The 48,370-nt window shown below is 73.4% G+C and carries 39 protein-coding genes (1 of these 39 running past the window's edge); 25 read left to right on the forward strand and 14 right to left on the reverse strand.

Translation table 11 applies throughout. The annotated features are described in order from the left end of the window. The 4 genes from QUV83_RS11780 to QUV83_RS11795 form a co-directional block, all read right to left on the reverse strand. Nucleotides 1-58 carry the beginning of a hypothetical protein gene (locus tag QUV83_RS11780; protein WP_289564705.1) on the reverse strand. It extends 287 nt beyond the left edge of the window, so the window shows 58 of its 345 coding nt (coding positions 1-58); it begins with the start codon at nucleotides 56-58; its stop codon lies beyond the left edge, outside the window. 202 nt (nucleotides 59-260) lie between these two features. Next, nucleotides 261-1,772, reverse strand: a complete 1,512-nt coding sequence (locus tag QUV83_RS11785; protein WP_289564706.1) for an RNA polymerase sigma factor — start codon at nucleotides 1,770-1,772, stop codon at nucleotides 261-263. 231 nt (nucleotides 1,773-2,003) lie between these two features. Further along, entirely contained in the window at nucleotides 2,004-2,402 is a 399-nt protein-coding gene (locus QUV83_RS11790; RefSeq protein WP_289564707.1) for a universal stress protein, read from the reverse strand. A 166-nt stretch (nucleotides 2,403-2,568) separates the two neighbouring features. Next, the gene (locus QUV83_RS11795; RefSeq protein WP_289564708.1) at nucleotides 2,569-3,705 is read right to left on the reverse strand and encodes a DUF4192 domain-containing protein; all 1,137 of its coding nucleotides are present in this window, start codon (nucleotides 3,703-3,705) and stop codon (nucleotides 2,569-2,571) included. A 155-nt stretch (nucleotides 3,706-3,860) separates the two neighbouring features. Here QUV83_RS11795 and QUV83_RS11800 point away from each other — a divergent pair, with 155 nt between their 5' ends. Then, the gene (locus QUV83_RS11800; RefSeq protein WP_289564709.1) at nucleotides 3,861-4,430 is read left to right on the forward strand and encodes a hypothetical protein; all 570 of its coding nucleotides are present in this window, start codon (nucleotides 3,861-3,863) and stop codon (nucleotides 4,428-4,430) included. A 21-nt stretch (nucleotides 4,431-4,451) separates the two neighbouring features. Further along, a complete protein-coding gene (locus QUV83_RS11805; protein WP_289564710.1) occupies nucleotides 4,452-5,567 on the forward strand; it encodes a polyprenyl synthetase family protein in 1,116 nt (371 codons plus the stop codon). A 96-nt stretch (nucleotides 5,568-5,663) separates the two neighbouring features. Here the strand turns inward: QUV83_RS11805 and QUV83_RS11810 are convergent, their stop codons facing one another. Further along, entirely contained in the window at nucleotides 5,664-6,077 is a 414-nt protein-coding gene (locus QUV83_RS11810; RefSeq protein ID WP_289564711.1) for an Rv2175c family DNA-binding protein, read from the reverse strand. 165 nt (nucleotides 6,078-6,242) lie between these two features. Between QUV83_RS11810 and QUV83_RS11815 the strand changes: the two genes are divergently transcribed. Both QUV83_RS11815 and pknB read left to right on the forward strand, forming a co-directional pair. Continuing rightward, on the forward strand, nucleotides 6,243-7,463 hold the full coding sequence (locus QUV83_RS11815; RefSeq protein WP_289564712.1) for a LysM peptidoglycan-binding domain-containing protein: 1,221 nt from the start codon (nucleotides 6,243-6,245) through the stop codon (nucleotides 7,461-7,463). A 48-nt stretch (nucleotides 7,464-7,511) separates the two neighbouring features. Continuing rightward, on the forward strand, nucleotides 7,512-9,470 hold the full coding sequence (gene pknB, locus QUV83_RS11820; RefSeq protein ID WP_289564713.1) for a Stk1 family PASTA domain-containing Ser/Thr kinase: 1,959 nt from the start codon (nucleotides 7,512-7,514) through the stop codon (nucleotides 9,468-9,470). Nucleotides 9,471-9,563: 93 nt separating this feature from the next. Here the strand turns inward: pknB and QUV83_RS11825 are convergent, their stop codons facing one another. The 3 genes from QUV83_RS11825 to QUV83_RS11835 form a co-directional block, all read right to left on the reverse strand. After that, the gene (locus tag QUV83_RS11825) at nucleotides 9,564-10,916 is read right to left on the reverse strand and encodes a class II 3-deoxy-7-phosphoheptulonate synthase (RefSeq protein ID WP_289564714.1); all 1,353 of its coding nucleotides are present in this window, start codon (nucleotides 10,914-10,916) and stop codon (nucleotides 9,564-9,566) included. Next, nucleotides 10,913-12,133 carry a pyrophosphate--fructose-6-phosphate 1-phosphotransferase gene (locus QUV83_RS11830; RefSeq protein ID WP_289564715.1) on the reverse strand — a complete coding sequence of 407 codons (1,221 nt, stop codon included), beginning with the start codon at nucleotides 12,131-12,133 and terminating at the stop codon, nucleotides 10,913-10,915. The genes QUV83_RS11825 and QUV83_RS11830 overlap by 4 nt, the downstream gene beginning before the upstream one ends. Nucleotides 12,134-12,247: 114 nt before the next feature. Further along, on the reverse strand, nucleotides 12,248-13,048 hold the full coding sequence (locus QUV83_RS11835; RefSeq protein ID WP_289564716.1) for a lysophospholipid acyltransferase family protein: 801 nt from the start codon (nucleotides 13,046-13,048) through the stop codon (nucleotides 12,248-12,250). Between the two features lie 74 nt (nucleotides 13,049-13,122). On the opposite strand from QUV83_RS11835, the gene QUV83_RS11840 reads away from it, so the two are divergent. Next, on the forward strand, nucleotides 13,123-13,671 hold the full coding sequence (locus tag QUV83_RS11840) for a hypothetical protein (RefSeq protein WP_289564717.1): 549 nt from the start codon (nucleotides 13,123-13,125) through the stop codon (nucleotides 13,669-13,671). 34 nt (nucleotides 13,672-13,705) lie between these two features. Here the strand turns inward: QUV83_RS11840 and QUV83_RS11845 are convergent, their stop codons facing one another. Further along, nucleotides 13,706-14,650 (reverse strand): ROK family glucokinase, encoded by a 945-nt coding sequence (locus tag QUV83_RS11845; protein ID WP_289564718.1) that lies wholly within the window; start codon nucleotides 14,648-14,650, stop codon nucleotides 13,706-13,708. Nucleotides 14,651-14,891: 241 nt separating this feature from the next. Between QUV83_RS11845 and QUV83_RS11850 the strand changes: the two genes are divergently transcribed. Beyond that, complete coding sequence (locus QUV83_RS11850; protein ID WP_289564719.1) at nucleotides 14,892-16,715, forward strand: AMP-dependent synthetase/ligase; 1,824 nt, start codon at nucleotides 14,892-14,894, stop codon at nucleotides 16,713-16,715. Between the two features lie 114 nt (nucleotides 16,716-16,829). On the opposite strand, the gene QUV83_RS11855 is transcribed toward QUV83_RS11850, so the two are convergent. After that, the gene (locus QUV83_RS11855) at nucleotides 16,830-18,173 is read right to left on the reverse strand and encodes an NYN domain-containing protein (RefSeq protein ID WP_289564720.1); all 1,344 of its coding nucleotides are present in this window, start codon (nucleotides 18,171-18,173) and stop codon (nucleotides 16,830-16,832) included. A 119-nt stretch (nucleotides 18,174-18,292) separates the two neighbouring features. On the opposite strand from QUV83_RS11855, the gene QUV83_RS11860 reads away from it, so the two are divergent. Both QUV83_RS11860 and QUV83_RS11865 read left to right on the forward strand, forming a co-directional pair. After that, nucleotides 18,293-20,161, forward strand: a complete 1,869-nt coding sequence (locus QUV83_RS11860) for a DEDD exonuclease domain-containing protein (protein WP_289564721.1) — start codon at nucleotides 18,293-18,295, stop codon at nucleotides 20,159-20,161. Between the two features lie 7 nt (nucleotides 20,162-20,168). Then, nucleotides 20,169-20,450, forward strand: coding sequence for an Lrp/AsnC family transcriptional regulator (locus tag QUV83_RS11865; protein WP_289564722.1), 282 nt, complete (start codon nucleotides 20,169-20,171; stop codon nucleotides 20,448-20,450). A 51-nt stretch (nucleotides 20,451-20,501) separates the two neighbouring features. On the opposite strand, the gene trpD is transcribed toward QUV83_RS11865, so the two are convergent. Both trpD and QUV83_RS11875 read right to left on the reverse strand, forming a co-directional pair. Continuing rightward, a complete protein-coding gene (gene trpD, locus QUV83_RS11870) occupies nucleotides 20,502-21,554 on the reverse strand; it encodes an anthranilate phosphoribosyltransferase (protein ID WP_289564723.1) in 1,053 nt (350 codons plus the stop codon). After that, a complete protein-coding gene (locus tag QUV83_RS11875; RefSeq protein ID WP_289564724.1) occupies nucleotides 21,554-21,988 on the reverse strand; it encodes a hypothetical protein in 435 nt (144 codons plus the stop codon). Before QUV83_RS11875 ends, trpD begins: the two co-directional genes overlap by 1 nt. A gap of 172 nt (nucleotides 21,989-22,160) precedes the next feature. Here QUV83_RS11875 and ctaE point away from each other — a divergent pair, with 172 nt between their 5' ends. The 5 genes from ctaE to QUV83_RS11900 all read left to right on the forward strand — a co-directional run bounded on the left by ctaE (nucleotide 22,161) and on the right by QUV83_RS11900 (nucleotide 27,160). Further along, entirely contained in the window at nucleotides 22,161-22,808 is a 648-nt protein-coding gene (ctaE, locus tag QUV83_RS11880) for an aa3-type cytochrome oxidase subunit III (RefSeq protein WP_289564725.1), read from the forward strand. A gap of 65 nt (nucleotides 22,809-22,873) precedes the next feature. Continuing rightward, complete coding sequence (gene qcrC / locus QUV83_RS11885; protein WP_289564726.1) at nucleotides 22,874-23,659, forward strand: cytochrome bc1 complex diheme cytochrome c subunit; 786 nt, start codon at nucleotides 22,874-22,876, stop codon at nucleotides 23,657-23,659. Next, a complete protein-coding gene (gene qcrA / locus QUV83_RS11890) occupies nucleotides 23,656-24,696 on the forward strand; it encodes a cytochrome bc1 complex Rieske iron-sulfur subunit (RefSeq protein WP_436231910.1) in 1,041 nt (346 codons plus the stop codon). Before qcrC ends, qcrA begins: the two co-directional genes overlap by 4 nt. Continuing rightward, nucleotides 24,693-26,408, forward strand: a complete 1,716-nt coding sequence (gene qcrB, locus QUV83_RS11895) for a cytochrome bc1 complex cytochrome b subunit (protein ID WP_289564727.1) — start codon at nucleotides 24,693-24,695, stop codon at nucleotides 26,406-26,408. The genes qcrA and qcrB overlap by 4 nt, the downstream gene beginning before the upstream one ends. Before the next feature lie 125 nt (nucleotides 26,409-26,533). After that, a complete protein-coding gene (locus tag QUV83_RS11900) occupies nucleotides 26,534-27,160 on the forward strand; it encodes a superoxide dismutase (RefSeq protein ID WP_289564728.1) in 627 nt (208 codons plus the stop codon). 133 nt (nucleotides 27,161-27,293) lie between these two features. Here the strand turns inward: QUV83_RS11900 and QUV83_RS11905 are convergent, their stop codons facing one another. Next, nucleotides 27,294-29,870, reverse strand: a complete 2,577-nt coding sequence (locus QUV83_RS11905) for a helix-turn-helix domain-containing protein (protein ID WP_289564729.1) — start codon at nucleotides 29,868-29,870, stop codon at nucleotides 27,294-27,296. Between the two features lie 309 nt (nucleotides 29,871-30,179). On the opposite strand from QUV83_RS11905, the gene QUV83_RS11910 reads away from it, so the two are divergent. From QUV83_RS11910 to QUV83_RS11965, 12 genes are all read left to right on the forward strand, one after another. Then, the gene (locus tag QUV83_RS11910; protein WP_289564730.1) at nucleotides 30,180-31,748 is read left to right on the forward strand and encodes a phage tail sheath family protein; all 1,569 of its coding nucleotides are present in this window, start codon (nucleotides 30,180-30,182) and stop codon (nucleotides 31,746-31,748) included. Between the two features lie 62 nt (nucleotides 31,749-31,810). Next, nucleotides 31,811-32,290 (forward strand): phage tail protein, encoded by a 480-nt coding sequence (locus QUV83_RS11915; protein ID WP_066589093.1) that lies wholly within the window; start codon nucleotides 31,811-31,813, stop codon nucleotides 32,288-32,290. Nucleotides 32,291-32,292: 2 nt separating this feature from the next. Further along, nucleotides 32,293-32,802 (forward strand): hypothetical protein, encoded by a 510-nt coding sequence (locus QUV83_RS11920; RefSeq protein ID WP_289564731.1) that lies wholly within the window; start codon nucleotides 32,293-32,295, stop codon nucleotides 32,800-32,802. A 3-nt stretch (nucleotides 32,803-32,805) separates the two neighbouring features. Beyond that, nucleotides 32,806-32,985 carry a DUF6760 family protein gene (locus QUV83_RS11925; RefSeq protein WP_066589098.1) on the forward strand — a complete coding sequence of 60 codons (180 nt, stop codon included), beginning with the start codon at nucleotides 32,806-32,808 and terminating at the stop codon, nucleotides 32,983-32,985. Next, nucleotides 32,972-33,439 carry a phage tail protein gene (locus QUV83_RS11930; RefSeq protein WP_289564732.1) on the forward strand — a complete coding sequence of 156 codons (468 nt, stop codon included), beginning with the start codon at nucleotides 32,972-32,974 and terminating at the stop codon, nucleotides 33,437-33,439. Before QUV83_RS11925 ends, QUV83_RS11930 begins: the two co-directional genes overlap by 14 nt. Before the next feature lie 1,724 nt (nucleotides 33,440-35,163). Further along, complete coding sequence (locus QUV83_RS11935; protein WP_289564733.1) at nucleotides 35,164-36,366, forward strand: hypothetical protein; 1,203 nt, start codon at nucleotides 35,164-35,166, stop codon at nucleotides 36,364-36,366. Next, on the forward strand, nucleotides 36,366-37,022 hold the full coding sequence (locus QUV83_RS11940) for a CIS tube protein (RefSeq protein WP_289564734.1): 657 nt from the start codon (nucleotides 36,366-36,368) through the stop codon (nucleotides 37,020-37,022). Before QUV83_RS11935 ends, QUV83_RS11940 begins: the two co-directional genes overlap by 1 nt. Further along, nucleotides 37,019-38,824 (forward strand): phage baseplate assembly protein V, encoded by a 1,806-nt coding sequence (locus tag QUV83_RS11945; protein WP_289564735.1) that lies wholly within the window; start codon nucleotides 37,019-37,021, stop codon nucleotides 38,822-38,824. Before QUV83_RS11940 ends, QUV83_RS11945 begins: the two co-directional genes overlap by 4 nt. Then, nucleotides 38,824-39,261 (forward strand): GPW/gp25 family protein, encoded by a 438-nt coding sequence (locus QUV83_RS11950; protein ID WP_289564736.1) that lies wholly within the window; start codon nucleotides 38,824-38,826, stop codon nucleotides 39,259-39,261. The genes QUV83_RS11945 and QUV83_RS11950 overlap by 1 nt, the downstream gene beginning before the upstream one ends. Next, complete coding sequence (locus QUV83_RS11955) at nucleotides 39,261-41,207, forward strand: putative baseplate assembly protein (protein WP_289564737.1); 1,947 nt, start codon at nucleotides 39,261-39,263, stop codon at nucleotides 41,205-41,207. The genes QUV83_RS11950 and QUV83_RS11955 overlap by 1 nt, the downstream gene beginning before the upstream one ends. A 9-nt stretch (nucleotides 41,208-41,216) precedes the next feature. After that, nucleotides 41,217-41,777 carry a phage tail protein gene (locus QUV83_RS11960; RefSeq protein ID WP_289564738.1) on the forward strand — a complete coding sequence of 187 codons (561 nt, stop codon included), beginning with the start codon at nucleotides 41,217-41,219 and terminating at the stop codon, nucleotides 41,775-41,777. Nucleotides 41,778-41,851: 74 nt separating this feature from the next. Continuing rightward, nucleotides 41,852-42,292, forward strand: coding sequence for a hypothetical protein (locus QUV83_RS11965; protein ID WP_289564739.1), 441 nt, complete (start codon nucleotides 41,852-41,854; stop codon nucleotides 42,290-42,292). Nucleotides 42,293-42,319: 27 nt separating this feature from the next. Here the strand turns inward: QUV83_RS11965 and QUV83_RS11970 are convergent, their stop codons facing one another. Continuing rightward, entirely contained in the window at nucleotides 42,320-48,319 is a 6,000-nt protein-coding gene (locus tag QUV83_RS11970) for a carboxypeptidase regulatory-like domain-containing protein (RefSeq protein WP_289564740.1), read from the reverse strand. Nucleotides 48,320-48,370: the final 51 nt, after the last annotated feature.

Genomic DNA, 48,370 nt, shown 5'->3' on the forward strand with positions numbered 1-48,370 from the left:
CGAAGTCCAACTCGTCGTTCACGCGTCCCAGTGCGGCCCGCGCCGCGGCCTCGCTCATCATCGACGTCCGTCCGTCCTCTCGCTCGTCCTCGCCTCCGCGCTGTGAGCCGGGCGAGCCGGGCGGAGGCCGCGCGAACGGTAGCCGGGCCTGCTGGGAACGCCCTCCCGCCCGGGCCCTGGGCCCGGAGCGCGCGAACGCCCGGCAGTCGTGTGACTGCCGGGCGTTCGTGGCCGCGCGAGGCGGCGGATGAGTGCTGTGCTCAGTCCAGGTAGTCCCGCAGCACCTGCGAGCGCGACGGGTGGCGCAGCTTGGACATCGTCTTCGACTCGATCTGGCGGATCCGCTCACGCGTGACTCCGTAGACCTTGCCGATCTCGTCCAGGGTCTTGGGCTGGCCGTCCGTGAGCCCGAAGCGCATGGACACCACACCCGCCTCGCGCTCGGAGAGCGTGTCGAGCACCTGGTGGAGCTGCTCCTGCAGCAGCGTGAAGCTGACAGCGTCAGCCGGCACGACCGCCTCGGAGTCCTCGATCAGGTCGCCGAACTCGCTGTCGCCGTCCTCGCCGAGCGGGGTGTGCAGCGAGATGGGCTCGCGCCCGTACTTCTGGACCTCGACGACCTTCTCGGGGGTCATGTCGAGCTCCTTGGCGAGCTCCTCGGGCGTGGGCTCGCGGCCCAGGTCCTGGAGCATCTGCCGCTGGACGCGGGCGAGCTTGTTGATGACCTCGACCATGTGCACCGGGATGCGGATGGTGCGGGCCTGGTCGGCCATGGCGCGCGTGATCGCCTGGCGGATCCACCAGGTGGCGTACGTCGAGAACTTGTAGCCCTTGGTGTAGTCGAACTTCTCGACGGCGCGGATGAGCCCGAGGTTGCCCTCCTGGATCAGGTCCAGGAAGAGCATGCCGCGGCCGGTGTAGCGCTTGGCGAGGGACACCACGAGGCGGAGGTTCGCCTCGAGCAGGTGGTTCTTCGCCCGACGGCCGTCGCCCGCGATCCACTCGAGCTCGCGGCGGGCCTTGGGCTCCATCGCGACACCGGAGTTCAGCCGCTCCTCGGCGAACAGGCCGGCCTCGATCCGCTTGGCGAGATCGACCTCCTGCTCGGCGTTGAGGAGGGCGACCTTGCCGATCTGCTTCAGGTAGTCCTTGACCGGGTCGGCCGTGGCGCCCGCGGTGACGACCTGCTGCGCCGGGGCGTCGTCGTCGTCGGCGTCGGAGTAGACGAAGCCGACGCTCTCCTCGGCCTCCTCCTCCTTGCCCTCCTTCTTGACGGTGTCGCCCTCGGCGCCGTCCGCTGCGACGTCGTCATCGACGACGACATCGTCGATCTCGACCTCTTCGAGCTCGACGGCGTCGTCGCCCGCGGCGGCGGCCTTCGCGGCCTTCGCCTGCGCGGCCTTCGTCATGGGCTTGGCGGCGGCGGTCTTGGCGGGCGCCTTCGCCTTGGCGGCGGCGCGGGGAGCCCGTGCGGGCTTCTCGGCGGCCTCGTCGGCGCCGACCACGGCCTTGGACGCGGGTCGCGTCTTGGCGCGGGTGGCGGCGACAGCCCGGGCGGGGATGGCGGGCTGCTCAACGGTGATGCCAGCGGTGGCCAGGCCGCGCACGACGGCCTTCAGACGCTTGGCGTCTTGCACGTCGGCCTGCTCACAAGCGTTGCGCAGGGCCACTGCATTGACACTGCCGTGAGTCCGGCCGTGACGGACGAGCTCCTGCAGGGCAGGGTGCTCGAACTCACGCGGGAGCGCGGGGTGCGAAGACTGGGACGACACAAACGACCTTTCGGCAGCGAGAGACCCGGATGAAGCACGGGTAGACCAATATTGTACCGGGCAGATTCCGGGTTGGACCGTGATCAGCGCGCGGGGCAGGACGCGCACGGCCTCCCGTGACCCTGTCCGCGCGGGCGCCCAAGGGCGCACTTCTCGTGGAACGGATGGCGGGCGCGGAAGATTCCCGCTTTCGCGCGCCCGCTGCCGGTGATGCCGGAGGTTGTGGCGACGTCAGCCCGCGGCGGGCTTGACCGCCATCACGGGGCAGGGCGCGTCCAGCAGGATGCGCTGCGCGTTGGCGCCGAGGATGAGCTTGCCGACCGGGCTGCGGCGTCGCAGGCCGATGACGATGAGGCTGGCCCCGATCTCCTCGGCGGTCCCGATCAGGTCCTCGGCGACGTCGCGGCCCCGCGTGAGCAGCCGCACCTCATGCGGGATGTCACGGGAGTCCAGGTCGCGCCGGACGTCGTCGAGCGACGCCTCCAACTCCCCGCGCGCCGCGTCGCTGTCGTCGCCGCGGTCGCTGACCACCACGACGAGCCGCTCCTTGCGTGCTTGCGCCTCGACGGTGGCGGCCTCGAGCGCGGTGCGCCCTTCGGGTGTCGCCAGATAGCCCACCACTATGCCCATCGGGACTCCTCCTGCGTGCTGTCGCGGATGTCGCGAGCAGGACGCTACCCGAGCCCACCGCGCACAGCACCCTCCCCGCGCCGGGTCCGCAGCCGGCGCCACGGCCCGGACGCTCGCACGGCCCCCGGCGCGGTCGCCCAGGTCAGCGCCGCGGCACGGCGGCCTCTCAGCGGCCAGCCGCCCACCCGGGCGGCATCGCCGCCGTGAGCACGTCGTCGAGCAGCACCGCCAACCGGTAGCCCGCCTCGTGGGCGCGGGCCCGCTCGACCAGGACGCTGGCGCGCACCCCGTCGCCCTGCCACCACGCGAGGAGTGCGAGGAGCGTCAACGCGGGCGCCTGGGACCCGCGGCGACCGTGGGCCACCAGGCGCTCGAGGGCCTGCGCATGCACGGCCGTGGCGTCTGCGGGTGGCGGCACAGCGTGCGCCGGGTCGACGATCGCCGCGATGGCGCCCGCCATCTCGCGCCCGGTGACAGCCTCGTCCTCGCGCAGCGACCGCGCGGCCAGGTCGCCGGTGCCGGGCACCAGGGTGACGAGCACGGCGTCGCGCACCCGCCGGTCGGCCAGGCCCGCCTCGAGCCGGCCCAGCACCGCGGGGCTCACCGCGGCGTCGTCCTGGCAGGGCTCGCGCACGGCGGCGACGCACTGCGTCCACGCGTCGAGCGACCGCGCCCGCCAGAGGGCCATGGCCGCGTCGCCCGCCCGCGCGGCGTCCTCCCGCCGGCGGAGCCAGCGTTGGGCGACGCGGGCGACCGACCGACGCGCCGAGGCGGGCGCCGGCAGCACGCGCGCCACGGCTCCGCGGGAGTCCGCGACGCAGGAGCCCGCGAGCACCATGTGCGCGCCGACGGCCGTCGACTCGAGCTCGCGGGCCGGGCGACCGCCCGCCGGGCAGCACCCCAGGTCGTCGCAGTCGAGCCGGAGATAGCCGGTCGCTGTCACGACCCACACGGTCACGTCGCCGAGCGCGGCGGACGCGGCCTCGCGGAAGTGCTCGGCGGCAGCGTGCGCGAGCGTCCCGGAGTTCCCGTGCCGGCGTGGGTCCTGTGCGGTGTAGAGGACCAGGACGGCGCCCGAGGCGCGATCCGCCCCGAGATGGGCGACGAGGCCGCGGGCGACCCGGGGTCCGGAGGACTGGCCGCCGAGGTCGTCGAGGTCGACCCGGGCGACGAGGCCGATCCGCCCTCGGGGAGCCCGCAGGCTCACCGCGACGGCGCTCTCATGCGGCTGGAAGCCGAGTTGGTGGGGAAGGTAGGCGAGGAGCTCGCGCGGCTCGCTGACGCGCAGCGTCGTGGTGTCCATGGCGCACACACCACCGCGTCGCGTGTCACGGCGCGCGTCCGACGCCGAGGGCTGTGGACGCCGAGGGGGCGCCAGCCCCTGGGGGCGGCTGGCGCGGGCACGACATCGCGCGGGCGCGACAGTGACCGGTCGGGGCTCCGCGTTACGGTACGCACGTGCGCTCCCCCACCCTGGTCTCCCCGCTAGCCGGACCCATCGCCAGAGCCACCCGCCGATGGGCGCCGGCGTCGCCCGCGCTGCTGCTCGCGGCCACGCTCGCGCTCGGCGGGTGCACCGCCTCCGAGCCAGCGGCGCAGGACGCGACGCCCGCCGCGGCGTCCATGACGTCCTCCGCCCCGCAGCCCACCGAGTCGCTGCTCGAGGAGGACGGCGACGAGCACTCCGCCGTCGGAGCCCTCCCGGACGGCTTCCCGAGCGACCTCGTGCCGGTGCCCGACGACGCCGAGATCCTGGTCTCGACGCTGCGCCCAGCCGAGGACGGCGGCCTGGGCACGCTCAGCCTGAACCTGCGATCGACCCTCGACGCGGCAGCGCTGGTGGACAGCCTGCGGCAGCCGCTGCTCGCCGCCGGGTTCGCCGAGGCCACACCGACGCAGGCCGAGCCAGGGCTCGCCGCGCAGACGACGTTCACCCGTGACGGCGGCGAGATGCTCGTGGTCGGGGTGCTCGACCGGGACGGCGTGCGCACGCTCACCGTCGGCGGCAAGCTCCGCCTGGACGGCTGACGGGCGACGTAGGCTGACCGCGTGAGTGCCACCCCCCTGGTCGACGCCGAGAACGTCCGCAGCCGAGTCGATGCCGCCCTGGCCACCCATGTGGAGGCCGTGCGCGAACGCTTGGCGGCGATCAGCCCCGATGCCGCCCCGCTCGGGGACGCCGTGGAGCAGATGCTGTCGGGCGGCAAGCGGCTGCGCGCGGCGTTCTGCTACTGGGCCTGGCGCGCGCACGGGGGCGAGCCCGACTCCCCCGCCGCCGAGATGGTCGTCCGCGTCGGGGCGGCGCTCGAGCTGTTCCAGGCCGCGGCGCTGTTCCACGACGACGTGATGGACGACTCAGACACCCGCCGCGGGCTGCCCGCCGCGCACCGGGTGTTCGCCGCGCGCCACGAGGCCGAGGGATGGGCTGGCGGGGCCAGGCGCTTCGGCGACTCGGCGGCGATCCTGCTCGGCGACCTCGCGCTCGTCCTCAGCGAGGAGGCCTTCGCCGCAGCCGTCTCCACGCAAGCCAGCGACCTCGCCGCCCGTGCCCGCGAGGTCTTCGACGTCATGCGCGCCGAGGTGACCATCGGGCAGTACCTCGACGTGCTGGCCCAGGCCCTGCCTTGGGGCGAGGACCCGGCAGCCGACGAGGCACGCGCCCGCGAGGTCGTCCGGGCCAAGTCGGCGCGCTACAGCGTGGAGCACCCGCTCGCCCTGGGCGCCACGCTCGCGGGCGCCGCCCCGGGGGAGGTCGCCGCGATGCGGGCCGTCGGCCTGCCGCTCGGCGAGGCCTTCCAGTTGCGCGACGACCTGCTCGGCGTCTTCGGCGATCCCAGCGCCACGGGCAAGCCCGCCGGCGACGACCTTCTCGAGGGCAAGCGCACAGTGCTCGTGGCACGAGCCGTGGCCCGCGCCCGCGCCAACGGCGACGACGCGACGGCCGAGCTCGTCCGCGCCCAGCTCGGCCGCCGCGATCTCGGGCTGGACGCCGTGCGCGAGCTGGCGACGGCGATCGACGCCACCGGCGCCGCCAAGGACGTCGAGGCGCTCATCAGCGAGCTCAGCGACCAGGCGTTCGCCGGGCTCGACGCCCTGGCGGTGACCGAGCGCGGGCGCGAGATGCTCATCGCGCTCGGCCACGCCGCCGTCGACCGGCGGTTCTGAGCCCGGCGCGCGCCGCCGTCAGCGCGCGCCCGCCGCACCAGGGCTGAGCCCTCGCGCTGGCCTCAGCCGACCCCGGAGGACCTGGTCACGCAGTGCTCAGAGCAGGGCCTGGGCGACCCGGCGCACCGCGGTCTTCCCGCCGCTGCGCAGCGCGTCGATGGGCCGGGCGGCCAGCGACTCGTCCTCGGTGAAGAGCCACTGGATCATCTCGGCCTCGTCGAAGCCCGCGTCGCCCAGCACAGTGAATGTGCCCTGCAACGACGCGAGCACCGTCCAGGCGGGCGCGTCGTCGTCCTGGCGGGTCGGCGCGGAGGGGTTCGCCAGGTGGGCCGGCACGAGGAACGCCTCGGGGACGGACAGCACGCGCGGGTCTCCACGGCGCACGCCCACCAGGCGGCCCTCTTGCAGCAGGCGGCGCACCTTGCCGACGTCGATGCCGAGTCGTTCCGCGACGTCGGGGACCGTGAGCCACGCGTCGACGATGTTGTCCAGGTTTGCACTGTCAGTCACGAGGACAAGCGTACGCACCCGCGCACGTCACCCGTTCGCCAGGAAATGACACGGGGCAATTGCGGCGCTGCGCTTTCACAACCCGCGTGCCTCGGATACGTTCGCATTCTGTCACTTGAGTCACTCCGGCCCCATCCATCACTTCAGCATCATGAGGTACCGACGATGACGCAGTCCGCCACCGGTCAGCAGTGCGCACAGGCCGCCGCGCCCTCTCCTGCCGAGCCCGGCCGCGCCCTGCGCCGGGGCACCAGCGCAGGCGCCACGCTCGCGCTCGCCGCGGTCGCCGCCGTGTCCTCGGCGGCGACCGCCCAGGCGGACGAGGCCTACACCGTCCGCCAGGGCGACACCGTGAGCCACATCGCCGCGCGCAGCGGCGTGAGCGTGCAGGCGATCACGCGCGCCAACTCCCTCGCCGACGCCTCCCGGATCCGCGTGGGCCAGCAGCTCACGATCCCGTCGGGCAGCGCCACCGCGCCTGCGGCGAGCGCGCCCGCTCCTGCCGCAACCGCCCCCGCGGCGACGCATGCCGTCGTGGCCGGGGACACCGTCTCCGGCATCGCCAAGCGCCACGGCACGACGGTCGCGGCCATCGTCAGCGCGAACAACCTGGACTCCCGCGCGCTCATCCGCATCGGCCAGACGCTGACGATCCCGGGGGCCGCGCAGGCCGCCGCCGGTGGCGCCGCGACGGCCACCACGCCGACGAGGACAGCGTCCGCCGCCACGCACACCGTCGTGGCCGGGGACACCGTCTCGAGCATCGCCAAGCGCCACGGCACGACGGTCGCGGCCATCGTCAGCGCGAACAACCTGGACTCCCGCGCGCTCATCCGCATCGGCCAGACGCTCACCCTGCCCGGCACGACGGCGCCGAGCGCCACCACCGCCACCACCCAGCTCGTCGGCAACACGTTCGCCGGGCGCACCTACGCGGACTCGGTCGTCTCGGCCGCCAACGCCAACAAGGCGACACTGCTCGCCACCGGCGTGCCATCGAAGGCGGAGATGCAGGCCAAGGTGGCCGCGACCGCCCGCGAGATGGGCGTGGACCCCGCGCTCGCGCTCGCCGTGGCCTTCCAGGAGTCCGGCTTCAACCACACCGCCGTCTCCCCCGCGAACGCGATCGGCACGATGCAGGTCATCCCCAGCTCGGGCGAGTGGGCCGCGCAGCTCGTGGGCCGCCCGATCAACCTGCTCGACCCGAACGACAACGTCGTGGCGGGCGTCGCCATCCTGCGGGCACTGGTCAAGAACGCGAACGACCTGCCGACGGCGATCGCCGGCTACTACCAGGGCGCCAGCTCCGTGAAGCGCAACGGCATGTACGCCGACACCCGCCGTTACGTCGCCAACATCCAGACGCATATGGCGCGGTTCCGCTGACGTCGCGCCTGACGCTGACCGTCCCCACGCGACCGTAGACTTCCGACCGTGGGAGCAACCGTCACAGATCCGCTCGTGGGCCGCTTGGTCGACGGTCGATACGAGGTCGTCTCCCGCATCGCCCGTGGCGGGATGGCGACGGTGTACCTGGCCATCGACCGGCGGCTCGACCGGGACGTGGCGCTGAAGGTCATGCACGCGCACCTCGCCGAGGGCACGAGCGGCGCCGCGTTCGTCGCACGGTTCCGCCGCGAGGCGCGGGCCGCCGCCCGGCTCACCCACCCCGGCCTGGTCGCTGTGCTCGACCAGGGCGTCGATGGCGACATGAGCTACCTGACGATGGAGCACGTCGACGGGTCCACCCTGCGCCGCCATCTCGAGGAGCAGGGGACCCTGACCGTCGGCGCGGCGCTGCGGATGCTCGAGCAGGTGCTCGACGCCCTGGCCGCCGCGCACCGCACCGACCTGGTGCACCGGGACATCAAGCCCGAGAATGTCTTGATCGCCTCGGACGCGCGCGTCAAGGTGGCCGATTTCGGCCTCGCGCGCGCCGTCACCGAGGTCACGTCGACCACCACCGGCACCGTGCTCGGCACCGTCGCCTACCTCGCCCCCGAGCTCATCTCCCGGGGGGTGAGCGACACCCGCACCGACGTCTACGCCTGCGGGATCCTGCTCTACGAGATGCTCACCGGGCGCCAGCCGTACACCGGCGAGACGCCCATCCAGGTCGCGTTCCAGCACGTCAACAACGATGTGCCCGCACCGTCCGAGCTCGTCGCGTGGCTGCCTGCCGAGGTCGACGAGCTGGTCACCGCGTTGGCCGCGCGCGACCCCGAGGACCGGCCGGTGCACGCCTCCGCCGCCCTCGCGCTGGTGCGCCGCACCCGGGAGAGCCTCGACGAGGCCACTCTCGACCGCCGGGCCGACGTCGCGCCGGCTCCGGCCCTCCCCCACGACGACGACTCCGACACCGGTGACGCGCTGCTTGGCGCGCTCACGCCGGACGACTCGATGACCGCCCGCATCCAGCCGGTGCCGGCGGGCGGCACTGTCGCGCTGCCGATCGGGGCCGGCGTCCAGCCCGGCGCCGCGTCCACCCCAGCCGCCGGAGGCCGCCGCTGGCTCCGCTGGGGCGTGCCCGCCGCGGTGCTGGCCCTGCTCGCCACTGTCGGCACGTGGTGGTTCCTCACGCTGGGCCCCGGCGCCTACACCACGGTGCCGGCGCTCACCGGCTCCACCGAGTCCGAGGCTGTCGAGATCCTGGACGCGGCGGGCCTGGGCGCCGATCCACGGGAGGCCTTCGACGACACCGCGAAGCCTGGCACGGTCTTCGCCACCGACCCGGGCGAGGGCGAGAAGGTCCGCAAGGACGGCGCCGTGTCGTTCACCATCTCCCTAGGCCCGGACCTCGTGGCGGTGCCCGAGGGACTCGTCGGCGCGATGCAGGCAGACGCCGCGGCCGCCCTGGAGGCCGCGGACCTGGTCCCCGAGTACGCCGAGGGCGACCACTACTCCGACGAGGCGCCGAGCGGCATGGTGCTCGCGGCGTCGTCCGAGCCCTCCGCGCAGGTCAACCGCGGCTCGTCCGTGGTGCTGACCATCTCGGACGGCCCCGAGCCGCTGAGCTTCTTCTCCGTGGTGGGGCTGACGGCGGAGTCGGCCGCCACGGAGCTCGAGGCGGCTGGCCTGGTGGTGGCCACCGCGCCCGCGTTCTCCGACACCGTGGCGAAGGGGCGCGTCATCTCGCAGAGCCCCGAGGGCGGTGCGACGGGGCATCGGGGCGACACCGTGACCCTCACCGTCTCCGACGGGCCGGAGCCCGTGGTGGTGCCCGACGTCTTCGGCCTGCAGTATGAGAAGGCCAAGGAGACGCTGGAGGCCGCCGGGTTCAAGGTGGCCCGCGAGAACGTCCTCGGCGGCTTGTTCGGCACTGTGCGGGAGCAGAGCGTGGCGAAGGGCGAGATGGCCCCGAAGGGCACGACGATCACCCTCAAGGTCGTCTGAGCCGCACTGCGGAGACCCCCAGCACGCTGGAGCATGACTGTGGCCGGGCCCCTTGCGGGGTCCGGCCACAGTCAGGTCATGCGCGTGCGCCGCTCAGGACTTGCGGAGCAGCTCCACCACCTGGAACGCCATCTCCAGCGACTGCTGGTGGTTCAGGCGCGGGTCCACGAGGGTCTCGTACCGCCGGGCGAGCCCCGCGTCGTCGATCTCCTCCGAGCCGCCGAGCACCTCGGTCACGTCATCGCCCGTGAGCTCGATGTGCAGCCCGCCGGGCACAGTGCCCAGCGCGCGGTGCACCTCGAAGAACCCGGCGACCTCGTCCATCACGTCGGAGAAGCGACGGGTCTTGTACCCGCTCGCCGACGTGATGCCGTTGCCGTGCATCGGGTCGCACACCCAGGTCACCGGACGGCCGTCCGCCGCGACCTTCTCCACGACCGCCGGGAGCAGGTCGCGGATCTTGCCGGCGCCCATGCGGGTGATGAAGGTGATGCGGCCGGGCTCGGCGTTCGGGTTGAGCTTGTCGATCAACGCGAGCGCGTCGTCCCCGGTCGTGCTCGGGCCGAGCTTGATGCCCAACGGGTTCTGCACGCGCGAGAAGTAGTCGACGTGCGCGCCGTCGAGCTGGCGGGTGCGCTCCCCGATCCACAGGAAGTGGGCCGAGCAGTCGTACGGCAGGCCGTTGCGCGAGTCGATGCGCGTCAGCGGCCGCTCGTAGTCGAGCAGCAGCCCCTCATGGCTCGAGAAGAACTCCACGGTGCGCAGCGCGTCGAAGTCGGCGCCGCACGCCGCCATGAAGCGGATCGCCCGGTCGATCTCGGAGGCGATCTCGTCGTAGCGCGAGTACGCCGGGTTGGCCATGAACCCGCGGTTCCACTCGTGCGCCCGCAGCAGCGACGCGAACCCGCCGGTGGTGAACGCCCGGATGAGGTTCAGCGTCGAGGCGGACGTGTGGTACGCCTCGAGCAGCCGCTGCGGGTCGGGCTGACGGGCCTCGGGGGTGAAGTCGAAGCCGTTGATGATGTCGCCGCGGAACGCGGGCAGCGTCACGTCGCCACGCGTCTCGGTGTCCGAGCTGCGGGGCTTGGCGTACTGCCCGGCCATCCGGCCCATCTTGATGACCGGCAGGCTCGCGCCGTAGGTCAGCACGACGGCCATCTGCAGGATCGTCTTGATCTTGTTGCGGATGTTGTCCGCGGTGGCCGTCTCGAACGTCTCCGCGCAGTCACCGCCCTGGAGCAGGAAAGCCTCGCCGCGCCCGGCCGCCGCGAGGTGGGCGCGCAACGCGTCCGCCTCGCCGGCGAAGACCAGGGGCGGCAGCCCAGCGAGCCGCTTCGTGACCCGCTCGAGCTCGGCGGGGTCCGGCCAGCTCGGCTGCTGCACGGGGTTCAGCGCGCGCCAGTGGTCCAGGCCCCGCAGGACCTCCGGGTCGGCCTCGAAGCTCATGAGTGGTCTGCCGGGACGAATTCCTGGCCGATCTCGGCGAGCATCGCCTTGAACCACGGCTGCTGGACGTCGAAGGCCTTGCCGCCCGCGATGCGCGGGAACGCGATGGCCTTGAGGCGGTCGCCGTCCTCCTCGTCGTGGCCGATCACGCCGGCCTCGCCCTTGAGCGAGCACTCGACGGCGAGGTCCGTCATCGACTTGATGAGGCGCAGGTCCTCCGGGTTGGCCGCGGCGGCGCGCGAGTAGTACCCGGACTTCTGCACCATCGTCTTCTCGGCGCCGAGCTTCTCCGCGAACTGCTTGGCGAACCAGGCGCCCGGGTTGATCGTGTCGAGCTTGACGTGGCCGAACGGGTCGCGCGGCACCTCGGCGCCCGAGGCCTCGAGCTGCTCGACGATCTCGTGCATGCCCGCGCCCTCGGACAGGAAGATGTTGACGTTGCCGAGCTCGTCCATGACGCCGCGCAGACGCTCGGCCTCGGCGTCGATGTCGAGCTTCAGCTCGGGCACGAAGACGGCGTGGATGTCCCAGCGCTCACGCGACTCGCCGATGCTCGGCACCCACTCGCGCCCGTCGAGCCGCTTGCGGTACTCCGCGGCGGCGGCGGCCGTGAGCCAGCCGCAGTGCCGGCCCATGACCTCGTGCACGATGAGCATGCGCGGGCCCGAGCGGTGCTCGCCGATGATGTTCTCCGCGAACTTCGCGGTCTCCTCGGCGGCGGTCCACGCGCCCAGCGACTGGCGGATCGGGATCACGTCGTTGTCGATCGTCTTCGGCAGCCCGACGACGGTCAGGTGGTAGCCGTGCTCCTCCAGGTACGCGGCGAGGTCGGCCGCCGTGGTGTTCGTGTCGTCGCCACCGATGGTGTGCAACACGTCCACGCCGTCCTTCTGGAGCTGCTCGGCGGCGACCTGCAGCGGGTCCTGGCCCTCCTTGACCAGGCCGCGCTTGACGCAGTCGGCGGCGTTGGTGAGCTTGACCCGCGAGTTCCCGATCGGCGACCCGCCGAAGCCGTGCAGCAGGCCCGCGCGCGAGCGGGTCTCGTCGTCCACGACGATCGAGTTCCCCGTCAGCAGGCCGTGGTACCCGTACTGGTAGGCGATGATCTCGATCTCCGGCGCGATCTCGGTGTACCGCTCGATCAGGCCACCGACGGCGGAGGACAGGCACGGGGCGAAGCCGCCTGCGGTCAGGAGCGCGACGCGACGAACCGACATGAGACACACCTCTCGTTGTTCAACACAGCTGGCCCCCTGATGTTCGGGCCTCGCTGCGGGCCTCTATCGGGCCCTTGGTCCGGAGGACCACCACCGTCCGTGACGGCGACCAGCTCATCCTACTGACGTGCGGGGCTCGTCCTCGGGCGGTCCCGGAACCTGGACGTCCGGAGCGGGCCGCCCGCCGGGCGCCGTGGGCAGGTGCTCGGCCGGGTCGGCGGCGACGGCGGGGTGCCCGGTGGCGATGCGCGCCTTCTGGGTGGCCGCGTACACGTCGACGTACTCCTGGCCGGACAGGCTCATGATCGCGTACATGATCTCGTCGGTGACCGAGCGCAGGATGAATCGGTCGTCCTCCATGCCCGCGTAGCGGCTGAAGTCGAGCGGCTTGCCGATCACCACGCCGAGGCGCTGGGGCCTGGGCAGCCGGCGGCCGATCGGCTGCGCCTTGTCCGTGCCGACCATGATCACGGGGATGACCGGGGCGCCGGACTCGAGGGCGAGGCGCGCGACGCCGGTCTTGCCGCGGTAGAGGCGGCCGTCGGGGCTGCGCGTGCCCTCGGGGTAGATCCCGAACAGGTCGCCGTTGCGGAGCACCTCGAGGCCGGTGTTGAGCGCCGCCTCACTGGCCTTGCCGCCGCCGCGGTCCACGGGGATGGTGCCGACGCCGCGCATGAACCCGGCAGTCAGCCGGCCCTTGATCCCGGAGCCGGTGAAGTACTCGGACTTGCCGATGAACACGATCTTGCGGTCGAGCACGAGTGGCAGCACGAACGAGTCGATGACGGCCAGGTGGTTGCCCGCGAGGATCGCCCCGCCTTGGGCGGGCACGTTCTCCGCCCCGCGCACCCATGGGCGGAACACGAGGTGCAGCAGCGGGCCCACCAGCACCCGCTTCATCAACCAGTAGAACAACCTGCCACCTCTCGACCTGGCGCCCGGTGGCGCACTGCGCCCCTTGCCCTCGTGTCCGACTCTAGAGTGCTCACATGGGACCTGGCCCCGACGAACCTGACGACTCCGCCGCCGAGAACGGCCCCGACACCCCTGCGGGCGACACCGCTCCCACGCCGACGGACGACGAGCGCTGGGCCGCGATCATCGCGGACCTGGCCGACATCGACGAGGCGGATGGCGCGGACCCCGCCGTAACGTACCCCGTCGCGCCCTGGGTCTCCGACCCGCGGGTGGTGCGCGCCGCCGCCCCGGAGACCCCCGACGAGCTCGTGGGCGGCGGGCGCGACTGGGACGGGACCAGCCAGATCGACGCCGCCGAGGCCGTCGTGGACGCGGACGAGCACTTCGTCCCGCCCGATCCCGGGCCCGTCCTCGGCGGGGACCCGATGCTCACCATGGCCTGGTTCGCGGCCGGTGGGATGCCCGTCTTCCTGCTCGTGGTGGTGCTCGCCTGGCCGCATCCGCCGGCGGCGCTCATCCAGGCCGCCGCGGTGGTCTTCGTGCTGGGCGTCGGCGCGCTGGTGTGGCGGATGCCCCACCGCCGGGACGACGCGGACGACGACACCGGCGCGGTGGTGTGAGCCGGGGCGGCCCGCGAGCCGCCCCGGCCCCGCGTCAGACGCGCGAGAGGTCTGCGGCGCCGACGATGCCGGCGTCGTTGCCCATCGCGGCGAGCTCGATGCGCGCCTCGGGCCGGTAGCCGCGCCCGGAGAGCTGCTCGGAGAACGCGTGCCGCACCGGGCTCAGCAGCAGGTCGCCAGCCGCGCCGACACCGCCGCCGATCACGATGAGGCCCGGGTCGATCAGCGCGGCGACGGACGCCGCGCCCTCGCCGATCCACCGGCCGAGGTTCGCGAGCAGCTCGATGGCGAGCTCGTCGCCGGCCTGCGCCGCCTCCGTGACGTCGGGGCCCGTGAGGTCGCCGACCTTGCCGCCGACGCGCGAGAGCAGGCTCTCGGCGCGTTCCGGCTGCGTGATGAGGGCCGCCTGCGCGTCCCGGACCAGCGCGCTGCCGGAGGCGTACTGCTCCCAGCAGCCCTCGTGGCCGCACCCGCAGTAGTGGCCGCCGGGGACGACGCGCATGTGGCCGACCTCCGCCGCGACGCCCCAGGCGCCCCGCACGAGCTTGCCGTCGGCGACGAGGGCGCCGCCGAGGCCGGTGCCGACGGTCAGCATGAGCATGTCGTCGACCTCGCGGCCCACGCCGAACCGGAACTCCGCCCAGCCGGCGGCGTTGGCGTCGTTCTCCACAACGATGCGGACGTCGCCGCCGATCAGCGCGCGCACGCGCTCGTCGAGCGGGTAGTTGCGCCATGCCAGGTTCGGGGCGAAGAGCACGCCGGACCGGTCGGAGGAGACGAAGCCCGCGGCGGCCAGGCCGATCGAGCCGATCTCATAGGAGCCGGAGAACTCGCCGTAGATCTCGGCGATCGCCTGGTCGATCGAGCCGGCGTCGTCGGGCTCGGTGACCCGGCGCGTTTTGGCCAGGATCGTGCCGTCCTCGTCGATCACCCCCGCGGCGATCTTGGTTCCGCCGATGTCCACACCGATGGCGTGCATGTCCGTCCCTGCTCCTGGAGGCCCCAGGTGATGCGGCTGTGAGTCGGGCGGGACTCGCGCCCCCGCCCTGGATGTGGCTTCACGCTAGCGTGCGCGCGTCGCCGGATGCGCCCGCGGGCCAACCAGAAGCCGCCCCGAACAGGCGGGCGAAGATTAGCGGGTGGAAGATGTAACCGGGCGGTACCAAGGTCCCGGTAGTGTGCGATCCGTAGCATCGCGCCCAACTGCCACTGGAGTCAGCATGGACGAGTTCCACTCACCTGCCCTCGTCGAGGTCGATCCCGACGAGAACATCAACAACCTGCTCGCGGCGCGGGTCGCCGGCTCGCCGGACGGTGTGATGATCGAGCGCAAGCTCGACGCCGACGGCCCGGGCCCGTGGGTGCAGGTCACGGCGCGGCAGTTCGACGCCGACGTGGTGTCGATCGCCAAGGGCCTGGTCGCGCACGGGATCCAGCCGGGCGACCGGGTCGGGATCATGTCGCGCACGCGGTACGAGTGGACGCTGCTGGACTGGGCGATGTGGGCCGTCGGAGCCGTCGTCGTCCCGGTGTACGAGACGTCGTCGGCTGAGCAGGTCATGTGGATCGCGACCGACGCGGACGTCTCGTTCCTCGTCGTCGAGTCGGCCCACCATGCCGAGACCGTCGCCGAGGTCCGCGCGGACCTGCCGAGCCTGCGCGAGGTGCTGGTGATCGACGACGGCGCCGTGGAGGCGTTGCGCGCCGCCGGCACGGGCGTCGACGACGCCGAGATCGCGCGCCGCCGCGGCCTGGCCAACCTCGCGGACGTCGCCACGATCATCTACACCTCGGGCACCACCGGCCGCCCCAAGGGCGCCGAGCTGACCCACGGCAACTTCGTCGTCCTCACGCGGAACTCGGTCGAGGGCCTGGGCGAGGTCGTGCGCACACCCGGCTCCCGCACGCTGCTCTTCATGCCGCTCGCACACGTCTTCGCGCGCTTCGTCGAGGTGCTGTGCGTGCCGGCGGGCTGCGTGCTCGCGCACACCCCGGACACCAAGAACCTGCTCCCCGACCTCGCGTCGTTCAGGCCCACGTTCATCCTGTCCGTGCCGCGCGTGTTCGAGAAGGTCTACAACTCCACCGAGCAGAAGGCCGCCGCCGGCGGCAAGCAGAAGATCTTCCTGTGGGCCGCCGCGACGTCGATCGCGTACTCCCGCGCGCTGGACACCCCGAAGGGCCCGAGCATCGGCCTGCGGCTGCAGCACAAGGTCGCGAGCGTGCTGGTGTACTCGAAGCTGCGCACCGCCCTCGGCGGGCAGGTCGAGTGGGCCATCTCCGGCGGAGCCGCGCTCGGCGAGCGGCTGGGCCACTTCTACCGTGGCATCGGCCTCAAGGTGCTCGAGGGCTACGGCCTGACGGAGACCACGGCGCCGTCCACGGTGAACCGGCCCGGCGCCACCAAGATCGGCAGCGTCGGCATCCCGCTGCCGGGGACGGCCGTGCGGATAGCCCCTGACGGCGAGGTCGAGGTGAAGGGGCCGCACGTCTTCCTCGGGTACCACCACAACGAGGCCGCGACCGCCGAGGCGTTCAACGACGGCTGGTTCCGCACCGGCGACCTCGGGGCCCTGGACGATGACGGCTTCCTGCAGATCACGGGGCGCAAGAAGGAGATCATCGTCACAGCGGCGGGCAAGAACGTCGCTCCCGCGGTGCTCGAGGACCGGCTCCGCAGCCACCCGCTGATCAGCCAGGTCGTCGTCGTCGGCGACGCGCGCCCGTTCATCGGCGCCCTGGTGACGATCGACCCCGAGGGCCTGCCGGGCTGGCTGCTGGCCCATGGGCGCGCCGAGATGACCGTGGCGGAGGCGTCCGTGGACCCCGAGGTGCTGGCGTCCATCCAGAAGGGCGTCGAGCGGGCCAACCGGGCCGTCTCGCGTGCCGAGTCGATCCGCAAGTACCGCATCCTCGACACCGACCTGACGATCGCGAACGGGTATCTCACGCCGAAGCTGAGCGTGCGCCGCGCCCAGGTCGTCAAGGACTTCGCCGGGGAGATCGACGCGCTCTACGACGGGGCCGTGGTCGGCGGGCAGTGACTGCCGCGTGACCGCCAGCCCACCATCCCGGTGGGACCCGTCGGCGGCCACTGCATGACGAGGGCCTCGCGCCAGCACCGGCGCGAGGCCCTCGTCATGCCTGGCTGGACGGGCTCACAGGCGTGCGAGGCGGGCCAGCAGCGTCTGGGAGGGCACGGCCCAGGCGCCAGCCGCCTGGACGTCCGAGGCGACCTCCTGGTCGCTGGTGACCACCACGACCACCCGGCCCGGCGGCTCGGCCCGCACGATCTGGCGGATCAGGTCGTCCGCGATCTCCCCCACGGAGAACAGCGCCCGCACGTTCCGGGGCGCGGCCGCGGCGCCGGTGTGGCCCGGCTGGCCGTCGAAGCAGCAGGTGACCTCCACGCCGGTGCGCGAGGCGATGTTCGCCAGCGCGTCGAGCAGCCGGCGCCGCTGCTCGGCGAGCGCGAGCTGCGGGTAGGCCGCCTTCGAGACGTTGTAGCCGTCGACGACGAGGTGGGCGTGGGGAAGCCCCAGGAGGTCGTCCAGCAGCGCCGGGTCGTGCACCTCGCGGCCCCGTGACGTCGGGCGCCTGACGGGCTCCTGCGCGCGCGACGCGACGGTGTCGGCGGGGCGCACCTCGACCGGCGGCAGCCCGAGCTCATGCCGGAGCGCGGCCCCCGCGTCGACGACCGTGTCGAGGAGCAGCCGGGCCCGCGACGACGCGACGCCCTGCGCGACCCGCGCCTCGCCGCGCATCGCGGCGCGCTCAGACTCAGCCGCCCGCCGCTCGGCCGCCGCGGCTGCCAGCTCCGCTCCCGCCTGCTCGCGCAGCGCCTGCGCCTCGAGGCGCGCGGCCTGCGCCTCGGCGAGGGCCTGCCGGGCCTCGCTGCGCGCCCGGTCCGCGTCGGAGCGCAGCCGGCGCTGCTCACGCCGGAGCACTGCGGCCTCGTCCTGCGCGGCGGAGGCCTCGAGCCGGGCCGCGCCGAGGCTCGCGGACAGGCGGGCCGCCTCCTGCTCAGCGCGCTCCGCACGGCGGGCCAGCGTGTCGAGGACGGCCTGGACGGGCCGGTCGGGCGACTCGCCGTCGTCGTCGGCGACCTCGGCGGCGGCCCCGCGGACGATGGACTCCCAGCCGTCGGGGCGCAGCAGCCAGGCGCCGATCGCGACCTCCGCGGGGTCGGCGGCCGGCGCCTCGCCGTCGGCGGGCTCGTCGGCACGGCCGGCCGCGATCGCGTCGGCGAGCTCGGGCCGCGCATGGCTCCACACCCGCGCGACCCGGCCGCGGAACGCGTCGTCATGGCGCAGCGCATGCCAGAGCGGCGCGGCGCCGGCGCTGGGCCTGCGACGCGGCGCGAACCGCTGGACCTGGCGCAGTGCGACCGGGACGTCCTTCGGGTCCATCTGCCCGAGCACCTCGGCCGCGGTGCGCACGAGCGCTGCCCGCACCGGTCCGGGCAGGTCAGCGCCCTGTCCGTCGGTCACGTCCTCGCTCATGCGCTCACCCTAGGCGTGCTCGCGCCGACCGGCGGCGCCGGGCGTGCGGCCGGTCGGCGACGGCGCCGTGACCGTGAGCGTCGTCAACGCTGTCAGTGCCTGCGGATAACGTGCGCGGCATGCCGCCCTTCCCGCCCACCGGCCCGGCGCGCGCCGACCTAGCGCTCCCCCACCCCGGGAGCCCGGTCCAGCTCGCGCTCGACGAACTGGGCGTCCCGCTGTCAGAGGTCACGTTCGTGGTCGTGGACCTCGAGACCACCGGCAGCGCCCCGCAGGGCTCGGCCATCACGGAGATCGGCGCGGTGAAAGTCCGTGGCGGCGAGGTGCTCGGCGAGTTCCAGACCCTGGTGAACCCCGGCGGCCCGATCCCCGCGTTCATCTCCGTGCTGACCGGCATCACCACAGCGATGGTGGTGGAGGCCCCACGCATCGAGGAGGTGCTGCCGAGCTTCCTGGAGTTCGCGCGCGGTGCGGTGCTCGTCGCCCACAACGCGCCCTTCGACATCGGGTTCCTCAAGGCCGCGGCCGCCCAGACGCATCATCCATGGCCGTCCCCACAGGTCGTCGACACCGTGCGTCTCGCCCGCGCGGTCGTCACCCGCGACGAGGCCCCCAATCACAAGCTCGGCACGCTGGCCGCGCTCTTCCACGCGACGGTGACCCCCGACCACCGGGCGCTATCGGACGCGCGCGCCACCGTCGACGTGCTGCACGCCCTGCTCGGACGACTCGCCCCGCTGGGCGTGACCCACTTGGAGGACCTGGCGACGGCGGCCGACCCGGTGCCATCGGCAGTCCGCCGCAAACGCCACCTGGCGGACGGCCTGCCCGACGCACCCGGCGTCTACATGTTCCGCGGGCCGGGCGACGAGGTGCTGTACGTCGGCACCTCCACCACGTCGCTGCGCGCCCGTGTGCGCACCTACTTCACCGCCTCGGAGAAGCGCCGCCGGATGGCGGAGATGGTCCAGATCGCGCACGCCGTGACCCCCGTGGTGTGCGCGACGCCGTTGGAGGCCCGCGTGCGCGAGCTGCGCCTCATCGCCGAGCACTCCCCGCGCTACAACCGCCGGTCGCGGTTCCCCGAGCGCATGCCGTGGGTGCGGCTGACCGCCGAGGCGTACCCCCGGCTCACAGTGGTGCGCGAGGTGCGCCCCGACGCCCCGCAGGCGGCGCCGGCAAGCCACATCGGCCCCTTCGCCTCACGGGCCGCCGCGCAGGCCGCCGTCGACGCGCTGCATGAGGCGTTCCCCATCCGCCAATGCTCGCGACGCCTGCCCCTGGCGCCCGCCAGTGGCGCGAGCTCGTGCGCGCTGGCGGGGATGGGCCGGTGCGGCGCGCCGTGCGTCGGCGGCCAGGCCCCGGCCGACTACGCCGAGACCGTCGCCGCCGTGAGCGCGGCGATGCTCGGCGACCCCGAGCCGGTCGTCCGGGCGCATGCAGCGCGCATCGCCGCCCTGGTGGCGCGCGAGCGCTTCGAGGAGGCCGCCGGGATGCGCGACCAGCTCACGACCTTCCTGCGGGGCGCCAGCCGCGCCCAACGGCTCGAACCCCTCGCCCGGTGCCCCGAGCTCGTCGCCGCCCGCCCCCGGGATGTGGGCGGGTGGGAGGTCGTGCTCGTCCGCCACGGGCGGCTCGCCGGGACGACGACCACCACCCGGGGCGCCGATCCCTGGCCCGCGATCCACGCGCTGAGCCTCACCGGCGAGCACGTCGCCCCGCCAGTGCCGCCGGCGCCCGCGGCCCACCCCGAGGAGGCCGACCTGATACTCGGCTGGCTCGAGTCCCCCGGAGTGCGGCTCGTGCGCGCCGAGGGGGGATGGGCATGCCCGGTGCGAGGCTCCCAGGCTCTCCTGGAGGAGCCCGCCACTGTCGCGGGGCTCGTCGCGGACCACATCGCCGGCCTCGCCCACCAGCCCGGCCCCCTCGACGACACGGCCGAGGCGCCGGGCGAGGCGGTGGGCGTCGGCGCCGCTGACGCGGCATGATGGCCGCATGCTGACAGCGATCGTCCACATCGACACCGAAGCCGCACGCATCCCCGAGGTCGCCGCGGCGATCGCCGAGGTCCCCGGGGTGAGCGAGGTCTACTCCGTCACCGGTGGCGTCGACCTCATCGCCGTCGTCCGAGTGCGTGAGCACGAGCAGCTCGCAGACGTCATCGCCGACCACGTCAGCAAGGTCCAGGGCGTCATCCGGACGCAGACCTTCATCGCGTTCCGCACGTACTCGCAGCAGGACCTGTCACAGGCTTTCGCCCTCGGCATCGAGGACTGACGCCCGGCTGACACCCCTCTGACAGCCTGCTGACGGTCTGGCAGGTGGCGCTCAGCCCGCCGAGGAGGCGGAGCGCCACCGCTCGAGCGCGTCGGCCGCGGCCCCGGAGTCGATGGCCGCGGTGGCGAGGCCGAGGGCCGTGGAGAACCGCTCGACGAGCGTGCCCTGCGCCAGCCCCGGCAGGGTGCCGTCCGCGACCAGCGCGCCCGCCGCGTTCAGCAACACCGTCTCGCGCGCGGGGACCTTGTCGCCGGCCAGCACCTCCCGGAACACACCCGCGTTGACCGCCGGGTCCCCGCCCCGCAGGTCCTCGACCCGCACGGGGGTGAGGCCCAGGTCGGCCACGGCGTCGAGCGTGTGCTCGGCCACCTCGCCGTCGCGGACCTCCCACACCTGGGACACGCCCGTCGGCGCCAGCTCGTCCAGGCCGTCCGGCCCACGGAACACCAGCGCGCTGGTCCCGCGTCCGGCGAGCACGCCAGCGACCAGGCCGGCCATCCGCGCGTCCGTCACGCCGATCGCCGTGACGGCGGGGCGCGCCGGGTTGGTGAGCGGGCCCAGGAAGTTGAACGCGGTGGCGATGCCGAGCTCGCGGCGTGGGACTGCCGCATGCCGCATGGCCGGGTGGAACACCTGCGCGAACAAGAACGTGATGCCGACCTCGGCGGCCAACTCCTGCACGCGCGCGACGGGCAGGTCCAGCCGGATGCCCAGCTCCTCCAGGACGTCGGCCGTCCCGGTGGACGACGAGGCCGCGCGATTCCCGTGCTTGACCACGCGCAGCCCGGCGCCCGCGATGACGAGGGCCGCCATCGAGGAGATGTTCACGGTGTGCGCGCGGTCCCCGCCGGTGCCGACGATGTCGACACAGCGACCAGGCACCTCGATGAGCTGGGCGTGCGCCAGCATCGTGTCGGCCAGGGCCGTGAGCTCCTCGACCGTCTCGCCCTTGGCGCGCAAGGCGACGAGGAACCCCGCCACACGGGCCGGGGACGCCTCGCCGCCCATGATCTCGCTCATCGCCCAGGAGGTCTGCTCGCGATCGAGGTCATGCCCGGCGACCAGGGCGGTGAGGAGGTCGGACCACGTCGCGGCGACGCTCATCAGGCGGTGGCCCGCTCAGCGACGAGCCTCGCCACTGCGCGCTGCAGGTCCTCGGGGTCCAGGGGCCGGCTGAGCACCGCGTCGGCGTTGGACCAGGACGCGAGCCACGCGTCCTGCGGGCGCCCGGTCAGCAGCAGCACCGGCGGGCAGTTGTAGACCTCGTCCTTGAGCTGGCGCGACACGCCCATGCCGCCGGTCTTGGCGGCCTCGCCGTCGAGCACGAGGAGGTCGTAGCGGCCCGTGGACGCCTCGGTGATCACCGCTGCGGGGGACGCGACCTCGACCCACTCGATGTCGGGCGCCCCGCGGCCCAGGCGCCGCCCGACGGCCAGGAGGACCTCCTGCCGGGCGTCGACGTCGTCGCTGTAGAGGAGGATGCGAGGGGCATTGCCCTTCTCCTCGCTGTGCGGGTCCAGCGGCTCGACCGTGCTCATGGTGCTTCCTCATTCGTCTCGACGTGCCTTCAGGGGCATCTTGGCATGCCCAACCCCACTGACGCGCAGACCACAAGCATCCGCGCCGAACGGGCCCGGAAACTGACGGTGTGACATTTAACGCGCGCCGCGCCTAGGTCTAACGACCCATGCGGACGTGGTCTAGGCCATAATGGCCGACGTGTCGACTGCAACGGCTGCTCCCAGCACCTCAGCTCATCTGAGCGTCAACCGCCCGAATCCCGTTTCTGTCGGGACCATCGTGTGGCTCGCCAGCGAGCTCATGTTCTTCGCGGGCCTCTTCGCCATGTACTTCACGATCCGGGCAGCGGTGCCCGACGAGTGGGCGGTCCAGACCGAGCTGCTCTCGCTGCCGTTCGCCCTGGCCAACACCACGGTCCTCGTGCTGTCCTCGGTGACCTGCCAGATGGGCGTCTGGGCCGCCGAGCGATTCCAGCCCGTGCGAACCGGCAGCCTGCTGCAGGTGCACCGCTGGGGCATGAACGAGTGGATGACCCTGACCTTCGTCATGGGCTCGGTGTTCGTGGCGGGCCAGGTGTTCGAATACGCCGAGCTCGTCGAGCACGGCCTCACGATCTCCTCGAGCCCGTACGGCTCGGTCTTCTACCTCGCGACCGGATTCCACGGTCTGCACGTGGTGGGCGGCCTCATCGCGTTCCTCTTCCTTCTCGGCCGCTCGTTCTCCGCGAAGCGGTTCGGCCACCACGAGGCGACGACGGCGATCGTCACCTCGTACTACTGGCACTTCGTCGACGTCGTGTGGATCGCGCTGTTCGCGGTCATCTACATGCTGCAGTGACCAGTGGCGCCTGGCGCCACCCCGTATTCGAACCCTGACCCACCGTGCGAGACGAGGAACGATCCGTGAAAGCACTTGCAGCCCGCAGGCACCACCGGCATGCGCCGGTCGTGCTGCTCCTGCTGGCGCTGCTGGCAACCGGCGCGCTGTACGCCGTGCTGGCGCCGACGTCGGCTGACGCAGCCGACTCGGCGGCCAGCGCGAACGACATCGAGGCCGGCGACAAGCTCTTCCAGGCCAACTGCGCCACGTGCCATGGCCCGACCGGGGAGGGGACGGGGAGCGCCCCGTCCCTGATCGGCGTCGGCGCCGCGTCCGTGGACTTCCAGGTCGGCACTGGCCGGATGCCGATGGCGATCTCCGGCCCGCAGGCCGAGGCCAAGCCCGTCCAGTTCAACGCCGAGCAGACCGCGCAGCTCGCCGCCTACGTGGCCTCGCTGGGCGCCGGCCCGGGCATCCCGGTCGCCGACCAGGTCGACCCGAGCAAGGGCGACGTCGCCAACGGCATGGCCTTGTTCCGCACCAACTGCGCCATGTGCCACAACGCGGTCGGCGCCGGCGGAGCCCTCTCCGAGGGCAAGTACGCGCCGTCCCTGCTGGAGACCACGAACACGCACATCTACGAGGCGATGGCCACGGGCCCGCAGTCCATGCCCGTGTTCAGCGACGCGAACCTCACGTCCGAGGAGAAGCGCGACGTGATCGCGTACATCGACGCGCAGCGCGAGCCCTCCCCCGGCGGCATCAACCTCGGCTCCCTCGGGCCGGTCAGTGAAGGCCTGTGGGTGTGGGTCGTTGGAATCGGCCTGCTCATCGGAGCGACCGTCTGGATCGGAGCCAAGTCCTCGTGAGCACGCAGCAGAACCCCGGCCACGGCGACGAGGTCGTGGCGCACGAGGGCTCCGCCCCTGTGACCCACTTCCAGAACCCGGGCCTCCCGCCGCACAAGCCGCGGCAGGCCGACCTCCACCCGGCGGCGGCCAAGCGCGCCGAGCGCCAGGTCGTCTTCCTGTTCACCCTGTCGATCATCGGCACCATCGGCGCCATCGTCGCGTGGGCGCTGGTGCCCCCGGGCGAGACGCCCTCCAGCATGCGCCTGTCGAACTTCCTCATCGGGTTCGGCCTCTTCCTCAGCCTCATCGGCATCGGCACCGCGGCCGTGCACTGGGCCAAGACGCTCATGAACGACCACGAGAAGGTCGAGATGCGCCACCAGCAGCGCAGCTCGGACGAGACCCGCGCGGTGGCGGTCGACATGCTCAAGGAAGGCGCCGCCGACTCCGGCATCGGGCGCCGTGGCGTCCTCAAGGGCGCGGCCGTGACATCGCTCGCGTTGTTCCCGCTCGCCATCGCCGTCCCGCTCATCGGCGACGTCGGCGGGACGTGGGACGTCGCGCGGCTCAAGCACACCATCTGGCGCAAGGGCGTCAAGCTGACCACCGACCCCGCCGGACGGCCCATCAAGGCCGCCGACGTCACCATCGGCTCGGTCTTCCACGTGATCCCCGAGAACCTCGAGGAGGTCCCGGTCGAGGACCGCCTCAACCAGAAGGCCAAGGCCGTGGTGCTCCTGGTGCGCCTCGACCCGCGGGACCTGAAGGAGTCCGAGGAGCGCAAGGGCTGGTCGTACGACGGCATCGTCGCGTACTCCAAGATCTGCACCCACGTCGGATGCCCCGTAGCGTTGTACGAGCAGCAGACGCACCATCTGCTGTGCCCGTGCCACCAGTCGACGTTCGACGTCGCCGACGGCGCCAAGGTCGTGTTCGGCCCCGCGAAGCGCGCTCTGCCCCAGCTTCCCATCGAGGTCGACGACGAGGGCTACCTGGTGGCGCAGTCCGACTTCCACGAACCTGTCGGCCCGAGCTTCTGGGAGCGCCTCAAGTGAGCACCACCACTCCGACCCGTGGAGCGCGGGCGGCCTCCGGCACCGCCGACTACCTCGACCAGCGGACCGGCGTCGGCACCGCGGTCAAGGAGTTCGCGCGGAAGATCTTCCCCGACCACTGGTCGTTCATGCTCGGCGAGATCGCCCTCTACAGCTTCGTCGTGCTGCTGATCTCGGGCGTGTTCCTGACGCTGTTCTTCGTGCCGAGCATGGGCGAGACGCACTACCACGGCCCGTGGGCGGCGATGGACGGCGTGGAGATGTCCCAGGCGTTCGCGTCCACGCTGCGGCTGTCCTTCGAGGTGCGCGGCGGCCTCCTGATGCGGCAGATCCACCACTGGGCGGCGCTGCTGTTCATGGCCGCGATCGTCACGCACATGATGCGCGTGTTCTTCACGGGTGCGTTCCGCAAGCCCCGCGAGGTCAACTGGGTTGTCGGCTTCGTGCTGATGATCCTGGGCCTGGCCGCCGGATTCTCCGGCTACTCCCTGCCGGACGACGTGCTCTCCGGCAACGGCCTGCGCATCACCGACGGGGTCATCAAGGCGATCCCGATCATCGGCAGCTACGTGTCGTTCTTCGTCTTCGGCGGCGAGTTCCCGGGGACCGACATCATCCCGCGCCTGTTCACGGTGCACATCCTGCTCGTGCCAGGGCTGATCCTGGCGATGATCGGGCTGCACCTGTTCTTCGTGGTGCTGCACAAGCACACGCAGTACCCCGGGCCGGGCCGCACCAACCAGAACGTCGTCGGCTACCCCGTCTTCCCGGTGTACGCCGCGAAGGCTGGCGGCTTCTTCTTCATCGTCTTCGGCGTGATCGCCCTCATGGCGGCCACGATGACGATCAACCCGGTCTGGAACTACGGCCCCTACGACCCGTCACCGGTGTCCGCAGGAGCCCAGCCCGACTGGTACATGCTCTTCCTCGAAGGCGCGCTACGGCTCATGCCCGGGCAGACCGAGTACGTGATCGGCGGCTACACGCTGTCGCTCAACGTGCTCATCCCCGCCATGGTGGTGCCGGGCATCCTGTTCACGGCCATTGCCGCCTACCCGTTCATCGAGGCGGCCGTGACCAAGGACAAGCGGGAGCACCACCTGCTCGACCGCCCGCGCAACGCGCCGTTCCGCACCGCATTCGGCGTGGCCTTCCTGACGGCATTCGTCGTGCTGGTGCTCGCCGGGGCGAACGACCTCATCGCGACCCAGTTCAAGATGTCGCTCAACGACATCACGTGGGTGTTCCGGATCCTGCTGTTCGTCGGGCCCGCCTTCGCGTTCTGGGTGACGAAGCGGATCTGCCTCAGCCTGCAGCGCAAGGACCGCGAGCTGGTGCTGCACGGCCATGAGACCGGACGCATCGTGCGCTTCGCGCACGGCGAGTACATCGAGGTGCACCGCCCGCTCGACGAGTACGAGCAGTGGCTGCTGGTCAGCTACGACTCGCCTCGCCCGCTCGAGATCGAGCCGGCGGAGGACTCCCGTGGGGTCCGCCGCAAGGGCTACCGCCTCGACCGGCTCAAGCAGCGCGTGTCGCGGGTCTTCTTCGAGGACCGGGTCGAGGCGGTCACCCCCGCCGAGCTCGCCGCCGCGCACTCGCACGGCGAGCACGACACGCTCACCGGACCGGAGACGGCGAACGCCCAGGTCACGTCGGAGGTCGGCTCCCGTCCGGCCGCTGAGACGGAGACCGACGGGCGGAATCACTGAGGCTGGTCCAGAGTTGTCCTGTCTGAGCGGGCGCACCCTGCCGGGTGCGCCCGCTCGGCATATCGACGGTTCACCCCCGACGTCTCGCAGCGCTGCTGCGACCTGAGGTAGGAGAGGCATCACGCATGGCTGACTACACACTCCCGGATCTGCCCTACGACTACGCGGCACTCGAGCCGCACATCTCCGGGCGCATCATGGAGCTGCACCACGACAAGCACCACGCCGCGTACGTCGCGGGGGCGAACACCGCGCTCGAGAAGCTGGCTGAGGCCCGCGAGTCCGGCGACCTCTCCTCGGTGAACCTGCACGAGAAGAACCTCGCGTTCAACCTGGGTGGGCACGTCAACCACTCCGCGTTCTGGCTCAACCTCTCCCCGAACGGGGGCGACCGTCCCACCGGCGAGCTGGCCGCCGCCATCGACGAGTTCTTCGGCTCGTTCGACGCGTTCCAGAAGCACTTCGCGGCGAACGCGGCGGGCATCCAGGGCTCCGGCTGGTCGATCCTCGCGTGGGACTCCATCGGCGAGCGCCTCATCGTCGTGCAGCTCTACGACCAGCAGAGCAACATCGCGCTCGGCCTGGTCCCGATCGTGCTTCTCGACATGTGGGAGCACGCGTTCTACCTCGACTACGTCAACGTCAAGGCTGACTACATCAAGGCCTGGTGGAACATCGTCAACTGGGAGGACGCCGCCGCACGGTTCGACCGCGCGCGGACCCAGACCGCTGGTCTGATCATCCCCCGCTGATCCACCCGCGCTGAGCTGTCAGCGCTGAGTTCTCAGCGCTGGGCGAGACGTCCGCGACGGGCGCCGGCGGCCACCAGGCCGCCGGCGCCCGTCGTCTGTCTCCGGGGCGCTGGCCATGAGGCCGCGTCAGTGGTCAGCCGAGATGCTGCGCGAGCTCGGCCCTGCTGTGCAGGCCCAGCTTGGCGAAGACCCGCGCGAGGTGGCTGTCGACGGTGCGCACCGACAGGAACAGCCGCTCGGCGATGACCTTGCTGCTCAGCCCTGCGGCGGCCAGGCCCGCGATCTCCCGCTCCCGGCGGGTCAGCTCCACCTTCTGGCTCGCGCTCGGGAGCCACAGCCCGACGTTGCCGAGCGCCGCGGCCCGCGCCACGACGAGCGCCTCGTCTCCTGAGGCCATCGCCTCGGCATGGTCCAGCATCGCCAGAGCGCGCTCACTGCCGATGCCCGCGGTGAGCTCGCGCAGCCGCCCCAGGGCGCGCGCCGTGTCCGCGGCGCTCGAGCCCGGGAGCGCGCCGCGCTGGCTGCGCGCTCGGATCGCGCGATGCAGGGCCTCGGCCTCCACCCGGTGCATGCCCTGGCCGGCCGCCCACGACGCCAGTGCCACCGCCTGCGCCTCCAGGTCCGGGGCATGCGACCACGCGGCAGCGTCCAGCAGCACCAACCGGATCTCGGCCTGCATGGCGCGGGCCCTGCGCAGCGGCGTGCGCCGGATGCGCTCGATGAGCTCCCGGGTCGCCGGGGCGTCGCCCACCGCCGCGCTCGCCAGGGCCTCGTAGGCCAGGGTGAGGGCGGTGAGGCTCCCGTCGTCGCGCAGCGGCGACCGCGAGTTCGCGGTGCGCAACTCGTTGCGGGCCACCGACCAGCGTCCATCCGCGGCCGCGACCATCCCCTCCGCCAGGTGGTCCAGGCAACGGTCCATGCGAAGAAGCCCGGCGCCGGACCTGATCTGGGCGAGGTGCTCGCGCGCGCTGGACAGCTCCCCCGCCCACACCGCCAGCAGGGTCCGCCACCCGAGCAGCTCGGCGCGGGCCCACGGGTACACGCGTCCGGCGGCGCCGACGACAGCCGCGTAGCGCATGTCGACTGCGCGCGCGACGGCGAACTGACCCGCCTGCCCCAGGCCGAGCATCACCGGGGTGACGAGGGGGAAGCGGGCGACGTCTCCGCTCTTGCCCGCCATCAGCATCTCGGTGGCAGGACTGAGCTGCTCCGTGAAGCGCCCCCCGTATCCGAGCATGACGAGCCGCTCGGCGGCCAACTCCCTGAGCCCTTCCACCGCGGCGGGAACGCCCTCGAGGCCGGCCAGGTCTGCCACGGCCGCGTCGATGGCGGCCACCGCCGCGTCGACCGAGTCGGCATAGACGAGCTCGAGGTTCGCGAGCCGCCGGGCCAGGTCCACCCGGTGCTCGGACCAGTCGCCGTCCTTCGCCTCCGCGCGAGTGAGCTCGCGCAGCGCCGCCTCGAGGTCGACCCGGGCGAGGTCCGCGACCCCTTGGAAGCCGTGGGCGCTCGACCGGGTGCGCAGGAGGCGGACACGATCCAGCACCTGCATGTCGGCGACGGCGTCGAGGCCGACGGTGGTCAAGCGCACCACCGACTCATGCACCCCGCCGTGCGCGGCGAGCTCGGCGGCGACCCTCAGCCGGGCCACCGAGACCCGTTCGCCGCACTCGAGCGACCAGGTGGCCCACTGGATGATCCCCTCACCCGTCTGCTCGGGGTCGTACGAGGTGCGTCCCAGCGCCTTGAGGTGCTCCTGGCGCTGTGGCCAGGGCACCAGCTCCCGGACCGCCGCCGCGGCGATCGGGGCCCGCCACCGCACGACCGGCACGAGCCGCCCCAAGCCCTCAGTTTCGGGCACGAGCTCCAGCACCCCGTCGAGCAGCAGGCCGGCGACCGGATCGGAGGCGCCGAGCTCGCCGAGCACGTCGAGCCCGACGGCCCCCGCCAGTGCCGTGACCTCGAGTGCGCGACGCTCCAGTGGGCCGACCTGCTCCAGGCCGCCGTGCACGACGTCCAGCAGCCGGGGGCCGGGCTGAACGCTGCCGATCCACTGCCAGGCGCCGCCGCTGGAGACCATGCGCCCGGCGTCGACCTCATGCGTCAGGAGCTCGTGCACCAGGAACACCGAGCCGTGCGTGAGCTGCCACACCCGCATGACCAGATCGGCGGAGACCGGGCCGCCGAGCGCCTGGACCAGGAAGTCGGCGGTCTCGGTGCGGTCGAAGGGCTGCACGTCGACTCGTTGGACGCAGCCGTCCTTCCACAGCTCCCGCCACGGCGAGAGGCGGGCTGTGGAGGGTCGCGCGGTGGCGACGAGCGTGATCGTCCGCTGCCGTGCCATCCAGGCGAGCATCCGCGAGGTCGCGGCGTCCAGCAGGTGCAGGTCCTCGACTCTGACGACCGGGGCCGGCTTGCCAGCGTCGGTGCGGGCCGTGAGCGCCTGGGCGATCTCACGGGCCGCCGCGGCGTCGTCGACGGCGCCGGCGAGGTCGACGCCGAACAGGGTGGCGACGGGCGCCAGGGCGGACTCGCCGACGGATGGCGAGCCCTGCAGCACGAACGCGTCGCCTGGGTGGCCGGACGAGACCAGGCCCTCGACTGCCTTGCGCGCGAGGAAGGTCGCACCCATGCCGGGCGCGCTCACCAGCAGGACGCTGCGCCCCTGCCGGGTGGTCGCCTGGACCTGCTCGACCAGCTCGCCGCGCACGGCACGCGACTCTGGCGCGGGAACTGAGCGCTGCGTCGGGATGAGGGTTGTCCGCGGTGCCTGGATGGGGGCGCCGTAGACCATGTTCGAGCTCCTTGGAAACGTTGCGAAAACGAGCACTCCCCCATCGGACTCATCGGTGCCCCGAGGGCCCGACTTGAGTCCTTGACGCTCACCTCTTCGAACTGCGTAGCGATTACCGATGTGAGGGCGGCGCCCCGGCGCCTAACGTCCATTCCTGAACCATGAGCCCAGCCTGCCCGGCGCCGCGCCGCGCCCGTGCAGACCACCGATCGTGAGGGAGTGTCCGTGCCCACCTACACCGCACCTGGCGTGTATGTCGAGGAGGTGCCCTCGTCGCAGAAGGTGCTCGCCTCGGCGCCCACTGCTGTCGCCGCCTTCGTCGGCTTCACCGAGCGCGCCCCGAGCGACGACCCGAACGACCCGCAGGGCCTGGCGCCGCGGCTCGTGACGAGCTGGACGCAGTACGAGAACCTGTACGGCGGCTTCGTCGACGGAGCCGTGCTGCCGCTGTCGGTGTACGGCTTCTTCCTCAACGGCGGCTCGATGGCGTACATCGTCCGCGTGCCGAATGTCGACCCGGCCGGCGAGCCCGCGCGCCGCGCGCTGCCCGCCGCGGACCGCGCGCTGGGCCTGCCCGTCGCCGTGGAGAGCATCGAGCCCGACGCCGACCTCACCGTCGTGGTGGCGTCGGAGGACGGCGGCGCCGACGCGGAGGGCCCCTCGGCCTTCACGATCTCCATCGTGCAGGGCGACGAGACCGTCGAGTCGTACCCCGGCCTGTCCCTGGGCGGCCCCCGTGACGCCGCGACGGTGATCAACGCGACGTCGACGCGCGTCAAGGTCAGCGTGAAGCTCGACGAGGCCGTGGACCTGCAGAGCCAGCTCGAGCTGCTCAAGCCGGGCGCCTACGCCCTCGAGAAGGCCGCGCCCGTGCCGGTCCCCGTCACCGGCCGCAAGTTCGCCGGCTCGGAGTCGGCGCGCACCGGCATCAACGGCCTCGCCGTGGCCGACGACGTGACGATGGTCATCGTCCCCGACCTGGTCACCGCAGCCACGCGGGCCGACGGCACGCTCGACCTGGGCCTGTGGAAGGCCGTGCAGACGGCGCTGATCGCGCACTGCGAGCAGCACCCCAACCGCATGGCGATCCTCGACGCTCCCCCCGGGATGGGCCCGCAGCAGATCAAGGCGTGGCGCTCCGAGGAGGCCATGTACGACTCGCAGTTCGCGACCCTCTACTACCCGTGGATCAAGGTCGAGAACCCGGCGGCGACCAGCGGCGACGCCGAGGTGCTCATCCCGCCGTCCGGCCACGTCGCCGGCGTGTGGGCGCGCACCGACGACACGCGCGGCGTGTGGAAGGCCCCTGCCAACGACACGATCCGCGGCGTCCTGGACGTCGAGCGCTCCATCACGCAGAACGAGCAGTCGCTGCTCAACCCCGTCGGCATCAACTGCATCCGCCCGTTCGGCACCCGGGGCATCCGCATCTGGGGCGCCCGCACCCTGACGTCGGACACCGACTGGCAGTACATCAACGTGCGCCGCCTGTTCAACATGGTCGAGTCGACCATCATGGAGGGCACCCAGTGGGCGGTCTTCGAGCCGAACGACGTCAAGCTCTGGGAGGGCGTCAACCGCACCCTGAGCGGCTACCTGCACGGCCTGTGGCAGGCCGGCGCACTGTTCGGGTCGAGCGCCAACGAGGCGTACTACGTCAAGTGCGATGCCTCGATCAACACCCCCGAGTCGATCGACGCCGGGAAGCTCGTGGTGGAGGTGGGCCTGGCGCCCGTCAAGCCGGCCGAGTTCGTCGTCTTCCGGATCAGCCAGAACAAGCAGTCGGCCAACTGACCGACGCCCCGCGGGCCCGGACCACCGGGCCCGCGGCCCCCATCTCAACCTGAGGAGCAACAGTGGTCGACGGACTGTTCACCAATGACCCGATCGTGGCGCAGAACTTCTTCCTGGAGATCGACGGCGAGGTCATCTCGACGCTCATCAGCGTCGCGGGCCTGGACATCGAGGTGAGCGTGAGCCGCTCCAAGCAGTCCGGATCGGGCGGTGTGCTGCAGGAGGTCAAGGGCCTCGGCAGCGCCACCCAGACCTCCGACCTGCAGCTCTCGCGCGTGGCCCCGCTGGACTCGACGTCCGACAAGCTGTGGACGTGGTTCAACGAGATCCGCGGCACCGGCCTGGTGGCCACCGACCGCGCCGGCCAGCGCAAGAACGGCTCGATCGTGCTGTACGACACGGCCCGCAACGAGGTCGCCCGGTTCAACTTCTTCAACTCCTGGCCGAGCAAGATCTCCACGGACCAGCTCAACGTCGAGAGCACCGACGTCGTCAAGGAGAGCATCACGCTCGTCATCGAACGGCTCGAGCGCGTCAAGTGACCATGCAGACCAAGTACGACTTCACGCTCCCCCGCGGGTACGTCGACGCGCACGGGACGGTGCACCGCACCGGCACGATGCGCCTGGCGACCGCGCGGGACGAGCTGGAGCCGCTGCGCGACCCGATGATCGACGGCCCGGACGACCCGCGGCTGACGGTCGTGGTGCTCGCGCGCGTCGTCGAGCGCCTCGGCACGATGGAGCTCGTCACCGCGCGTGACATCGAGGGCCTGTTCGCCGTCGACCTGGCGTTCCTGCAGGACTTCTACGGCGTCATCAACTTCGGCTCCCAAGCGGAGTACGAGGAGCTGATGGCGGCGCAGGGCGCGAGCTCGGGCCCCGTCAGCGGTCCCGTGGCGCCTGTCGCCGTCGCGGAGCCCGTCGAGGCGGAGCCCGCGCCCGCGGAGCCGGTGGCCGACGCCGTCGGCGGCGCTGGCCGGGTGAGCTCCGACGTCGCCTACGTCCGGCAAGGACGTGCGGCGATCGAGGAGATCCCCGCAGACGGTCGGTGACAGATGCTGCGCTACCCGTCGGAGGCGCTGTGGCAGGAGATCGCGTACCTCGCGTACCACCTGCACTGGCCCCTCGGTGACCTGCTCGACCTCGAGCACCTCGACAGGGTCCGGATGGTCCGGGCCGTGTCATCTCTGAACGAACGAGCGTGGGAGGCGGTGCGCGACCATGCCGGCAGCTGAGGTGCTGGGCGGCGAGCCGACCAGCAGTGCGCTCTTCCTGTTCGAGGTGGACGGCGTGGAGATCGGCACCTTCCGCTCGCTGCGCGGCCTCGAGCTCACGGTGGGCGTCGAGGAGTACGTCGAGGGCGGCCAGAACGGGTACGCCCACAAGCTGCCCGGGGTGCTGCGCTGGCCCAACCTCGTGTTCGAGCGCGGGCTCATCGAGTCCGACGCGCTGTTCACCTGGGTCGCGAACTCCGCGGGCGAGAACTTCGCCGCGCGGGGGAACAAGCTGACCCGGAGCACGGGCGCCGTGACAGCCATCAGCTACACGGGCGAGCGGCTGCGCGCCTGGGAGCTGCAGGGCGTCTTCGCGGTGCGCTGGGAGGGCCCCGCCTTCGACGTGGATCGTGAGGAGCAGCTCGTCGAGCGCCTCGAGGTCGCGCACAACGGCTTCCGGGCGAAGACGTCATGACCGAGGCATCCCCTCAGGGGAACGAGTCGGCCGGCCTGGACCCCGCGCAGGCGGGACCGGGCGCGCCCGACCCGCGGACCGTGCTGGGCCGGGCGATCGCCGGGCGGATGCGCCGTCCGGGACCACGGGCCGGGCGCCGTCGCACCCCGCTCGTGGGCGGTCTCGCGGCCTCGTCCACGCGGTTCGTCGGCGCCATGCAGCAGACCGCGACGGTGCGACGCGCGCTGGCGGGCCCCACGACGCTGCGCGCCCCGCGCCTGGCCGACGGGATGGCCCCGCCGCGATGGTGGACCCCACAAGCGCAGGCCACCGGCCTGGATCCGCGCAGGGTCGAGCAGCACGCCCCCGATCCGGTCCGCAGGGCTCCCGGCCGCACGCCCACCACGGCGCGGCCCACCACGCTGCCCGTCCGGCTGCCCGCGGAGGTCACGGCCGCGGGCCCGATGGTCGTCTCCCAGGACACCCGGCGGCGCTCCGTGCCGCCCAGGGCCGCTGGACCGTCCGGACCCGGTCGACCGCCCGGCGGCGAGGGCTCAGCGCCGGGGCGGCACTCGGGGACTGGGCACGGGCAGCCCGCGGCGAGCCACGCCGCTGGGCCCAGGTCCCCCGCCGCGCTCCCCCGCCCACAGGCCTCACCGACAGGCGCCACGAGCGCCGGTGTCGTGCGGCGGAGTCCCGCCACGGGACGCGCAGCCGTGCCGACCGCCCGGCAGGGGGCCGTCGGCTCACCCCGCGCGGCCACGGGTGTGCTGGGCCGTGGGGCGCTGCTGGCGCGTCGCGCCCAGGTGCGTGACGTCCTCAGCCCGGCTCCCCAGGCCACGGTCGCCGCTCAGGCCGCTCAGACTGCTCGATCCGGCGCGGTCGGCGGGCAGCCCGCGGTGAGCGGAGCCGAGGCGATGCCCGGCTCGATCCAGGCCACGCGGCCCTCCGCCGTGCCTGCGGCGCCGTCGACACAGCCGACCCACTCGGAGTCACCGTCGGCGGCCGCCCGGAGGTCCCCTTCGGGCTCCACCGCCGGAGGAGCGTCCGCCGTGGGCCAGCAAGGGCCCGGAGGCGCGGCAGACACGCTGCGCCGGACGCCCGCGTCTGCCACGTCGACCCCGAGCGCGCCCGCAGGCGGCCCCCCGACAGCCGAGGCCGTGCACAGCCAGGCACTGGCCTCCGCCGATGCCGCGGCGCCCGCGGTCTCGGCCGCTGCGGCGCCCTCAGCGCAGACGACCTCACCGCAGATGCCGTCACCGCAGGGGCTGCGGCGTCCACTCGCCCCCGCCCGCCCGCTCACACATGTCCGACGTCTGTGGTCGCCGGTGGCGCGCCCCGCCGTCGAGCTTCGACCCGCCGCGCCGACAGGGGTGGCCCCGACCCCCTCGACGGCCGTCGCCGTCGCCGACCGCCTCCGCCCGAGGCCCGTCGACGAGCACGCCATGACACCGGGCACACCGGCTCGGGCGTCGAGCGCTGCCGCCGCGGCGGCGTCACCCGCGGCGATGTCCCGCGCGGCAGTCGCCGGCCTGGCCACTCCGAGTCCTGCCCTGATCTCCCGCTCACCGCTCACCGCGAACGCGGCGCCGCCGCCACACGCCGCCGCGCCCGCTGGGCCAGCCGCAGTCGCTGGGCGTACCGCACTCGCCGGGTCAGCGGCATCCGCTCAGCCCGTCCCAGCAACTCGGCCCGTCGCCTTGGCGAGCCCCGGCTCCGAGACCGGCGCCGGGATGGCGGCGGTCATGCCCGCATCGGACCAGCAGTCCACCAGCAGCCCCGCGGTGGCCCTTCCCAGGGCGAGCGCGTCGACCCTGACCGCCGCGGTGGCCCGCTCGACCCCCAGCCTCCTCACCGCGACGCCACCGGTGCGTCTGCTCCGCGCCGCCGCCCCGCTCAGCGGTTCTCACGTCGTCGCCCAGCACCCCGCGGAGCCGGCAGCCCGCACGGCCGGAGCCCGAGTCGCGGGCCGGTCCGTCCAACGGGCGTTCCTCCCAGCCGCGCTCGACGGACGCCGGATCGGCGGCGACGGCCCGGTCGGCCACGCCATCGGGAACAGCGCCGCGGCACACGGCAGCGCACCAGTCGGCGCAGCCACCCTCGGGATCGGGACGCGCGGGACCGGAGCGCACGTGGGCGTGCGCGGCGTGCTGCGCCGCCGGATCGGCGCAGCGGGCCCGCTGCGCTCGTTCGCGGGCGCTCCGGGGCAGCGCGTGGCGGCTCCGACGTCGGGTTCTCGAGCCAGCATGCAGGCCACGCGGCGACCGACCGCCGCCGGATGGCCGGTCGCCGCCACTCACGCCACCGAGACGCCCCCGACAATGGCTCAGTCGACGCCCGCGACCCGAGCCTCCCAGGGCCCGGCGTGGGCGGCCAAACCCCGCGCCAGCCGTGAGACCCTCGCCAGCGTCAACGGCGTTCCGGACGCCACTCACCACGACGTGCCCGCCGGGCGGCCCGGTCGCGCCCGGCACGCCGAGCAGGGGACGCTGCGCCGGTCGCCGCTCCTGGGCGGCCTGCTGGCGTCATCCGCCGTCGCCCCGCCACGCGGCGCGACCCCAGCCCGCACGGCCACGACGGCCCGTGTCGGCGGCGCGCTCCCCAACGGCGCAGTCAACGCGCCCCCTCCCGTCCCCGCGATCGCGCGGGCGTCCGCCGGCGGCTCACCCGGCACGAGCGCCACTGTGCGCCGGTCCCTGGACCGGGCGGCGATGGCCTGGCTGATGGACGCACCCACCACGACCCCCGAGAGGCAGGCCCCGATGTCGCACGCTCTGGCCGACGCACCTCCGCTCCCCCGGTCCGCGGCCCCCGCGCCCGCGTCCGCCGCCGGGCTGGACGAGGCGACGATGGCGCGGATCGTCGACGCCGTCGTCGACCGGGTCGAGGCGCGGCTGTCCGACGAGGTCGAGCGGCGCGCGCACCGCGCCGGGCGGGGGGTGTTCTGATGGCCGGGCCCGAGAAGGCGTTCCTGGAGATCGAGACCGGCGACCGGCTGCCGTGCCTGTTCAACCCGGCGCAGCTGGAGATCACGCGGAGCAACGACTGGCATGCGCACCGGATGCCAGGCCGTGGCGTGCCACGCCTGCAGTACGCGGGCGCCAACCCGGGGTGGATGCGCGTCGAGCTGTTCTTCGACACGACGGACGATGGCGCCCCGGTGACGCGGTACACCGGCAAGATCCTCGAGCTGATGGAGGTCGACCCCTCGCTGCCCGGCACCGATGAGGCCTCCCGCAACGCGCGTCCGCCGTATGTGACGTTCCACTGGGGCGAGCTGCACTCGTTCCGCGCGGTCATCTCCGACCTGGCGCTGACGTTCACGTACTTCTCCTCGACGGGCACGCCGCTGCGGGGGACGCTCGACCTGACGATGCGGCAGTACGAGCCGTCGCGCGCCTTCGGGCCGCAGAACCCGACGTCGGGCACCCCGCAGCCGCACCGTGTGCACCGGGTGCAGGCCGGGGAGACCCTCGACCGCATCTCGGCCCGCTACTACGGCGACTCGACGCGCTGGCGTCTGCTGGCCTCCGCGAACGGCATCGCCGACCCGCTCGAGCTGCGCGCGGGCACGCTGCTGTCCATCCCCCGGATGGACGCATGAGCGCCGTCGACGACCTCCCCGCCGAGACGGGCACGCGCCTGGCGCCACACGTCAAGGTCGACGGGTCCCTGCTGCCGGACGACTGGGCGTCGGCGCTCACCGAGCTGCGCGTGCAGGTGGGCGTGCGCACCGTCGGGCGTTGCACGCTGCGCTTCGCCGACCGCGGCTATGCGCTGTCCTCGAAGCCGCGGCTCCTGCTGGGCAGCACCGTCGACGTCCTGGCCGCGACGCGCGGCAGCAGCAGCCTGGTGCGGGTGTTCACCGGGAAGGTGAGCGGCGTCAGCGTCGAGCAGCGGGGGGCTGGAGCCTCCGAGCTCAAGGTCGTGGTCGAGGACGTCGCCGCGTCGCTCGCGCGGTCGACCTCCGCGGCGACGTACCTGGAGATGACGTACGACGACATCATCCGCAAGGTCGTGACCCCGCAGGCGAAGGTCTCGCTCACGCGCGACGGCGGCGACACGCAGGCGTACGTGCTGCAGACCGACTCGGACCTGGCGTTCGTCGACGAGCTGACGCGCCGCACCGGGCAGGACTGGGTCGTGGACGACGGCGTCTTCCACGTCTGGCCCCGCACGTCGGGCTCTGGCGCGGCGCGGCCAGGCGGCGGCGACGTGGAGGTGCGGCTCGGCGCGACGCTGAGCGACTTCACCGTGCAGCTCACCGCTGGAGCCCCGTCGAGCGTGCGGGTGCGCGGGTGGGATCCCCTCGAGCAGCAGCCCGTGGAGTCGGTGGAGCAGGCGGACGGCGCGGCTGGGTCGAGCCGCATCGGGAAGAAGTTCAGCCTCTCCTCCGTCCAGGGCGGCGAGATCCTGGACGCGTCCGGCGCCCCCGCGAGCGCCACCGAGGCCGCCGCGCTGGCCAAGGCGCGGCTGCGCGCGGCCGGCAGTGTGCTGGCGCGGGGCCGGGGCCCGGTGCAGGCGGCGCTGCGGCCGGGCGGCTCGGTCACGGTGGTCGACGCGGGCCCGTCATCGGGCACGTACCAGGTGCAGGAGGTCGTGCACGCCTACGACGCCCGCGGCTTCACCACGCAGTTCACGGCGGGCGACCAGCCCGCCAGCCAGGTGTACGACTCGCTCGCGGGCGCGGGATCGGCCGGGGTCGGCAGCTTCGCGCACGCCGGGCTGGCCGTGGGCCAGGTCACCGACATCAAGGACCCCGCGCAGTTGGGACGGGTGCGTGTGCAGCTCGTGGGCCTCTCGGCGACCGTGGAGTCCACGTGGGCGCGGGTGGCGGCGATCGGCGGCGGCGCCGTGCGCGGGCTCGTGTCCATCCCCGAGGTCGGCGACGAGGTGCTCGTCGGGTTCGAGTCGGGCGACGTCCGCCGGCCCGTGGTGCTGGGCGGACTGTTCGGCAAGGGCGTGCGCGGGCCGGAGGGCACCGTCGAGGACGGCAAGGTGGTCGCGCGGCGCCTGACCTCGCGCCTGGGCCATGTCATCGAGCTGGGCGACGGCTCGCAGGAGGCCGCGCAGCATGTGCTGCTCGAGCTCGCGGGCAAGAAGCACAGCCTGCGGCTCGGCCAGGACAAGGCCCACCTGAGGCTGCCCGACGGCGTCCCGCTGACGGTCACTGTGGGCTCGTCGACGATCACCCTCGACGGGAAGGGCGCGATCGCCCTCCAGGGCACGTCGATCGCCGTCAAGGCGAAGGAGAAGCTGTCGTTGTCGGGCGCCACGGTGGAGATCGCGGCGTCGGGCGGACTCAAGGCGTCGGGCGCCACCGTCGACATCAAGGGCTCGGGCAAGGTCGCGATGGAGTCCGGCGGCCCGGCAGTGATCAAGGGAGCGATGGTGCAGATCAACTGATGGACGCCACCACATCCCCCGGCGGCGCCGTCGACCAGGCCGCGTCGTTCATCGGGCGCGGGTTCAGCTGGCCATTGCAGGTGGACCACGCGGGCTCGATCAAGCTCACGCACGGCCCCGAGGACATCGACCGCTCGATCCGCCTCATCCTGCTCACGGCGCCCGGGGAGCGGCTCATGCGGCCGCAGTTCGGCTGCCGCATCTGGGACCTGCTCTTCGAGCCCGTCACCGCGAACCTGCTCGGCCTGATCAGCGAGGCCGTGCGCGACGCGCTGGCCCAATGGGAGCCGAGAGCCATCGTCGAGGACGTCGAGCCCGTGCAGGACGAGGACGTGCCGTCGCTCGTCCACGTCCGCATCACGTACCGCGTGGTGTCCACGAACAGCCGGCGCAACCTCGTGTACCCGTTCTACGTCATCCCGCACGAGGAGCACTGATGCCGCTTCCCCCGCCCCACCTCGACGACAGGTCCTTCCAGGACATCGTCGACGAGACGAAGCGGCTCATCCCGCGCTTCACCCCGGAGTGGACCAACCACAACGTGTCCGATCCGGGCGTGGCGCTCATCGAGCTGTTCGCCTGGATGAGCGAGATGGTGCTGTTCCGCGTCAACCAGGTGCCGGAGCGGCTGTACGTGCACTTCCTCAACCTCGTGGGCGTCGAGCCGTTCCCCGCGTCGGTGGCGGGCGCCGACCTGACGTTCTGGCTGTCGGCGGTCTCCGACCGGCCCGTGGTGGTGCCCGCCGGGACGCAGGTGGCCACCGGGGCCGACGGCGCCCAGGAGCCCATCGTGTTCGCCACCATCGCGGAGGCCGTCGTCAGCCCTCCCACGCTCGTCGCGGCCCACACGGCGCACGCGCACACGGGCGAGGCCCTCGACGCGCTCGGCGACCTGCGCTACCCCGGGCACGCGGTGACGGTCTTCCCGTCGGCGCCGCTGACCCCCGGGGACGGCCTGCTGCTCGGCTTCGCGGAGTCCCTCGCCGGCCTCGTGCTGCGCATGGACGTCGAGGCGGACGCGGAGGGCATCGGCGTCGACCCGCGCAACCCGCCGCTCGCCTGGGAGGTGTGGTCCGGTGAGGGCTGGGTCGCCGCCCAGGTCCATGAGGACACCACGGGCGGGCTCAACCGGGACGGCTCGATCACGCTCGTCATGCCCCCCGTCCACCAGCCGCTCACCCTGGCGGGGGCCGGCGCGTACTGGCTGCGCGCCCGCCTGACGCACCCGGCGCCGGGGCAGCCCACGTACGAGGCCTCGCCGCGGCTGCACTCGCTCAACGCGCACGCCGTGGGCGTCACCACGCCGGCCGAGCACGCGGCGGCGGCGCCCGCCGAGCACCTCGGCCGCTCCGACGGCTCCCCCGCCCAGCGCTTCACCGTGTCCCGCCGGCCCGTCGCCCGGCGCCGGGACGGCGAGGCGGTGCGCGTCATCACCCACGACACCGCGACGGTGTGGCAGGAGGTGCCGGACTTCGCCGAGTCGGGGCCCGGCGACCTGCACGTCGTGTGGGACTCGTCCACCGGCGAGGTCCGCTTCGGCCCCCGCGTGCGCTACCCCGACGGGACGGTGCGCCAGCACGGCGCCATCCCGGCGGACGGCGCGGAGATCGCCGTCACGGGCTACCGGCACGGCGGCGGCGCGGTGGGCAACGTCGGATCGGGCACCCTCACCGCGCTGCGCTCCACCGTGCCGATGGTCACGTCGGTGACGAACCTGCGCCCGGCGACGGGCGGCGTGGACCCCGAGTCCGTGGACGAGGCGAAGGTGCGCGGCCCGTTGATGCTGCGCACCGGGATGCGCGCGGTGACGGCGAAGGACTACGAGCGGATCACCCACGAGACGTCCACCGAGGTCGCGCGGGCGCGCTGCCTGCCGTCCGCCGACGGGCGCCAGCCAGTGCGGGTGCTCGTCGTCCCGCGCGTCGCCGGCGACCCGCGCGGGCACGTCATCGACGACTTCGCGCTGCCGGACCACCTCCTCGACCGGGTGTGCTCGGTGCTCGACGAGCGGCGGCCCGTGGGGGTGGCTGTGGAGGTCGGCACGCCGTTCTACCAGGGCGTCAGCATCGCCGCGCTGGTCCGCGCGCTGCCGGGGCGGCCGCTGCCGCTGGTGCGCGACCGCGTGCTGGGCGTGCTGCACCGCTACGTGCACCCGCTCACCGGGGGGCCTGACGGCACGGGCTGGCCGTTCGAGGCCGACCTGACCGCCGCCGTCGTGGCACAGCTCGTCGAGGCCGTCGAGGGCGTGGAGCGCGTGGACGAGGTCCAGCTCTTCGCCTATGACCTGCGCAACGGGCGCCGGGTGGGCCTGGGCCGCGACGCGCTGCGACTCGAGCCGCATGCCCTGTTCCTCTCGGCCGCGCACCAGGTCGTGGTCAAGTGAGGCGGCGGCATGGCTGACGACTGGATGCTGCGCCAGCTCCCGCCGGCGATGCTCGACGACGACTTCTTCGTGCGGTTCCTGTCGATCTTCCAGACGCAGGCGAACACGCTCCTCGCCCACGCCGAGAACCTCGGGCACCTCGCCGATCCGGGCGTCACCCCGCCCGAGATGGCGCGCTGGCTCGGGACGTGGATTGGGCTCGACGGCGTCGACGCCGGGCTCCCCGAGCGGCTGCAACGCGACCTGGTGCGCACCGCCGCGCAGTCGCTGCCGTGGCGCGGCACCCGGCGCGGCCTCGTGGCACTGCTCGAGGTGCTCAGCGGCGGGCCCGCCGAGGTGCGCGACGGCGGCGGCGCGTTCCCCGAGGGCGGCGCGGGGGCCGATCCCGGCTGGGTGGTCATGAGCGTCACGTCGACGGGCGCGCTGGACGACGCCGACTTCGCCGCGCGCGTCGTCGACGAGCTGCCCGCGCATGTGCGCGCCGAGCTGTGGGTGGCCGGGCGGCAGGTCCCCCTCACGGGCAGCGTCCCCTGGGATGAGTCCGCCTCCCTCCCGGCCGGCGCCCCATGACCACGCCGCGCCACCTAGGCGCCGAGGTCGACGGCGAACCGGCGCCCGCACACGATCCGGCGCGCCCCCCAGTGATGCCCACGGCCCGCGCCTGCCCCCAGTGCGGGCTGCCGGGGTCCGTGGTGGGCAGCCGCCGCAGCGCCGAGGACTTCTGCCGGCGCTGCGACTTCCCGCTCTTCTGGGCGGGCGACAGGGTTGAGCGCGCCCTCGTCGACGAGGGCGTCCAGGACAGCCTGCGCCGGAGCCCCGGCACTGTGGGATCCGCCGCCCTGGCGAGCACCCCCTGCCCGGCATGCGCCGAGCTGAACCTCCCGTCGGCCACGACGTGTGTGCGGTGCGGCTCGGGCATGGAGCCCCCGACGCCTGTGGTCGTCATCGCGCCCGCGCCCGAGCCCTTCGTGCTCCCGCCGCTGGCCGTCCTGGCCGGATGGCGGGTGCTGCCGTGGCGCGTGATCGGGGCCGGGGCCGCCCTCGCCCTGCTGATGGCGGTCGCGGGGGCCTGGCTCCTGCCCTGACAGGCCCCCGGGCGGCGGCCCGTCGGCTCAGCTGACGGCCACCTGCGCCGTGCCCCTCGACCCGACGGTCTCGGCGTTGCCTGCCGCCGGGGTGAACGTCGCCGTGTACTCCCGGCTCGGCGGGCCGCCCGCCGGGGGCGTGCACGTGAGCACGGCCTGCCCGGCGGTGACGGTGAGAGTGGTCGGCGCGGCGCAACCCGACCCGGTGAACGCCACAGTCCCGGCGGTGCTCCCCTGGCTCGTCACCGTGGCCGTCAACGTCACGTCGCCGCCGCCCGCCACAGTGGTGGGGCTGGCGGAGAGCGCCGTGGCGCTGGGGGCCCGCAGCGTCGGCTGTGTGGACGCCGAGGAGCCCAAGTGCGTCGCCGAGCCGCTGTACGACGCCTCCAGCGCCACGGACCCGAGCGGCAGGCCGGAGCCCGGCACGTAGCCGGACAACACCGCCGCCCCGTTGCCCGTCGACACCGGCACGGTCCCCACCGCGACGCCGTTCACGGTGAACGTGACAGTGCCACCTCCCGGCGCCGGTGTCACAGTCGCCCGCAGGTCGGCCGCCTCGCCGACGACGAGCGCAGTCGGGGCGGTGATGGCGATCGACGTGGCGGCCAGCGCCCGCTCCACCTCGAAGGCGGCGAGCACGTCAGTGGCGCCCGCGCCGATGGCACGGCTCGTCGGGCTGACCGTCCACGGCCCGCTCGGCGCCGCGGCCGTCACCGTGCCCGCCCCCTGTCGGAAGTACACGGTCACGACTCCGCCGTTGACGGGGGCCTGCTCGGTCAGCGCGCCGCCATGGGCTGCCGCCACGGTGAGCGCCACCGCCTGCGGCGGGTTCGCGTCGGCGCTGGTGACGCGCAGGCGCACGCGGACCTCGTCCACCGGGATCGTCACCGAATCGGCGGACGCCCCCACCTGCGCGGACCACACCCCGTGGTGCCCCGACGGCCCGCTGGCATGCGCCGTCCACTGCCCCTCGGGCACCTGGTTGAACGTGGTGGTGTAGGAGGTCGTCGAGCCGACGCGCACCACGGGCTGCGCCGCGAGGGCGAGCTGGCCGCTGCCGGCGTCAGGCTCGAGCGAGACGAGCGCGCCGGTCAGGTCGAAGCCGTTGACGGACTCCACCGTGACCTTCACCTGGCGCGCGTCGGCGTACAGCGTGAGGTCCACGGAGACGGACTGCCCGCCGCGCACCGTCAACGCCCGGTTCGTGGCGCCGTAGCCCGCGCGCTCCACCGACAGCACGTAGGAGCCGTCAGCGACGGTGAGGAAGACGAAGGCGCCGCTGCTGGTGGTGGTGCTGGCCACGGGGGCGCCGTCCCGCAGCAGCGTGACGGTGGCGCCGGTGAGCGGCGTCGCCGCCGACGACCCCGACTGCCCGGAGACCATGCCCTGCACCGTGTTCGCGCGGGCCGCGACCGGCACGCTCACCTGTGTGGTGACCCCCGCGCCCACCGTCACCGTCACGGTGAGCGGCGCGAAGTTCCCGCCCGCCACGTCCAGCGTGTAGGCGCCCGGCTCCAACTGGGTGAAGCCGTAGCGCCCCGGCACCTGGGAGCACAGCGAGCTGCTCGGGGACGTCGCCTCACAGGAGGTGCTCACGATGGTGCTGGAGTGCAGCAGCCGCACCGTCAGCCCGTCGACGCCCGCGCCGGTGACGGGGTCGTAGACGTCGACGAGCAGCGCGACGCGATCAGCCGACATCGTCACGTCGAGCGTGACGGGTGTCTGCGCGCCCGCGGTGATCGTCACGGGCACGCTGGCGCCCGAGTACGTCGGGGTGTACCCGGTGAGCGCGGCGGTGACCCGCCACGTCCCGGCGCTCAGGCCCTGCACCACTGTGGTGCCGGTGAGCCGGTAGGCGCCCGTGGCGTCGGTGGTGGTGGTGAACACCTGATCGGACGCGGCCGACGTCGCGGTGATGACGACGCCGGGCAGCGCCCGCATGGACCCGCCGATCGAGACCTGCACCGTGCCGGCGATGGCGCCCAACCGGGCCACCTGCACCTCGGCCGGCGTCGCCGTCGTCTGCCCCGGGCCCACCTGCACCACGCCGGTGGTGAACGCGTGCCCGGCGGCCCGCACGTTCACGGAGTACCTGCCGCTGGGCAGCTCGCCGAAGTCGGCCCAATGCGTGCCCGGCGACGCGGTGACGGTGATGTCGGTGGCGCCGGGCCGGGTGAGGGTCACGACGGGGTCGATCACCGGGTCGCTCGACCCGGCGCGGACCACGGCGACGCGCAGCTCGCCCTGGCGCACCAGCGGCATCGTCAGCACCGCCGGCTGGCCGGGCCGGAACTCGACGGTGGCGGTGTGCGTGTCATAGCCGGGCAGCGACACCTGGACCCGGTACTCACCCGGTCGTGCCAGGGTGGCGCTGCCCCCGGTGGCCGTGTCCGCGGGCTGGTTCAGGTCCCGCCATGTCAGGACCCCGGCGCTGTTCGACGTCAGGCGCACGCTGCCGACGCCGGGCGGCGTGGACAGGACCTCGAGGGTCGCGGCGCTGAGGTCCACGGAGCTGTCGACACCGGTGAGCGTCCCCGAGAAGCGCTGGCCGCTCGGCTGCACCTCGAGCGGGACGGCCACCACGTCGTCGATCGTCGTGGAGGCGCGGCTGAGCCCCTGGTACGCGCCGGCGGGGTCGACGACCTCCACGGAGATGGTGTCCGCGACGAGCGGCAGCTCGGCGGTGGGCACCGCATGCGGCGTGGTGTCCGGCACGGCGACGATGCGGAACTCGCCCGTGGGGCCGGTGGTGACAGTCGCCGAGGAGCGCTGCGGCGCCAGCCCGGCGTAGCCGACGATGCCGGTGACCTTCACCTGGACGTCGCGGACGGGGCTGGCGCTGCCGACGGCGAGCTGCGCGATCACCCGGCCCTGGAACTCGCGGCCGCTGCGCGTCAGCACCATCTGGGAGGCGAGCTCCTGGTTGTGGTTGACGGAGATCTGCACCGTGGAGCCGGACACCGCGGCGCCGCCGGACCCGTTCGACCAGGTCACGTCGAACCGGTAGGACCCGGGTTCGAGCGCCCGCGCCAGCACCTGCCCCTGGGCGTCCGTGGCCAGCGGGGCCAGCGGTGTCGACGGGCCTGCGGGGGTCGCCGAGAAGTGCGGCACGACAGTCGCGGCGTCGGCGGCGACCAGCGCGCCCGCGCCCTCGTCCGCCAGCACCGACAGCAGGACCCGGCCCAGCCGGTCGAGGGTGTGGTCGAGACGCCGCACCTCGCCCGCCGCGAGCACCACAGCCGTGGCCGCAGGCGCGCGGTACTCGGCGTCGGAGGACTCCACCCACACCGAGTAGCCGCCACTGACCAGGCGCGCGACCTCATACGCCCCGTTCAGCCCGATCGCCGCGCAGCGCGCCGACGCGCCGGCCACCGGGGAGGTGATGACGCAGGTCGGCGTGCCGTCGGGCGCGGAGCCGAAGCCGCAGTCGGCGGCGTCGACGTCGTCGGGGGTGAGCCCGGCCGACGCGACGATGACGCATGACCCCGCCGGGACCGCGCCGACCCGCGCCTGCACGGCGCCGATGACGGACGGCGACGGCAGCAGCGCGGCCTGCGCGGCGCGGACGGTCTGCCCCATCGGCGCCTCCACGTCCACGCGCTGCGGCTCGTAGCCGGGCGCCGAGACGGTGAGGGTGTACAGCCCGGGGAGCAGGCCCTCGCTCCCCGCCGGGGGGATCGTGTACTCCAGGCTGGGCGCCGACGTCGCGGTGACCGTCTCGGTGGTCCCGTCCAGGCGTTGGCGCTGCAGCTCGACAGTGACCACGCAGTCCGCGACGGGCAGGTCGGGGCACGTGATGACGCTGCCGGTGCGCGCGTCACTGACACGCCCGCGCACGAACGTGGTGGCCTCGAGGCCGTCGCCGTCCACCGGGGTGAGCACCAGGTCGGCGTCGCTGGCCTGGCCAGCGGTGACATTCACCTGGGCATGCCCGGTGACGTGGCCGAACAGCTCGGCGCTGACCACGTAGTCGCCCGGCTCGACGCCGTTGAGCCGGAACGAGCCGTGCGCGTCCGACGTGCTCATCGTCTTGTAGGTGTGGGCGCCGTTGCTCACGGTGATCCCGGCGCCCGCGAGCCCGACGCCGGCCGGATCGGTCAGCGTGCCCTGCACGACCCCGCTGGACAGGGTCAGGTGGGCGTCGACGGTCGCCTGCGACGCGCCCTCGGCCAGGACGACCTCCTGGGACTGGCGGGTGTGCGCCGGCCCCTCGAATGTCACGGTGTACACCCCCGGCGACGGCAGGTCGGCCAGGGTGTACGCGCCGACCGGGCCGTCGGTGACCGTCGACGCGACGCGCACCACCCCCCCGCCATCGGTGGCGGTGACTGTCACGCCGCCGAGCCCGCCCACGGCGCCGAGCGCGTCGGGCCCGGTCACTGTGCCGCCGACCGCCGCGACGCCGCTCAGCAGCCCGAGGTCCACCACGGCCGAGCCGTCCGGGTCGAGGCGCACCAGTGCCGACTGCGCGCCGAGGCCGTCCGCGGTGACCGTCACCAGGTAGGCGGACGGGGTGGAGAGCCCCTCCACGCTCCACCTGCCGACCTCGCCGGTGGTGCTCGAGCTCGTCGAGACCGTCGTGACGCCGTCCGAGATGGTGACCTGCGCGCCGCCGACGGCGCCGCCCGGCCCCGTGACCCGCCCCTCGAGCCGCCCGGAGCCGGCCACCAGCTCGATCTCCAACGCCCGCGCGGCTGCCTCGGCGCCCGTCATGACCAGGCGCTGCGTCTGGTAGCCCGCCTTGGCGAAGGTGATGAGGTAGTACGCGTCAGCGGACAGGTCCGCGAACGCCCAGGTGCCGTCATCCGCCGAGCGGGTGGTCCGCGCGTCCGCGAGGGCGCCCGTGCGGCTCAGCGACAGGGCCTGGGCGGGGGTCTTGCCGACTGCGCCCGGCGTGCCCGACGTGCCCGACGACCCACCGCTGCCGCGGCCCGCGTCTGCGGGAGCCATGCGCGCCACGGGGGACGCCACCGCTCGCCCGAGGCCCGACGACACACGGCCCGCGCCCCCGCCGAGCCCGGCGCCGCCCAGCCCTGACGGCCCCGGCTCGGCTGTCACGCCCGCCGCGCCACCGCCAGTTGCGGCGCCTGAGGAGCCCGCGAGCACGCTGATCGGGCGGATGCCGATCTGCACGCCGGACGGCGCGTCACCCCGCACCACGCCGCCGACCCGGATGCCGCTCGACATGGCCCCCGCACCTGACTGCTCACCGCCAGCCCCGCCAGCCCCGCCAGCCCCGCCGGCACCGCCGGAGCCGCCAGAACCGTCGCCCGCGCCAGGCGCACCCGCGTCTGGCCCGTCCCCCTCGCCCGCGACGACCTGCTCGGCGGCGGTGGGCTGCGAGTCGCCCTCCCGCGAGGTCAGCCAGGGCACCGCCGTGACCAGGCCGCCGGCCCACAGCGCCACGACCAGGAGCAGGGACAACGCCCGGATCAGCCCGCCGGACAGCAGGGGCCGCGACGTGAGGGTGCCGTGGAAGCGCGCGGGCGCCTGCCGGCCGCGGCCCTCGACCGCGTAGGAGATCTGGTTGCGGTGCCCGACCACGCTGGGGCGGCTCACCACGAGCCGCCCGGCGACGCGGGTGGTGCGGTGCGGCCCGACGGTCACCGACGAGCTGGGCAGCGCGAACCGCATGCCCTTGCCCGCCCGGGTGCTGAGCCCCACGTCGACGGGCCGGTCGCCCGTGTTGGTGACGACGACGCTCACGCGGCGGGAGAACACCGCGCGCGCGGCGGCGGGCTCGACGGACAGCACGAGCTCGCCGGGCGCGTCCACCTCGAGGTCCGCGTCCGTGGCGACCTGCGCGGGACGCGAGCCATCGGCGGCCTCGACCACGACGACGAACGGGTACGTGCCCGGGACGGCGCCGGGCGTGGGCACGGCCACGAGCTCGACGCTCACCGTCTCGTCGGGCCCGACCAGCGGTGTCGTGACCGGCTCGGGCAGCCAGCCCGCGTCGAGCCCCACGGCGCGGACCACCATCGTCAGCGGGGCCGCCGTCAGGTTGCGCACGTGCACCGCGACCACTGCCGGGCCGCCTGCGGGCGCGTGCGCGCCGGGCTCGACGAGCACGCTCAG

This window comes from Cellulomonas cellasea, from assembly GCF_030372105.1.
Taxonomy (GTDB): Bacteria; Actinomycetota; Actinomycetes; order Actinomycetales; family Cellulomonadaceae; genus Cellulomonas_A; species Cellulomonas_A cellasea_A.

Coding starts and splice junctions, on each gene's coding strand:
- QUV83_RS11955 (WP_289564737.1), top strand. CDS start 39,261: ATGCCGCTTCCCCCGCCCCACCTCGACGACAGGTCCTTCCAGGACATC.
- QUV83_RS11840 (WP_289564717.1), top strand. CDS start 13,123: ATGGGACCTGGCCCCGACGAACCTGACGACTCCGCCGCCGAGAACGGC.
- ctaE (WP_289564725.1), top strand. CDS start 22,161: ATGGCCGACGTGTCGACTGCAACGGCTGCTCCCAGCACCTCAGCTCAT.
- QUV83_RS11830 (WP_289564715.1), bottom strand. CDS start 12,133: ATGTCGGTTCGTCGCGTCGCGCTCCTGACCGCAGGCGGCTTCGCCCCG.
- QUV83_RS11865 (WP_289564722.1), top strand. CDS start 20,169: ATGCTGACAGCGATCGTCCACATCGACACCGAAGCCGCACGCATCCCC.
- QUV83_RS11790 (WP_289564707.1), bottom strand. CDS start 2,402: ATGGGCATAGTGGTGGGCTATCTGGCGACACCCGAAGGGCGCACCGCG.
- QUV83_RS11965 (WP_289564739.1), top strand. CDS start 41,852: ATGCCCACGGCCCGCGCCTGCCCCCAGTGCGGGCTGCCGGGGTCCGTG.
- QUV83_RS11960 (WP_289564738.1), top strand. CDS start 41,217: ATGGCTGACGACTGGATGCTGCGCCAGCTCCCGCCGGCGATGCTCGAC.
- QUV83_RS11925 (WP_066589098.1), top strand. CDS start 32,806: ATGCTGCGCTACCCGTCGGAGGCGCTGTGGCAGGAGATCGCGTACCTC.
- QUV83_RS11900 (WP_289564728.1), top strand. CDS start 26,534: ATGGCTGACTACACACTCCCGGATCTGCCCTACGACTACGCGGCACTC.
- QUV83_RS11815 (WP_289564712.1), top strand. CDS start 6,243: ATGACGCAGTCCGCCACCGGTCAGCAGTGCGCACAGGCCGCCGCGCCC.
- QUV83_RS11920 (WP_289564731.1), top strand. CDS start 32,293: ATGCAGACCAAGTACGACTTCACGCTCCCCCGCGGGTACGTCGACGCG.
- trpD (WP_289564723.1), bottom strand. CDS start 21,554: ATGAGCGTCGCCGCGACGTGGTCCGACCTCCTCACCGCCCTGGTCGCC.
- QUV83_RS11945 (WP_289564735.1), top strand. CDS start 37,019: ATGAGCGCCGTCGACGACCTCCCCGCCGAGACGGGCACGCGCCTGGCG.
- QUV83_RS11950 (WP_289564736.1), top strand. CDS start 38,824: ATGGACGCCACCACATCCCCCGGCGGCGCCGTCGACCAGGCCGCGTCG.
- QUV83_RS11850 (WP_289564719.1), top strand. CDS start 14,892: ATGGACGAGTTCCACTCACCTGCCCTCGTCGAGGTCGATCCCGACGAG.
- QUV83_RS11795 (WP_289564708.1), bottom strand. CDS start 3,705: ATGGACACCACGACGCTGCGCGTCAGCGAGCCGCGCGAGCTCCTCGCC.
- QUV83_RS11940 (WP_289564734.1), top strand. CDS start 36,366: ATGGCCGGGCCCGAGAAGGCGTTCCTGGAGATCGAGACCGGCGACCGG.
- QUV83_RS11930 (WP_289564732.1), top strand. CDS start 32,972: ATGCCGGCAGCTGAGGTGCTGGGCGGCGAGCCGACCAGCAGTGCGCTC.
- QUV83_RS11845 (WP_289564718.1), bottom strand. CDS start 14,650: ATGCACGCCATCGGTGTGGACATCGGCGGAACCAAGATCGCCGCGGGG.
- QUV83_RS11855 (WP_289564720.1), bottom strand. CDS start 18,173: ATGAGCGAGGACGTGACCGACGGACAGGGCGCTGACCTGCCCGGACCG.
- QUV83_RS11860 (WP_289564721.1), top strand. CDS start 18,293: ATGCCGCCCTTCCCGCCCACCGGCCCGGCGCGCGCCGACCTAGCGCTC.
- QUV83_RS11825 (WP_289564714.1), bottom strand. CDS start 10,916: ATGAGCTTCGAGGCCGACCCGGAGGTCCTGCGGGGCCTGGACCACTGG.
- QUV83_RS11935 (WP_289564733.1), top strand. CDS start 35,164: ATGCCCGCATCGGACCAGCAGTCCACCAGCAGCCCCGCGGTGGCCCTT.
- QUV83_RS11875 (WP_289564724.1), bottom strand. CDS start 21,988: ATGAGCACGGTCGAGCCGCTGGACCCGCACAGCGAGGAGAAGGGCAAT.